Source organism: Enterobacter sp. CM29, from assembly GCF_013179605.1.
GTDB classification, from domain to species: Bacteria; Pseudomonadota; Gammaproteobacteria; order Enterobacterales; family Enterobacteriaceae; genus Enterobacter; species Enterobacter intestinihominis.
This window is the reverse complement of the sequence record NZ_JABMCU010000007.1, coordinates 1-51,360: the sequence shown is the minus strand read 5'-3', so window position 1 is coordinate 51,360 and position 51,360 is coordinate 1. Positions and strand designations below refer to the sequence as shown.

51 protein-coding genes and 1 pseudogene are annotated in these 51,360 nt (G+C 53.6%); 36 read left to right on the top strand and 16 right to left on the bottom strand.

Translation table 11 applies throughout. From position 1 onward, the window contains the following. On the top strand, positions 1-1,117 hold a 1,117-nt coding region (locus HP459_RS02145; RefSeq protein WP_171935888.1), incomplete at its 5' end, for a DUF3656 domain-containing protein. Here the strand turns inward: HP459_RS02145 and HP459_RS02140 are convergent. Beyond that, positions 1,114-1,347 (bottom strand): DUF2554 family protein, encoded by a 234-nt coding sequence (locus HP459_RS02140; protein ID WP_022648092.1) that lies wholly within the window; start codon positions 1,345-1,347, stop codon positions 1,114-1,116. The genes HP459_RS02145 and HP459_RS02140 overlap by 4 nt on opposite strands. A 242-nt stretch (positions 1,348-1,589) precedes the next feature. Here HP459_RS02140 and HP459_RS02135 point away from each other — a divergent pair, with 242 nt between their 5' ends. Beyond that, complete coding sequence (locus tag HP459_RS02135; protein ID WP_015570547.1) at positions 1,590-1,952, top strand: hypothetical protein; 363 nt, start codon at positions 1,590-1,592, stop codon at positions 1,950-1,952. 151 nt (positions 1,953-2,103) lie between these two features. Here the strand turns inward: HP459_RS02135 and ftrA are convergent, their stop codons facing one another. Further along, positions 2,104-3,096, bottom strand: coding sequence for a transcriptional regulator FtrA (gene ftrA, locus HP459_RS02130; RefSeq protein WP_126314865.1), 993 nt, complete (start codon positions 3,094-3,096; stop codon positions 2,104-2,106). A gap of 73 nt (positions 3,097-3,169) precedes the next feature. On the opposite strand from ftrA, the gene HP459_RS02125 reads away from it, so the two are divergent. The 8 genes from HP459_RS02125 (at position 3,170) to zinT (ending at position 11,177) form a co-directional block, all read left to right on the top strand. Next, positions 3,170-3,580 (top strand): rhodanese-like domain-containing protein, encoded by a 411-nt coding sequence (locus tag HP459_RS02125; protein WP_023306182.1) that lies wholly within the window; start codon positions 3,170-3,172, stop codon positions 3,578-3,580. 156 nt (positions 3,581-3,736) lie between these two features. Next, positions 3,737-4,840 carry a cobalamin-independent methionine synthase II family protein gene (locus tag HP459_RS02120; RefSeq protein ID WP_171935887.1) on the top strand — a complete coding sequence of 368 codons (1,104 nt, stop codon included), beginning with the start codon at positions 3,737-3,739 and terminating at the stop codon, positions 4,838-4,840. A 199-nt stretch (positions 4,841-5,039) separates the two neighbouring features. Next, positions 5,040-6,311, top strand: coding sequence for an urea ABC transporter substrate-binding protein (gene urtA / locus HP459_RS02115; RefSeq protein WP_023306184.1), 1,272 nt, complete (start codon positions 5,040-5,042; stop codon positions 6,309-6,311). Positions 6,312-6,333: 22 nt separating this feature from the next. Continuing rightward, a complete protein-coding gene (gene urtB, locus HP459_RS02110; RefSeq protein WP_171935886.1) occupies positions 6,334-7,908 on the top strand; it encodes an urea ABC transporter permease subunit UrtB in 1,575 nt (524 codons plus the stop codon). Next, positions 7,908-8,981, top strand: a complete 1,074-nt coding sequence (gene urtC / locus HP459_RS02105) for an urea ABC transporter permease subunit UrtC (RefSeq protein ID WP_171935885.1) — start codon at positions 7,908-7,910, stop codon at positions 8,979-8,981. The genes urtB and urtC overlap by 1 nt, the downstream gene beginning before the upstream one ends. Next, the gene (gene urtD, locus HP459_RS02100; RefSeq protein WP_023300093.1) at positions 8,981-9,778 is read left to right on the top strand and encodes an urea ABC transporter ATP-binding protein UrtD; all 798 of its coding nucleotides are present in this window, start codon (positions 8,981-8,983) and stop codon (positions 9,776-9,778) included. Before urtC ends, urtD begins: the two co-directional genes overlap by 1 nt. Before the next feature lie 9 nt (positions 9,779-9,787). Further along, positions 9,788-10,486: an urea ABC transporter ATP-binding subunit UrtE gene (urtE, locus tag HP459_RS02095; protein ID WP_023300094.1), complete on the top strand. Its 699-nt coding sequence runs from the start codon at positions 9,788-9,790 to the stop codon at positions 10,484-10,486. Positions 10,487-10,538: 52 nt separating this feature from the next. Beyond that, complete coding sequence (zinT, locus tag HP459_RS02090; protein ID WP_171935884.1) at positions 10,539-11,177, top strand: metal-binding protein ZinT; 639 nt, start codon at positions 10,539-10,541, stop codon at positions 11,175-11,177. A gap of 46 nt (positions 11,178-11,223) precedes the next feature. Here zinT and ydeE read toward each other — a convergent pair whose 3' ends face one another. Then, the gene (ydeE, locus tag HP459_RS02085) at positions 11,224-12,441 is read right to left on the bottom strand and encodes an efflux MFS transporter YdeE (protein WP_022648102.1); all 1,218 of its coding nucleotides are present in this window, start codon (positions 12,439-12,441) and stop codon (positions 11,224-11,226) included. Between the two features lie 193 nt (positions 12,442-12,634). Here ydeE and eamA point away from each other — a divergent pair, with 193 nt between their 5' ends. Then, the gene (gene eamA, locus HP459_RS02080) at positions 12,635-13,534 is read left to right on the top strand and encodes an O-acetylserine/cysteine exporter (protein WP_171935883.1); all 900 of its coding nucleotides are present in this window, start codon (positions 12,635-12,637) and stop codon (positions 13,532-13,534) included. Between the two features lie 38 nt (positions 13,535-13,572). Here the strand turns inward: eamA and marB are convergent, their stop codons facing one another. Genes marB through marR form a run of 3 tightly spaced genes read right to left on the bottom strand, consistent with a single transcriptional unit; the run spans position 13,573 to position 14,656 of the window. Then, positions 13,573-13,788: a multiple antibiotic resistance protein MarB gene (gene marB, locus HP459_RS02075; protein WP_023300098.1), complete on the bottom strand. Its 216-nt coding sequence runs from the start codon at positions 13,786-13,788 to the stop codon at positions 13,573-13,575. A 32-nt stretch (positions 13,789-13,820) separates the two neighbouring features. After that, a complete protein-coding gene (gene marA, locus HP459_RS02070; RefSeq protein ID WP_001303241.1) occupies positions 13,821-14,201 on the bottom strand; it encodes an MDR efflux pump AcrAB transcriptional activator MarA in 381 nt (126 codons plus the stop codon). A 20-nt stretch (positions 14,202-14,221) separates the two neighbouring features. Further along, positions 14,222-14,656 carry a multiple antibiotic resistance transcriptional regulator MarR gene (gene marR, locus HP459_RS02065; protein WP_020884159.1) on the bottom strand — a complete coding sequence of 145 codons (435 nt, stop codon included), beginning with the start codon at positions 14,654-14,656 and terminating at the stop codon, positions 14,222-14,224. Positions 14,657-14,912: 256 nt separating this feature from the next. On the opposite strand from marR, the gene HP459_RS02060 reads away from it, so the two are divergent. Beyond that, positions 14,913-15,578, top strand: coding sequence for a MarC family NAAT transporter (locus HP459_RS02060; RefSeq protein WP_022648105.1), 666 nt, complete (start codon positions 14,913-14,915; stop codon positions 15,576-15,578). Between the two features lie 93 nt (positions 15,579-15,671). On the opposite strand, the gene HP459_RS02055 is transcribed toward HP459_RS02060, so the two are convergent. Then, positions 15,672-16,868: a sugar transporter gene (locus HP459_RS02055; RefSeq protein ID WP_023306190.1), complete on the bottom strand. Its 1,197-nt coding sequence runs from the start codon at positions 16,866-16,868 to the stop codon at positions 15,672-15,674. 176 nt (positions 16,869-17,044) lie between these two features. Between HP459_RS02055 and HP459_RS02050 the strand changes: the two genes are divergently transcribed. The 3 genes from HP459_RS02050 to HP459_RS02040 all read left to right on the top strand — a co-directional run bounded on the left by HP459_RS02050 (position 17,045) and on the right by HP459_RS02040 (position 19,213). Further along, on the top strand, positions 17,045-17,833 hold the full coding sequence (locus HP459_RS02050; RefSeq protein WP_171935882.1) for a PhzF family phenazine biosynthesis protein: 789 nt from the start codon (positions 17,045-17,047) through the stop codon (positions 17,831-17,833). 22 nt (positions 17,834-17,855) lie between these two features. Next, positions 17,856-18,668, top strand: a complete 813-nt coding sequence (locus HP459_RS02045; RefSeq protein ID WP_171935881.1) for a PhzF family phenazine biosynthesis protein — start codon at positions 17,856-17,858, stop codon at positions 18,666-18,668. A 62-nt stretch (positions 18,669-18,730) separates the two neighbouring features. Continuing rightward, positions 18,731-19,213 carry a GNAT family N-acetyltransferase gene (locus HP459_RS02040; protein WP_171935880.1) on the top strand — a complete coding sequence of 161 codons (483 nt, stop codon included), beginning with the start codon at positions 18,731-18,733 and terminating at the stop codon, positions 19,211-19,213. Here the strand turns inward: HP459_RS02040 and HP459_RS02035 are convergent. After that, positions 19,167-20,045: a LysR family transcriptional regulator gene (locus HP459_RS02035; protein ID WP_022648110.1), complete on the bottom strand. Its 879-nt coding sequence runs from the start codon at positions 20,043-20,045 to the stop codon at positions 19,167-19,169. The genes HP459_RS02040 and HP459_RS02035 overlap by 47 nt on opposite strands. 99 nt (positions 20,046-20,144) lie before the next feature. Between HP459_RS02035 and sad the strand changes: the two genes are divergently transcribed. From sad to HP459_RS01995, 8 genes are all read left to right on the top strand, one after another. Next, entirely contained in the window at positions 20,145-21,527 is a 1,383-nt protein-coding gene (sad, locus tag HP459_RS02030; RefSeq protein ID WP_063148879.1) for a succinate-semialdehyde dehydrogenase, read from the top strand. A 127-nt stretch (positions 21,528-21,654) separates the two neighbouring features. Further along, entirely contained in the window at positions 21,655-23,244 is a 1,590-nt protein-coding gene (locus HP459_RS02025) for a methyl-accepting chemotaxis protein (protein WP_171935879.1), read from the top strand. A gap of 62 nt (positions 23,245-23,306) precedes the next feature. Next, a complete protein-coding gene (gene glsB, locus HP459_RS02020; RefSeq protein ID WP_003857165.1) occupies positions 23,307-24,233 on the top strand; it encodes a glutaminase B in 927 nt (308 codons plus the stop codon). Beyond that, complete coding sequence (locus HP459_RS02015; RefSeq protein WP_022648114.1) at positions 24,233-24,595, top strand: DUF4186 domain-containing protein; 363 nt, start codon at positions 24,233-24,235, stop codon at positions 24,593-24,595. Before glsB ends, HP459_RS02015 begins: the two co-directional genes overlap by 1 nt. A gap of 58 nt (positions 24,596-24,653) precedes the next feature. Next, positions 24,654-25,619, top strand: coding sequence for a sensor domain-containing diguanylate cyclase (locus HP459_RS02010; RefSeq protein WP_045308109.1), 966 nt, complete (start codon positions 24,654-24,656; stop codon positions 25,617-25,619). A gap of 82 nt (positions 25,620-25,701) precedes the next feature. Further along, positions 25,702-26,229 (top strand): GNAT family N-acetyltransferase, encoded by a 528-nt coding sequence (locus tag HP459_RS02005; protein WP_032624259.1) that lies wholly within the window; start codon positions 25,702-25,704, stop codon positions 26,227-26,229. A gap of 116 nt (positions 26,230-26,345) precedes the next feature. Then, the gene (locus tag HP459_RS02000; protein WP_171935878.1) at positions 26,346-27,797 is read left to right on the top strand and encodes a tagaturonate reductase; all 1,452 of its coding nucleotides are present in this window, start codon (positions 26,346-26,348) and stop codon (positions 27,795-27,797) included. 201 nt (positions 27,798-27,998) lie between these two features. Further along, a complete protein-coding gene (locus HP459_RS01995; RefSeq protein WP_003857155.1) occupies positions 27,999-28,913 on the top strand; it encodes a bestrophin family protein in 915 nt (304 codons plus the stop codon). On the opposite strand, the gene HP459_RS01990 is transcribed toward HP459_RS01995, so the two are convergent. After that, complete coding sequence (locus HP459_RS01990) at positions 28,901-29,449, bottom strand: GNAT family N-acetyltransferase (RefSeq protein WP_155024921.1); 549 nt, start codon at positions 29,447-29,449, stop codon at positions 28,901-28,903. The two genes, HP459_RS01995 and HP459_RS01990, sit on opposite strands and share 13 nt — an antisense overlap. Positions 29,450-30,723: 1,274 nt before the next feature. Between HP459_RS01990 and HP459_RS01985 the strand changes: the two genes are divergently transcribed. The 8 genes and pseudogenes from HP459_RS01985 to HP459_RS01950 all read left to right on the top strand — a co-directional run bounded on the left by HP459_RS01985 (position 30,724) and on the right by HP459_RS01950 (position 39,615). Continuing rightward, on the top strand, positions 30,724-31,290 hold the full coding sequence (locus HP459_RS01985; protein ID WP_252054983.1) for a CPBP family glutamic-type intramembrane protease: 567 nt from the start codon (positions 30,724-30,726) through the stop codon (positions 31,288-31,290). Positions 31,291-31,383: 93 nt separating this feature from the next. Continuing rightward, a pseudogene (locus HP459_RS01980) lies at positions 31,384-32,636 on the top strand (HlyD family secretion protein). Next, positions 32,636-34,843 (top strand): peptidase domain-containing ABC transporter, encoded by a 2,208-nt coding sequence (locus tag HP459_RS01975; protein WP_154051265.1) that lies wholly within the window; start codon positions 32,636-32,638, stop codon positions 34,841-34,843. Before HP459_RS01980 ends, HP459_RS01975 begins: the two are co-directional and overlap by 1 nt. A gap of 11 nt (positions 34,844-34,854) precedes the next feature. Next, positions 34,855-35,082, top strand: a complete 228-nt coding sequence (locus tag HP459_RS01970; protein ID WP_276349590.1) for an N-acetyltransferase — start codon at positions 34,855-34,857, stop codon at positions 35,080-35,082. 134 nt (positions 35,083-35,216) lie between these two features. Then, positions 35,217-36,212, top strand: a complete 996-nt coding sequence (locus tag HP459_RS01965; RefSeq protein ID WP_023300108.1) for an alpha/beta fold hydrolase — start codon at positions 35,217-35,219, stop codon at positions 36,210-36,212. Positions 36,213-36,256: 44 nt separating this feature from the next. After that, a complete protein-coding gene (locus tag HP459_RS01960; RefSeq protein WP_171935877.1) occupies positions 36,257-36,997 on the top strand; it encodes a response regulator in 741 nt (246 codons plus the stop codon). Next, entirely contained in the window at positions 36,994-38,289 is a 1,296-nt protein-coding gene (locus tag HP459_RS01955; protein ID WP_023300110.1) for an ATP-binding protein, read from the top strand. The genes HP459_RS01960 and HP459_RS01955 overlap by 4 nt, the downstream gene beginning before the upstream one ends. 135 nt (positions 38,290-38,424) lie before the next feature. Further along, on the top strand, positions 38,425-39,615 hold the full coding sequence (locus HP459_RS01950) for a cytochrome c biogenesis protein/redoxin (RefSeq protein WP_171935876.1): 1,191 nt from the start codon (positions 38,425-38,427) through the stop codon (positions 39,613-39,615). A 6-nt stretch (positions 39,616-39,621) separates the two neighbouring features. Here HP459_RS01950 and tam read toward each other — a convergent pair whose 3' ends face one another. Both tam and HP459_RS01940 read right to left on the bottom strand, forming a co-directional pair. Beyond that, the gene (gene tam / locus HP459_RS01945; RefSeq protein ID WP_171935875.1) at positions 39,622-40,380 is read right to left on the bottom strand and encodes a trans-aconitate 2-methyltransferase; all 759 of its coding nucleotides are present in this window, start codon (positions 40,378-40,380) and stop codon (positions 39,622-39,624) included. An 84-nt stretch (positions 40,381-40,464) separates the two neighbouring features. Beyond that, the gene (locus HP459_RS01940; RefSeq protein ID WP_058676643.1) at positions 40,465-41,049 is read right to left on the bottom strand and encodes an NUDIX domain-containing protein; all 585 of its coding nucleotides are present in this window, start codon (positions 41,047-41,049) and stop codon (positions 40,465-40,467) included. An 86-nt stretch (positions 41,050-41,135) separates the two neighbouring features. On the opposite strand from HP459_RS01940, the gene HP459_RS01935 reads away from it, so the two are divergent. Together HP459_RS01935 and HP459_RS01930 are read left to right on the top strand one after the other, a co-directional pair. Then, the gene (locus HP459_RS01935) at positions 41,136-41,894 is read left to right on the top strand and encodes a DeoR/GlpR family DNA-binding transcription regulator (protein WP_022648129.1); all 759 of its coding nucleotides are present in this window, start codon (positions 41,136-41,138) and stop codon (positions 41,892-41,894) included. Between the two features lie 104 nt (positions 41,895-41,998). Then, complete coding sequence (locus tag HP459_RS01930) at positions 41,999-43,291, top strand: glycoside hydrolase family 28 protein (RefSeq protein ID WP_171935874.1); 1,293 nt, start codon at positions 41,999-42,001, stop codon at positions 43,289-43,291. Positions 43,292-43,618: 327 nt separating this feature from the next. Here the strand turns inward: HP459_RS01930 and HP459_RS01925 are convergent, their stop codons facing one another. The 3 genes from HP459_RS01925 to HP459_RS01915 all read right to left on the bottom strand — a co-directional run bounded on the left by HP459_RS01925 (position 43,619) and on the right by HP459_RS01915 (position 45,071). After that, complete coding sequence (locus HP459_RS01925; protein WP_253939614.1) at positions 43,619-44,158, bottom strand: NAD(P)H-dependent oxidoreductase; 540 nt, start codon at positions 44,156-44,158, stop codon at positions 43,619-43,621. A 146-nt stretch (positions 44,159-44,304) separates the two neighbouring features. Next, on the bottom strand, positions 44,305-44,676 hold the full coding sequence (locus HP459_RS01920) for a DUF2255 family protein (protein WP_171935872.1): 372 nt from the start codon (positions 44,674-44,676) through the stop codon (positions 44,305-44,307). A gap of 137 nt (positions 44,677-44,813) precedes the next feature. Beyond that, complete coding sequence (locus tag HP459_RS01915; protein ID WP_171935871.1) at positions 44,814-45,071, bottom strand: hypothetical protein; 258 nt, start codon at positions 45,069-45,071, stop codon at positions 44,814-44,816. A gap of 283 nt (positions 45,072-45,354) precedes the next feature. Between HP459_RS01915 and HP459_RS01910 the strand changes: the two genes are divergently transcribed. After that, positions 45,355-46,269, top strand: a complete 915-nt coding sequence (locus HP459_RS01910) for an AraC family transcriptional regulator (protein ID WP_171935870.1) — start codon at positions 45,355-45,357, stop codon at positions 46,267-46,269. Between the two features lie 672 nt (positions 46,270-46,941). After that, positions 46,942-47,991 (top strand): NAD(P)-dependent alcohol dehydrogenase, encoded by a 1,050-nt coding sequence (locus HP459_RS01905; RefSeq protein ID WP_171935869.1) that lies wholly within the window; start codon positions 46,942-46,944, stop codon positions 47,989-47,991. A gap of 181 nt (positions 47,992-48,172) precedes the next feature. Here the strand turns inward: HP459_RS01905 and HP459_RS01900 are convergent, their stop codons facing one another. Further along, positions 48,173-49,072 carry a LysR family transcriptional regulator gene (locus tag HP459_RS01900; RefSeq protein ID WP_171935868.1) on the bottom strand — a complete coding sequence of 300 codons (900 nt, stop codon included), beginning with the start codon at positions 49,070-49,072 and terminating at the stop codon, positions 48,173-48,175. 92 nt (positions 49,073-49,164) lie between these two features. Beyond that, a complete protein-coding gene (locus tag HP459_RS01895; RefSeq protein WP_023300124.1) occupies positions 49,165-50,064 on the bottom strand; it encodes a LysR family transcriptional regulator in 900 nt (299 codons plus the stop codon). A 338-nt stretch (positions 50,065-50,402) separates the two neighbouring features. Here HP459_RS01895 and HP459_RS01890 point away from each other — a divergent pair. Continuing rightward, positions 50,403-51,360: alpha/beta hydrolase (locus HP459_RS01890; protein ID WP_171935867.1), on the top strand; the 958-nt coding region annotated here is incomplete at its 3' end.

Below are 51,360 nucleotides of genomic sequence, written 5' to 3'. Positions count from 1 at the left end.
CTTTATTCCATCGACGGACAAAACGTTCCACCGCGGCAGTACGGATTATTTCGTTAATGCGCGCAAAGGGGATATTGGCGCGTTCGATTCACCGAAGTTTATCGGTCTGCCGGTGGGTGAAGTGCTGAAAGTGGCGAAGGATCATCTTGACGTTCAGGTTACAGAGCCGCTGGCGAACGGCGATGGCCTCAACGTGATGATCAAACGTGAAGTGGTTGGTTTTCGCGCCAATACGGTGGAGAAAACCGGCGAAAATCGTTATCGCGTCTGGCCGAACGAAATGCCTGCCGACCTTTACAAAGCCCGCCCGAATGCGGCGCTGAACCGTAACCTGGATCACAACTGGCAGCAGGCCTTGCTCAAGACCTCCAGCGAGCGTCGCATTGCGGTGGATATCGCGCTGGGTGGCTGGGAAGAGCAGCTGATCCTGACCATGACCTGCGAAGACGGCATCAGCGTGACGCATACGCTCGACGGCCTGTTCGAGGTGGCGAACAATGCGGAGAAAGCGCTTAGCAACCTCAAGGATGGCGTAGCGAAGCTCGGGCAGACCATTTATTATGCGCGCAATATTGAGGTGAATCTGCCGGATGCGCTGTTCGTGCCGAACAGCCTGCTGAACCAGTTCCGCCGTGAAACGGCTGAGATGCTGGATGAAGCACGCCTGGCAAACTATCCGCGCGGCAGTCGTAAGGCCGAAGCGGTGCCTGCGCCGGTCTACCCGGACACGCATCTCTCTTTCCTTGCGAACGTTTACAACCACAAAGCGCGTGCGTTTTACCATCGTCACGGCGTGCAACTGATTGACGCCGCGTATGAAGCGCATGAAGAGAAGGGCGATGTGCCGGTGATGATCACCAAACACTGCCTGCGGTTTGCCTTTAACCTTTGTCCGAAACAGGCGAAAGGGAATATTAAAAGCTGGAAAGCGACGCCGATGCAGCTGGTGAATGGCGATGAAGTACTGACGCTGAAGTTTGACTGCCGTCCGTGTGAAATGCACGTTATCGGCAAGATGAAGAATCACATCTTCAAAATGCCGTCTCCGGGCAGCATTGTGGCCTCCGTCAGCCCTGACGATTTGATGAAGACCCTGCCGAAGCGTAAAGGCAGCTAACCCGCAGAGTGGGTATCCGGTTTGCGCGATTTCTGCCAGGCATGGTGCTCGCGCAACCCCTCCGCAGACTCCTCTGCCGCGCTGCGTAACTCGTCGCTGTCAGCTTCATGACGAAGCTGATGGTCGGCGTTTTTCACGTACAGAAATTCATGTCCTTTGTGCTCCGCCATAATCTGACCCGAGAACAGGGCGCTAATCAGCAGCAGTAGCGAAAAGCCTTTTCTGAACATCTTTTACCCCCGAAAATACGCTACGGTCATCGTAGGGATAATTTCATAGAGTAATTATTCGACTCTTTAAATTTGAGAAAATAGACTGTCAAAAATTGTGGTCGCCATAAAACTCACTTAAGACTATTCTTAAAAGCAATATCGCCGTTGTAAACTCCCATTTCTGGTATGCAAAGAGAAGCTAGATTTATTGGGAAATCATTTACAATAAGATTTTTCTGGCTAAGGATTGGATCGAATAAATGAAAAAAATAATCGTGCTATCACTTCTGGGCGTAGTGGTTGCGGTGGGTGCTGCGGCCAGCATCTATTCAAATGAAGAACCAGAATATATTCAGTCAGCAAAAAGCCGTGTCGGATCGTATTTAACCAGCGATTACGGACGTGTCGAATGTAATAGCACCCAGGTAAGTGAAGATCGCTGGGAGCTGGGCTGTACCAATAAGGCGAGGGGCAAAACCTTCCAGTTCGCTGTTTACCCATCCGAGCAGGCGCCGTATGGGGTCTCTCGTGCGTTTTATCTCGAAGCGATTAATGATGATGCCCGCCAGAGTGCAGAGCAGGGGCTGATGCGTTATCTGCAAATTAATACCAAAGCGGGTTAATCGATTCGTTTATGCTTCGTTGAGGCTCACAGTGGTAGATTGCAGGTGATCCACATCCCGGTATGGAATACCGGAGCGTAGATACCAAAATACAAATCTATCCATGCAAGCATTTACCGCCAGATTATGGCGGTTTTTTTTTGCCCGTTTATCATACCGGTAAAAATTGTTTGCGATATTGCGCGGGTGAAAGCGCAAATTGCTGCCGGAAATGGTGGCGCAGCGTGGCGCTTTGTCCAAATCCGGTTTGTTCCGCAATATTGTCGATGCTGAGCCGACTGTTTTCGAGATAATCTTTTGCCCGCTGCAATCGCGCAGTCAATAACCAGCGCGCGGGTGTTGTTCCGGTCGCGTCCTGGAAACGGCGCAGAAAGGTGCGCTGACTCATACCCACCCGCAGGGCCAGCGATTCGACGGTATGGGAAACGGCCAGATGCTGGTGAAGATAATCAAACAGCTGGCCCAGGCGCTGGCTCTCCCGCAACTGAGCCACCGGTCGGCTAAGCTGCTGGGTTTGCGAGCCGTCCCGATGGGGCGGGATCACCAGCCGACGCGCCACGCGGTTTGCCACTTCCATACCATAATTCCGGCGCACCACGTGCAGGCACAGATCAATCCCCGCGGCGCTTCCGGCGGAAGTGAGAATGTCGCCTTCGTCCTGGTAGAGCACATCTTCGACCACGGTAATGGCGGGATAGCGTGTTTTCAGCGCTTGCGTGTAGCGCCAGTGGGTGGTTGCCTTCCGCCCGTCAAGCAGGCCTGAGGCTGCCAGAACGAAAACGCCAGAACAGATCGAGAGTAGCTGGCAGCCGCGGGCATGCGCCGCGCGGAGCGCCTGGCAGAGCGCTTCCGGTACGGGTTCGTCCAGCCCTCGCCAGCCGGGAACAACAACCAGATCCGCCGTCTCCAGCAGACCCAGATCGCCATCGGCCAGAATACGGATCCCGCCCGTTGCCCGGAGTTCGCCATCATCCACGCTCGCCACGGCAAACTGATACCAGTCATCGCCCATCTCCGGGCGCGGCAAGCCAAAGATTTCTACCGCCACGCCAAACTCAAAGGTACATAAACCGTCATATGCCAGCACGACCGCGCGCGGCGAGGGATGTCTTAAGTTTGTCATCTTTTTGCTGTTTTCTGGCATAGGCGGACGCATTCATGGGCTGAGTTAAGGGATAGAGTAGTGTTAACACAAACACCACAAATGAGGAAGATTCATGAGCTATGTTACTGAATTTCCGGCTGCTGAGCCGCAGGAAGCTGTGGGACATTTTCTGCGTCGTCTGAGTGTCGAGACGGACTGCGCCGATGTCCATCATGCGGTATCCGGCGGTGAGCAGGACTTTGTTCTGCTGCACGTTGTCGGAAAGCCTGAACATTTTGCCCGGCGGCATCTGCCCGGCGCGCTGCATTTACCCTGGAGCCAGATCACCGCAGAGCGGATGAAAGCGTGGCCGGAGGGCACGCTGTTTGTCGTCTATTGTGCAGGCCCGCACTGCAACGGGGCGGACAGGGCGGCGCTGAAGCTGGCGCGTCTGGGTCTGCCGGTTAAGATTATGCTCGGAGGCATGACCGGCTGGGAAGATGAGCGGTTCGCGTTTGCAGGATCTTCATCACCCGCTCTGTGAACATGAATTTATTTCAACACAGATGAAATTTTCTCGTTTGTCGGCGGCGAGCCGGTATGACATCTTTTCAGGACGTTTAGACATCCAGAAGTCTAAAGATTCAAGAGATGAATTATCACTGTGGGCAATTAACGCCGACAGACAGAGGAGATTTCCATGCAGCGACACCATGCCCCGTACCGCGCCGATGTAGTCGGCAGTTTTTTACGCCCGGATGCTATTAAACAGGCCCGTCTGCAATTTGCCAGCGGTGAAATCGATGCCGGGCAGCTTCGCGCGGTTGAGGACGAGGCCATTCGTCATGTTGTCGAGCAGCAGTGCGCCTGCGGTCTGCATGTGGTAACGGACGGTGAATTCCGCCGCGCCTGGTGGCACTTTGACTTCTTTGACGGGCTACAGGGCGTGGAGCGTTATGATTCCCAGCAGGGCATTCAGTTCAACGGGGTGCAGACTAAAGCCCATGGCGTGCGCGTAACGGGCAAACTGGGCTTCGGCGATCATCCTATGCTGGAAGATTTCCGCTACCTCAAAAGCATTAGCGGTAATGCACAGCCGAAGATGACCATTCCGAGCCCGAGCGTGCTGCACTTCCGCGGTGGCCGCAAGGATATTGATGCTACGGTCTACCCGGATCTCAAGGATTACTTTGACGATCTGGTGACCACCTGGCGCGATGCCATTCGGGCCTTTTACGATGCAGGCTGCCGCTATCTGCAGCTGGATGACACCGTCTGGGCCTATCTTTGTTCGGAGGACCAGCGCCGCCAGATCCGCGAGCGCGGTGACGATGCAGACGAACTTGCCCGGACCTATGCCCGGGTGCTGAATAAGGCGCTGGAGGGCAAACCGGACGATCTGACCGTCGGGCTGCACGTCTGCCGCGGCAACTTCCGCTCAACCTGGATTTCCGAGGGCGGCTATGAGCCGGTGGCGGAGGTGCTATTCGGCACGGTGAACGTCGACGCGTTCTTCCTGGAGTACGACAACGACCGTAGCGGGGACTTCGCGCCACTGCGTTTTGTGCGCCCGGGTAAACAGCAGGTGGTTCTGGGGCTGATCACCACCAAACACGGTGAACTGGAGAACCCGCAAGGGGTGAAAGCGCGTCTGGAAGAGGCTGCGCGCTACGTGGCGAAAGAGCAGATTTGCCTCAGCCCGCAGTGCGGATTTGCTTCTACGGAAGAGGGTAACAGCCTGAGCGAAGCCCAGCAGTGGGATAAAGTTCGCCTCGTGACGAAAATCGCCAGCGACGTCTGGTAACGCCGTTTACAGCGCTGCATTATTACAGTGCAGCGCTGTACCATTCTGAGTCGTTTCCCGTCACTCCTCTCTTCGATCCCTTTAAAATCCTGTCTCTGCAACCTGGCACTGTTTTTGCTCTCTTGAAACTGGCGTTACTTTTTTCTGCGTCCGGCGGTAACGGACGTCTTCGCACAGCTTTCTTTTCAGGAGTGAAAATATGCACCGTCGTACCTTTATTAAAGCGTTCACCTTGTCCGCCTCCGTCATCGCCATGGGAATGAGCTTTGGCGTCCAGGCCGCAGAGACCATTAAAGTCGGGATTATGCACTCTCTCTCCGGCACGATGGCCATTTCAGAAACGCCCCTGAAAGATGTCGCCCTGATGACCATCGATGAAATCAACGCTAAAGGCGGCGTGCTCGGGAAAAAGCTGGAGCCGGTGGTGGTTGACCCGGCATCCAACTGGCCGCTGTTTGCCGAAAAGGCCCGCCAGCTTCTGAGCCAGGATAAGGTCGCCGTGGTGTTTGGCTGCTGGACCTCCGTATCGCGTAAATCGGTTCTGCCGGTTTTTGAGGAGCTGAACGGTTTGCTGTTCTATCCGGTGCAGTATGAAGGTGAAGAGATGTCACCTAACGTCTTCTATACCGGCGCGGCGCCTAACCAGCAGGCGATCCCGGCGGTGGAGTACCTGATGAGCGAGGACGGCGGCAGCGCGAAGCGATTCTTCCTGCTGGGTACGGACTACGTTTACCCGCGCACTACTAACAAGATCCTGCGCGCCTTCCTGCACTCGAAAGGCGTTGAAGATAAAGATATTGAAGAGGTCTACACCCCATTTGGACATAGCGATTACCAGACCATCGTCGCCAGTATCAAAAAGTTCTCCACGGGCGGCAAAACGGCAGTGGTCTCCACCATCAACGGTGATTCCAACGTGCCTTTCTATAAAGAACTGGCGAACCAGGGCCTGAAAGCCACGGACGTGCCGGTGGTGGCGTTCTCGGTGGGTGAGGAAGAACTGCGCGGCATTGATACCAAACCGCTGGTGGGTAACCTGGCGGCGTGGAATTACTTTGAATCCGTCGACAACCCGACCAACCAGACCTTTGTCGCGGCTTACAAAGCCTACGCGAAAGCCCATAAGCTGCCGAATGCCGATACCGTGGTCACCAACGATCCGATGGAAGCGACTTACGTTGGCCTGCATATGTGGGCGCAGGCGGTTGAAAAAGCGGGAACAACCGACGTGGACAAAGTGCGCGCGGCAATGGCGGGCCAGTCGTTCAACGCGCCGTCCGGCTTTACGCTGACCATGGACGCCACCAACCACCACCTGCATAAGCCCGTCATGATTGGTGAAATTGAAGGCAACGGCCAGTTCAACGTCGTCTGGCAAACCGAACAGCCGGTACGCGCTCAACCGTGGAGCCCGTTTATCGCCGGGAATGACAAAAAGCCTGACCAGCCGATGAAAACCGCCAGCAACTAAGCCACCACCAGGGAGAGACGTCATGAACGCCATACGCATGATGATTGCGATTGTGTGGCTTACCGGACTGCTGCCAGGGATGGCGCAGGCATCGGATGCCGATGATTTCGTTGCCGCTAGCCGCAGCCAGCAAACCGCCATGCTGACCCGCTGGGCAGCCACGCCGGAACCTGCACGTTTGCCGCTGCTTAAGGCGCTGCAACAGGAGAACCTTTATACCGACAGCCAGAAGAAGGCATTTACCTGCATCGACGGCGAAATGGTTGCCCTGGGCGCGGCAAAAAGCGCTGAAGGCACGACCAAAGCCGTGCGGCTGACCAACCGACTGCGCGTGTTAACCGTCACGGCGCTGGCGACGCATCAGCTTGTCAGTGACAGTGTCACCGAAAGGCGTCATGCCGCGCGGCAACTTCAGCGTGACGCCCGGCCGGATATGCTCGGCTTTCTGCAACAGCGGGCCAGTAGCGAAACGGACGACGTCACCCGACAGTCGCTGATGCTGGCGCTGGCAAACCTCCAGCTGACGAGCCCACAGGCTGAAGTACGGCTCAAGGCTGTTGAGCTGTTGGGACAGTCTGACGATCCGGACGTGCAGGCCACGCTGACGCCGTTCACCCAAACGCAAACCGAGCCGGACGCACGGGTACGTGCCGCCGCCGCTGAGAGCCTGGAGCGTATTCAGCACCGGCTGATGTGGGGCGAACTGCTGGGGCAGGCCTTCATGGGCCTGTCGTTGGGGTCGGTACTTTTGCTGGCCGCGCTCGGGCTGGCTATCACCTATGGTCTGCTGGGGGTGATAAACATGGCTCACGGTGAAATGCTGATGCTCGGGGCGTATGCCACCTGGATGGTGCAGCAGGTAATGGCGCAGTGGATGCCTCAGTGGCTGGCGCTTTATCCGGTGGTGGCGCTGCCGGTGGCGTTTTGCCTGACCGCAGGCATCGGGATGGTGCTGGAGCGCACGGTGATACGCCATCTTTATGGCCGCCCGCTGGAAACCCTGCTCGCCACCTGGGGGATAAGCCTGATGCTTATCCAGCTGGTCCGCATGACCTTTGGCGCTCAGAACCTTGAGGTCGCTAACCCGGCATGGCTGTCCGGCGGGGTGCAGGTTTTCGCCAACCTGACGCTGCCCTGGAACCGTATTGTGGTGCTCGGCTTTGTACTGCTGGTGCTGTTCTTCACCTGGCTCATTCTGAACAAAACGCGTCTGGGTCTCAACGTGCGGGCGGTGACGCAAAACCGCAGCATGGCGGCCTGCTGCGGCGTTCCCACCGGACGGGTAGATATGCTGGCATTTGGCCTCGGGTCCGGCATTGCCGGGTTGGGCGGCGTGGCGTTGTCCCAGCTGGGGAACGTGGGGCCGGAGCTGGGCCAGGGATACATCATCGATTCGTTCCTGGTGGTGGTGCTCGGCGGCGTCGGCCAGCTGGCCGGTAGCGTCGCGGCGGCCTTTGGTCTGGGGATCTTCAATAAAATTCTTGAACCGCAGATGGGCGCCGTGCTGGGCAAGATCCTGATTCTGATGGCGATGATTCTGTTTATCCAGAAACGTCCGCAGGGGTTATTCGCACTTAAAGGGAGGGTGACAGACTGATGAGCCAGCCATTGACCTTAACACTGGCGCGCAGGGCACCGCGCACCGCGCAAATCTTCGGCAGTCTGCTGGTCGCGGCGCTGCTGGTGCTGCCTTTTCTCGCGCTGTTACCCGCAACCCATCCGCTGGCCGTTTCGACGTGGATGTTGACGCTTATCGGCAAGATCCTCTGCTACGCGGTTGTCGCCGTGGCCCTCGATCTGGTCTGGGGCTATGCCGGTATGCTCTCGCTGGGGCACGGCATATTCTTCGCCCTGGGCGGCTATGCGATGGGCATGTACCTGATGCGCCAGGCGGCCGGGGACGGGCTGCCCGCGTTTATGTCGTTTCTCTCGTGGAGCGAACTGCCCTGGTTCTGGTGGGGAACGCAGCATTTTGCCTGGGCGCTGGTGTTAATCGTGACGATCCCCGGCCTGCTGGCGCTGGTCTTCGGCTGGTTTGCTTTCCGCTCGAAGATCAAAGGGGTCTATTTCTCCATCATGACCCAGGCGCTGACCTATGCGGGCATGCTGCTGTTCTTTCGCAACGAAACCGGTTTTGGCGGCAATAACGGCTTTACCGGCTTTACCACGCTGCTCGGGTTTTCCGTTACGGCGACCACCACGCGGATCGCGCTATTTCTCGCAACGGTCATGCTGCTGCTTCTGGCCCTGGGCACAGGCTACGCCCTGGCAAAGAGTAAATTTGGCCGCATTTTAACGGCGGTGCGCGATGCGGAAAACCGTCTGACGTTCTGCGGCTACGATCCGCGCGGCTTCAAGCTGCTGGTCTGGACGCTTTCCGCCGTACTGTGTGGTCTGGCGGGCGCGCTGTACGTTCCGCTGGTGGGTATTATCAACCCGGGTGAAATGTCGCCGACCAACTCGATTGAAGCGGCCATCTGGGTGGCGTTGGGCGGGCGCGGCACCCTGGTAGGCCCGGTGATTGGTGCGGCGCTGGTCAATGGTGCGAAGAGCTTTTTCACCGTGGCGATGCCGGAGTACTGGCAACTGTTTCTTGGGCTGATTTTCATCGCCGTGACGCTCTTTTTACCGCGCGACGTGTTCGGTCTGTTTCGTAAGGGAGATAATTAATGCAGCCCTCTGAAGGACTCTTTACCCGCCAGCTACCGGGCGATCGTTACCGTGAGCAGACCGATCCGGTGTTACAGCTTGAGGCCATTAACGTCAGTTTCGATGGTTTTCAGGCGTTGACCGATCTCTCACTTAATATCGGCATTGGAGAATTGCGCTGCATCATTGGCCCTAACGGCGCCGGTAAAACTACGCTGATGGACGTGATCACCGGCAAAACCCGGCCAAAAAGCGGGAAGGCTATTTACGATCAGTCCATCGATCTGACAGCCCTTGAACCGGCGGCCATTGCCCGTCAGGGCATTGGCCGTAAGTTCCAGAAGCCGACCGTGTTTGAAGCGCTGACCGTAGGGGAAAACCTCGAAATCGCCATGAAAGCCGACAGGTCCGTCTGGGCGAGCCTGCGGGCAACACTCAGCGGCGAGCAGCGCGACCGCATTGACGAGATGTTGGTTTTGCTGCGGCTTGGCAGCGAGCGCGATCGCCGCGCCGGGCTGCTTTCCCACGGGCAGAAGCAGTTTTTGGAGATCGGCATGCTGCTGGTGCAGGATCCGCATCTGTTGCTGCTGGACGAACCCGCCGCCGGTATGACCGACGCAGAGACGGAATACACAGCCGAGCTGTTCCGAACTCTGGCAGGCAAGCATTCGCTGATGGTGGTTGAGCACGATATGGGCTTCGTCGAGACCATCGCCGACCACGTCACGGTGCTGCATCAGGGGCGCGTACTGGCAGAAGGCTCGCTTCGCGAGGTACAGGCCAATGAGCAGGTGATCGACGTCTATCTGGGACGCTAAGGAGAGGTAATGTTACAGGTTAACGAGCTGAATCAGTACTACGGCGGAAGTCATATTCTGCGCGGGGTGAGCTTTGAGGCGGTGGTCGGGGAAGTTACCTGCCTGCTGGGGCGCAACGGGGTAGGGAAAACCACACTGCTGAGGTGCCTGATGGGGCTGATCCCGGTGAAAGCCGGGGAGGTGGTCTGGCAGGGAAAGACCATCACTCACAGTAAACCGCACCAGCGGGTGCAGTCCGGCGTGGCGTATGTTCCGCAGGGGCGGGAGATTTTTCCGCGTCTGACCGTAGAAGAAAACCTGCTGATGGGACTGTCGCGCTTCTCCGCGGGAAACGCAAGGAGCGTGCCGGAGGAGATTTGGCAGCTTTTCCCGGTGCTGAAGGAGATGAAACACCGTCGCGGAGGCGATCTTTCCGGTGGTCAGCAGCAGCAGCTGGCGATTGGTCGCGCGCTGGCGAGCCGTCCACGGTTACTGATCCTGGATGAACCCACGGAAGGTATACAGCCGTCGGTGATTAAAGAGATTGGGCAGGTGATCCGCAGCCTGGCGAACCGGGGGGATATGGCGATCCTGCTGGTGGAGCAGTTTTATGATTTTGCGGCGGAGCTGGCCGACAGCTATCTGGTGATGTCGCGCGGCAGCATCGTCCAGCAGGGGCGCGGTGAGAACATGGAGCAGGAGGGGGTTCGCGGACTGGTTGCGATCTGAAATGTTATACTATAACATCCTCATTCTTATAACACGGAATGAGGGTTTTGCTGTGGCTGCACAACTTGGAAAAATTGCGCTGACTCTGGGAACGCTGCTGGTAAGCGGCTCGCTTTTTGCCCATTCGCACGGTCATCAGATGACGGAGGCGGAACAGAAGGCGGCAAACGGCGTCTTTGAGGATAAAGACGTCAGGGACAGGACGCTGTCTGACTGGGACGGGACCTGGCAGTCCGTTTACCCGTTCCTGCTTGATGGTTCGCTGGATCCGGTTTTCGAAAAGAAAGCGCAGAAGGGGGATAAATCCGCTGCCGAGGTGAAAGCCTACTACCGTAAGGGCTACGCGACGGACGTGGACGCCATCGGCATTGAAAACAACGTGATGGAATTCCACAGAGGCAAAACGGTGAGCAGCTGCCGCTACGACTACAGCGGCTATAAAATTCTGACCTATGCGTCGGGGAAAAAAGGCGTGCGCTACCTGTTTGAATGTAAGGATAAGGCAAGCCAGGCGCCTAAGTTTGTGCAGTTCAGCGATCATACCATCGGGCCGAAAGCCTCTTCACACTTCCATATCTTTATGGGCAACACCTCCCACGAGGCGCTGCTGAACGAGATGGATAACTGGCCGACCTACTACCCGAACGAGATGTACAAAGAGCAGGTGGTGCAGGAGATGTTGCACCACTAGGCAGTTGGATTTGCCGGGTGGGGGCTTAGCCTTACCCGGCGTGGGATTAGGGTTTTCCAGGTCGGGTAAGCGCAGCGCCACCCGACACGCTATCTTCACTTTTCACGCGCATCCCGCGCAAAACCATCAGCCACGCCGCAATGATGGCGGCCATCATAATAATAAATAACGACCAGTGCGGCAGATGGGTCAGGATGAGCCCGGTGATCATCGGGTTCGCCGCCGCGCCCAGCCAGCCCAGCGCCTGGGCGGAGAAGTAGCTCGCCTTCATGCCCGGCGGGGCGATATTGTCGATCAGCATGTATTCACCCGGAGCATAAATAATTTCACCCAGGGTGAAAATCGCCGCCGCAATCCCCCAGTAAAGCAGGTTCTCGCCGGAAAGCATAAACCCGCCCAGCCCGAGGATGAAAAAGAGCGTCGCGGCAGTCATTAGCGGGCGGATGTTGCTGGCGGAGATCTTGCGGCCAAGCGCGTATTGCAGGGTGACCACCACCACCGCGTTGACGGGCAACACAACGGCCACCACCTTTTCTGCGAAATCGCTGTCCGCATACGCGGCGAGCACGTACTGGGAAATGCAGCTGGCGAACGATCCGCCCACGTAGGACGCCAGCAGGCCGGAGAGCGTGTACCAGAACAGCGCCCGGTCCTTCAGCAGCACCGAGGGCTGCCACGGCGCTTTTTCCTCCACGCTGTCAGACGCTACGCTTTTCTGCACAAAGAAATGGATAAACCCGAGCGGCAGTGCGGCGCAGAAGGCCGCCAGCCAGAACGGCAGTTGCAGGCTGTACATCACCAGTAGAGTGCCAACCGGCGGCCCAATCGTCCAGCCGATGTTCAGGAAACTGTAGTTGAGTGAGAAAACGCGCGCCTTTTCGCTGGAGGTCAGCACGTCGGCAAACCACGCTTTCAGCACCGTTGAGAAGACGGAATAGGCGCAGTTAATCAGGGCAAAGAACAACACCACCAGCGTCACGTTATTCACCAGCGGAATGGCCACAAACCCGGCGATAAAGGCCACGATGGCGACCAGCATATAGCGTTTTTTGTCGAACTTGTCCGCCAGGATGCCAAACCCCAGGCTAAACACCACGCCAATGGTCAACGCCACGGTAAGGGCATAGCCAATATTCTCCACGCTCATATCGTACACGCGTGTGAGATATATGGTCATAAAGGGCAGCGTTGCCCCGCGGCCAATTGTTAATAACAATGACGATGCCAGCAGCGCTGCGGTTGAGCGCCTGATTGATGGTTTCATTTTCCTGCCCGACAAATGCTTATGCTTTTTTTGTTGTGTTATTACAGGATTATCATGGGATCGGCAGCTTGTATAGCACCCAATTTATCCGCAAGTGCTTCTCCTCAGTACCAGAATTAATGATCTTCTCGCGGGGGTATTTTTTCTGTTACCTTGAAGTGTTTACAAAAATTTAATAATTCAGAGGCGGAAAATGACGCGGAAAGACGGGCTGTTAGCGTTACTGGTTGTCGTGGTGTGGGGACTCAATTTTGTGGTCATCAAAATGGGGTTGCACAACATGCCTCCACTCATGCTGGCGGGTCTGCGCTTCCTGCTGGTGGCCTTCCCGGCGCTGCTTTTCGTTGCCCGTCCAAAGATTCCCCTGAAGCTTCTGCTGGGCTACGGCCTCACCATCAGCTTTGGTCAGTTTGCGTTTCTTTTTTGCGCCATCAAATTCGGTATGCCTGCGGGTCTGGCTTCGCTGGTGCTTCAGGTGCAGGCTTTCTTTACCATTATTCTCGGCGCGTTTGTCTTTGGCGAACGTTTGCAGGGCAAACAGCTGGCGGGCATTAGCCTTGCGGTCTTTGGCGTGCTGGTGCTGATAGAAGGCAGCCTCAACGGTCAGCATGTCGCGCTGCTGGGCTTTATGCTCACCCTGGCGGCGGGGCTGAGCTGGGCGTGCGGCAACATCTTTAACAAGCTGATAATGCAGCATGAGTCGCGTCCTGGGATCATGTCGCTGGTGGTCTGGAGCGCGTTGATCCCCATTGTGCCGTTTATGGTCGCGTCGTTTATTCTGGATGGACCGCAGGTGATGCTGAATAGCCTGGTGGAGATCGACCTGACGACCATTTTGTCGCTGATGTACCTGGCATTAGTCGCCTCAATCATTGGCTACGGCATCTGGGGATCGCTGCTCGGGCGCTATGAAACCTGGCGCGTGGCGCCGTTATCGCTGCTGGTACCGGTGGTCGGGCTTGCCAGCGCCGCACTGTTGCTGGATGAAACGCTCAGCGCGCTGCAACTGTGTGGCGCAGGGCTGATTATGGCCGGGCTGTATATCAACGTCTTTGGCTTGCGGGTGCGTCGGGCGACGCGGGTGCGGAGTTAAGGCAGAAAAAAGCCCCGCATTAGCGGGGCAAAAACGAATTACAGGTCGTGATTATAATACGGCACGCCTAATTCGTCGGATTTGTCGCTGCCAGCGCCCATGTGATTGAAGTCCCAGGGCGACTGGTTTTGCGTGGACGGCATAATCATGGTGTCACGATTATTTTGCTGCCCCGCACTGGGGGTTTGCTCCGCGAAGCTCTGGCCGGAAACCAGCACCAGCAAGGTGAGGGCGGCGGAGACGATAAATTTCATGATTTCCTCGGTTACGTCTTAACAGGCGATGATTAACTGCAATGTTTTAGCGGATACAGATAACGGGATTCACCCGGCATACTGGTAATACGGTACTTATGAGGCGGCACGTCAAAGTAGTTCTTGAACGTACGCGTCAGGGTTTGTTGCGATTCAAATCCGTAGCGTTCCGCCAGATAGAGGATCGGCTCATTGCTTTCTTTCAGTTTTTGGGCAATCTCCGTCAGCTTACGGCTGCGAATATATTGTCCTAATGAATGGCCGGTCTCTTTTTTAAACATCCGTTGCAGGTGCCATTTTGAGTAACCTGAACGCTCAGACACTTTCTCAAGGGAAAGTGGAGATTCCAGGTTATCTTCGATCCAGTCCAAAATGCTATGAATGGTGATAGCGTCAGTATTGCGTCTGGACATCGTCATACCTCTTTTTCTGTTTACGGCAGGATTTTCTTGAGTAAAAGCTCAAGCGTTGCCACTTCATCTGCCGTTAAGTTTTTTGTCAGTTCCTGGTGCAGTGTTTGTCCTACTAATTGATGACATTGCTCACACATGGCCGCGCCATCGCTGGTCAGTTTCACCAGTACGCCACGTTTGTCATTCGGGTTAGGGCTTCGTTCTATCCATCCTTTGCAGACGAGACGATCCAGCATGCGGGTCAACGCACCCAGATCGACAGAGAGCACCTTTTTCAGCTCAACCGGCGTGATACACACTTCGCAGCGAATGGAACACAGCACTTTGAACTGTGTTGCGGTGATATCCAGCGGTGACAGGTAGTCATTGAGCAGGCGATCTTTTTTCTGGTTAACCATATGAATAAGACGACCCAGTGGGATTATGTCGTTAAAGAGGTCACTGGTGCTTTTCACAATGGTTGCCCTGGCAAGTAGTTTAGTCACGGCAGATATTATTGCTCAGGCAAGTATAAGTCAACTGAATGGATCAGCCGATGCCACGAAATGCTAAAACGCTTCAGGAACTTTTTCTGTACGCTTTTAAATCATAGAGATAATCTGGGGTTATTAGTTACGCGAGACAATTATGGTTACGTTGCGCGGATAGCTCAGGACGAGACTTTCCCCCTATAATTGCGGTAATGAATAAGGATAAGGACTGCGGTGCATTATGTTGGATTTGATTAAAGCAGTGGGGCTTGGGCTGGTGGTGTTGCTTCCGCTGGCGAACCCGTTAACGACCGTGGCGCTCTTTCTGGGGCTGGCGGGTAACATGAACAGCGCGGAGCGCAACCAGCAGTCGAGGATGGCCTCCGTCTACGTCTTCGCGATTATGATGGTGGCTTATTACGCCGGACAACTGGTGATGAATACTTTTGGTATTTCGATTCCCGGTCTGCGTATCGCCGGTGGGCTGATTGTGGCGTTTATTGGTTTCCGGATGCTGTTCCCGGCGCATAAAGCGCATGAATCGCCGGAAGCCAAAAGCAAATCGGAGGAGCTTGAAAGCGAACCGAGCGCCAATATCGCGTTTGTGCCGTTAGCCATGCCGAGCACGGCGGGGCCGGGAACGATTGCGATGATCATCAGTTCCGCCTCAACGGTGCGTGATGGTGTTACTTTTCCGCACTGGGTTATTACCGTTGCGCCGCCGATCATTTTTGCGCTTATCGCCATTATCGTCTGGGGGTCATTGCGCAGCTCCGGGGCGATTATGCGCTGGGTGGGCAAGGGGGGGATTGAAGCTATCTCCCGTCTGATGGGCTTCCTGCTGGTCTGTATGGGCGTGCAGTTTATTATTAACGGCGTGCTGGAGATCATTAAGACGTATCACTGAGGACATCGCCGGGTGGCGCTGCGCTTACCCGGCCTACAAGTCCGTAATAACCTAGGCCGGGTAGGCCGAAGCCGCCACCCGGCACAACTAACGTCAACCGTGGCTGGTCTGTTCTTCCATCGCGACCGGCCATTTACGGAAGATAAGCACCGACCAGATCAGCGCAATCAGCGCGGGAATCGCCCCGAGATAGCCAATGGCCGACATCGATACATACAGGCTGATCTGATTTCCCACCAGCGCACCGGCCCCAATTCCCAGATTAAAAATTCCCGAGAACAGCGACATTGCCACGTCCGTGGCGTCCGGGGCCAGGGCCAGCACTTTGACCTGCATTCCCAGACCAATAATCATGATCGCCACGCCCCAGAACAGACTGAGGATCGCCAGATGACTCTCGCTGCCTGCCGCAGGCATCAGTAACAGCAGGCACGCCAGCAGCAGGCCAATCGCACTGCTTACAAGCGCAGACGCGTGCTTATTGCCCAGCTTCCCGAACAGGATGCTGCCGATAATCCCCGCGCCGCCCAGGATCAGCAGCAGAACGGTGGCGAAGTTAGCGCTAAAGCCCGCCACAACCTGAACAAACGGCTCAATATAGCTGTAGGCCGTGTAATGGGCGGTCACCACAATCACGGTCAGCAGATAGATGCTCATCAGCGCCGGTCGACGCATCAGCAGAGGCAGACTTTTCAGCGAGCCGGAGTGTTCGCTGGGCAGTTTTGGCAGCAGTTTGATCAGACACACCAGGGTGATCAGCGCCCCCATGCCGATGGCAAAGAAGGTGGTGCGCCAGCCGAAGTATTGACCCACAATGCGCCCGATCGGCAGGCCTAACACCATCGCCAGCGCCGTTCCGGTGGCAATCAGGCTCAACGCCTGGGCGCGTTTCCCCGCCGGGGCGAGACGAATGGCGAGCGATGCGGTGATCGACCAGAAAACGGCATGGGCAAACGCGATGCCGACGCGGCTGATCACCAGCACCGTAAAGTTCCATGCCATAAATGACAGCACATGGCTGGCTATGAACACCACAAACAGCCCAATCAGCAGCTTACGACGTTCCATCTGGCTGGTCAGCAGCATAAACGGCAGCGACATCAGCGCTACCACCCATGCATAGATGGTCAGCATAATGCCAACCTGTGCCGTTTCCATATGGAAGCTGGCTGCAATGTCGGACAGCAGCCCAACCGGAACAAATTCCGTGGTGTTGAAAATAAACGCTGCGATGGCGAGCGTGACCACGCGTAGCCACGCGACCCTGCGGGAAACCGTGTGTGTTGTCATAGGGATATCTGGGATTCGTTGCCTGAAAGATGAGGAGACGATCTTAAAGCCTTAAACGGCGAAAACTCAACCGTTATGTGATGTGAATCACAAAATTTACCTTCATGCAGCGGTAGCGAACGCGGTTGTTTTCATTGAAGATAAAGAACAACACAACAAAAACAGGCGGTAACACAATGCAGGAGATTGATTTTTATCTGGTAGATGCGTTCAGCGAGTCCTCCTTTGGCGGCAACCCGGCGGCGGTGTGCCCGCTCGACGCGTGGCTACCGGATGAGACGTTACTGCGGATGGCACAACAGCATAACCAGTCGGAAACCGCGTTTTTTGTGTGCACCAAAGGGGGGATTGAGCTGCGCTGGTTCACCACGCTCACCGAGGTTAATCTGTGTGGTCACGCGACGCTTGCCGCGGCGTATGTTCTGTTTAACGAACTGGATTATCCGGACTCACGCCTTCATTTTGACACCGCTTCTGGTCGCCTGACCGTCAGCCGTGAAGGTGACTGGATGATGCTGGACTTCCCGGCCTGCCCGACGCAGGCACAGACGCCGCCACCGGAGATGCTCACCGCACTCGGTATCAGCCACTACGTCGAGGCGCGAAAAGGCCGCGCCTGGGTGCTGGTACTGGAGAGCCGCGAGCAGGTGGAAGCCATTAATCCGGATTTCTCCGCCATGACGCCGGGGGAGCATAAAGTGGCCGTCACCGCCCGGGACGAAGGGGAATACGACTTTGTCAGTCGTTTCTTCTCGCCGGGCGTGGCCGTGCCGGAAGATCCTGTCACCGGCTCCGCGCACACCATGCTGATCCCTTACTGGAGTGAACAGCTTGGCAAAACACAGATGTTTGCCCGTCAGGTTTCTGCCCGTGGTGGCGACGTACGCTGCGAACTGAAAGGCGACCGCGTGCGGATGGGCGGGCAGGCGGCGCTGTATCTGAAGGGCACAGTATTTCTGCGCTGAATAAATCTAAGAGGAACCAACGATGCAGGAAATTGATTTTTATCTGGTGGATGCCTTCAGCGACAGGGCGTTCGGCGGCAATGCGGCGGCGGTGTGTCCGCTGGAAGCGTGGCTGCCGGATGAGACGCTGCTGAAGATGGCGAAGCAGCATAATCAGTCAGAGACGGCGTTCTTTGTCCGAACGGATAACGGGTTTGAACTGCGCTGGTTTACCACGCAGGATGAAATTAACCTCTGCGGCCACGCAACCCTCGCGGCTTCTCACGTTATTTTCGAATACCTGGATTATCCACATACGGAAATCACCTTCACCACGCGCTTTGTCGGCGAACTGACGGTACAACGCAGCGGCGACTGGCTGACGCTGAATTTCCCGGCGTGGTCAACCGAGGTTGTCGATACTCCACCCGCAGTGCTGTTCAGCGCGCTGGGCATTAACGCGGCAAAAGAGGTGCGTGTGGGGCGCGATTACATGGTGGTGCTCGACAGCCAGCGGCAGGTGGAGGCGCTGACGCCGGATATCACAGCCATGCTCCCGCTGGGGAAAATGGTCTGCGTTACGGCGCCGGGGGATGAGTATGATTTCGTCAGCCGCTTCTTCTGCCCGGGGGAAGGGGTACCGGAGGATCCGGTGACGGGATCAGCGCACAGCATGCTGATCCCGTACTGGAGCGAAAAGCTTGGAAAAACGCAGATGTTGGCCCGCCAGGTCTCCTCCCGTGGCGGGGATCTGCGCTGCAAGCTGAAAGGCGACCGCGTGCTGATTGGCGGGCAGGCCACGCTGTATATGAAGGGGAAAATTTTCCTTCGTCTCCAGGATTACGGTCATCATTAAAAACTATGACGCCGGTATACAGGGCGGGCGGTATGTTGAACGAAAACGACAAGGAGCCTGCCATGTATTCTATTACCGCTGAATCCGCCCATCATCCAGATATTCTCGCCCTGATTACGGCGCTGGACCGTTATCAAAGCGTTCTCTATCCCGCGGAAAGTAATCATCTGCTGGATTTAACCGAACTGCCGGACGACTCGCTGATCCTGATGATTATTCGTGACACTCAGCTTAACGCCGTCGGGTGTGGCGCTGTTGTTTTGAACGGGGACGGGACCGGGGAAATGAAACGGGTCTATATTGATCCAACCCATCGTGGGCAACGGCTGGGTGATAAATTACTGGCGGCGCTGGAAGATGAAGCCCTCAGCCGCTGCTGCCACACCGTCCGGCTTGAGACGGGGATCAAACAACTCGCCGCCATTCGTCTGTATCAACAGTGTGGATACGAACGGCGCCCCGCGTTTGCCCCCTACAACGAGGATCCGCTGAGCCTGTTTATGGAGAAGACACTGGTGGCTGACGTTCGTTTAGCAGCCCTATAAACGCCTCAAGCTGGCGGGTCATCGCCCCGCGTCGCCACACCAGCCAGGTGGTGAGCCAGCGCCAGTTTTCCGCCAGCGGCCACGCCGCCACCTGATGATGCCCCGGCATGCTCTCCAGCATGGAGCGGGGCATCAGCGCAATGCCTGCCCCGGCAATCACGCAGGCGAGCATCCCGTGGTAGGACTCCATCTCGTGGATCCTTCCCGGCGTTACGCGGTCAGCATGAAACCAGCTCTCCAGATGACGCCGGTAGGAACAGTTGGCGCGAAAGGCATAAACCTCGCTACCGCTCACCTGCGTGGCTTTTGACACTTCCGCATGGCCCGCAGGGGTGACCAGCATCATCTCTTCCCGGTAAACCGGCATTCCTTCCAGTTCGGGGTGTGAGAGCGGCCCGTCGACAAAGGCGGCGCTGAGCGTCCCCTCAAGCACACCGTCAATCATCGTACCGGAAGGCCCGGTGGATAACGCAAACTGAATGCGCGGATAGCGCTGATTAAACCGCGCCAGACTTTCCGGAATGCGTACGGCGGCGGTACTTTCCAGCGCGCCGAGCGAGAATAATCCCTGCGGTTCATCCCCGGCGACGACCATTCGCGCTTCGTCGACCAGCGCCAGGATCTGCTTGCTGTAGCGCAAAAAATTGTGCCCGGCGGGGGAAAGCCGCAGGCGCTGATTCTCGCGAATAAACAGCTCCACACCGAGATCCGCTTCAAGCTGTCGGATGCGGGTGGTGAGGTTTGACGGCACCCGGTGTACCTTCTGCGCCGCCTGGGTAATGCTGCCGGTCAGTGCGACGGCGTTAAACATCTCAAGCTGTGTTAAGTCCATACCGTTCTCGATTCGTGAACAAGGTGGTGAGTATTATTCATTTTTAAGAAATAGCAGAGTGGGCCACAATCAATCAACTGTTATTACATGGAGAACTTCATGACGTATTCATCTGCTACCCATGCCCACTCTGTCAACCCGGCTACCGGCGAAACGCTGGCTGCTTACCCGTGGGCAACGTCCGGTGACGTTGAACGTGCCATTGCGCAGGCGGATACCGGTTTTCGTCAGTGGCGACGCGAAAGCGTAGCGCACCGGGCGCAAAAACTTCGCGATCTGGGTGCGGCGCTGCGTAGCCGTGCGGAAGAGATGGCGCAGACTATCTCCCGGGAGATGGGCAAGCCCATTGTGCAGGCGCGTGCGGAGGTGGCTAAGTCCGCCAGCCTTTGCGACTGGTACGCTGAATACGGCCCGGCAATGCTGCGCCCGGAATCTACCCAGGTCGACAATGCGGTGATTGAGTACCGTCCGCTGGGGCCTATTCTGGCGGTGATGCCGTGGAACTTCCCGCTCTGGCAGGTGCTGCGCGGTGCGGTGCCGATCCTGCTGGCAGGGAACAGCTATCTGCTTAAACATGCGCCAAATGTGCTCGGCTCGGCGGAGCTTATCGGGAAGGTGTTCGCGGATGCCGGTTTCCCGGAGGGGATCTTTGGCTGGGTGAACGCGACAAATGACGGCGTCAGCCAGGCGATTAACGATCGGCGTATCGCGGCGGTGACCGTAACCGGCAGCGTTCGGGCTGGTGCGGCAATTGGCGCGCAGGCGGGCGCGGCGCTGAAGAAATGCGTGCTGGAGCTGGGCGGCTCCGATCCGTTTATCGTTCTGAATGATGCCGATCTGGATCTGGCTGTCAACGCGGCCGTGGCCGGACGTTATCAGAATACCGGACAAGTTTGCGCGGCGGCGAAACGCTTTATTGTGGAAGCGGGCGTGGCGGACACCTTTACCCAACGCTTTGTTGACGCGGTCAAGGCGCTGAAAATGGGCGCACCGGATGAGGAAGATAACTATATTGGCCCGATGGCGCGATTTGATCTTCGCGATGAACTGCATCAGCAGGTACAGGCTACGCTGGCGGAAGGGGCGACCCTGCTGCTCGGCGGCGAGAAGCTTGCCGGGACCGGTAACTTTTATGCGCCAACCGTACTCGGCGACGTCACCCCACAGATGACGGCCTTCCGTCAGGAGCTGTTTGGCCCGGTGGCTGCGATTACCGTCGCCAATGATGCGTCGCACGCGTTGCAGCTGGCTAACGACAGCGACTTTGGCTTATCAGCGACGGTCTTTACCGCGAACGATGCGCTGGCTGAAACCTTCTCTCGCGAGCTGGAGTGCGGCGGAGTCTTCATCAATGGCTACAGCGCAAGCGATGCGCGCGTTGCGTTTGGCGGAGTGAAGAAGAGCGGCTTCGGGCGAGAGCTTTCACATTTCGGTCTGCATGAGTTCTGTAACGTTCAGACGGTCTGGAAGGATCGCGTGTAATGTTGATGCCGGGTAGGGCAAGGCCGCTACCCGGCAATTCACGTTTCCTGTCATTATTTTGCAATGGTTCTGTCATTTTCGTTTCGTAGACTCGCTCGCGTCTAACGTATTGTTACAGAAGAAAATTATGAACCTAACGCAAATTTTTCGTCGTCTTGCGCAGCGCTTTTTTCCTCGTCAGTTTGGCCTGCTGACCGGCATCTTTTGTATTATCGGCCTTTTCTCTGCCCTGCAACTTTCATCCTCCTTCCTGCTTACCGCCTCCCTGAATCAAGCCCAGCGTAACGAACAGCGCAATCAGCTGGCCTGGCAGCAACAGAGCAGGCTGGATCAGGCGCGTATTTCGCTGCTTGCGGCGAGCGATCTGCTCAACCGCTCCGGGGTGTACTTTATGCAGGATAAAGAGACCGGTTCGGAAGGGAGCTGGCATAGCCTGATGGACGAGGCGCAAAAATCCCTGGCGGCGTCTCAGCAGGCATGGCAAGCCTGGCTCGCGCTTAATCCTCCGCAGGACGAGGGGCTTGTTAATAGCTATCAGCAGTTCTTCGGTGCCATTAGCGAGCAGGCGGAAGGGCTGGTGAAAACCAACAGCATCGACCTCTTTTTCGCCGTACCCGCCCAGGCGTTTCAGACCGATTTTAATGACAACTTTGCACGTTATCAGCAACGGAGTGAGAAGCAGGCTATACAGGGGCGTCAGTCGCTCATGGAACAACTCTCAGGCCTGCAACGGCTGTTCCTGTTTGCGCCGCTGGTGCTGCTGGCTATTGCCATTGCCGTCTGGTTTGCAATGGCGAAATGGGTGATATCCCCGCTACGCCGTCTGATTGTCCATATTAACCAGCTTGCGGCAGGGGATTTGTCGGGAATACCCCCTGACGTTGTGCGTTTTAACCGTGAAATCAGCCAGCTCAGCGGCAGTATTACCGCCATGCAGCGCGGGCTCCAGCAACTGGTGACTCAGGTCAGCGAGGCCACGACCTCTATGGTCGAAAATATCGGGTCACTTGCGCAGGGGAACCAGAAGCTTTATCAGCAGTCCACGCGACAGGCCAAAGAGCTGGAGGAGGTGACCGCGCATATCGCCGATCTCGAAACCCACGTTGAGGGGAACACGGGTTATGCAAAACTCGCCCGCTCGCGCGCGGATGAAGCCCGACAGGCTGCCGTCGGCGGGGAGCAAATGATGACAGCGGTAAATGGCTCAATGCAGACGATCGTCGACCGATCCTCAGAGATGCGTGGGATCGTCGCCATGATCGACAGCGTGGCGTTTCAGACCAATATTCTGGCCCTCAACGCTGCCATTGAAGCCGCCCATGCGGGAGAACAGGGGCGCGGGTTCGCGGTGGTCGCCCGTGAAGTGGGGCTGCTGGCCAGAAAAAGCAGTCACTCTACGCAAACCATCCAGTCGCTAATTAACCACTCGCTACAGGGCATTGAAGAAGGTTCTCAGGTGGTAAACCGTCTGGAAGAAAATCTCCAGCAGGTCACCGGGCTGGTGGCCAATCTGAGTAGCCTGCTGAATGATATTTCGCTGGCCACTCTAAATCAGGGGGAAAGCATTCATCAGATGACGCGCCAACTTCAGGCGCTGAATCAGGTATCGCGTCAGACAGATGTGCTGGTTAGCGAAGCGTCGAATGCCTCTGAGCGCCTGCATCGGGAGTCAGATCTTTTGTTGCAGGCCGTCTCGCGTTTTCGTCTCCCTGCCTGACGTGACGTATAAGCCTCTGTTATACTCGCAGCCCGTTTTAGCCTGAGGGCAAGGAGCAAAGTGTGGCTGCGGTCATCCATAATGAGATGCTGGACGAGATTCTGGCGCAGGTTCGTCCGTTACTGGGGCAGGGTAAGGTTGCCGATTACATTCCCGCGCTGGCCTCGATCAGCGGTAATAAGCTCGGCATCGCCATTTGTACTGTCGACGGGCAGCGTTTTCAGGCGGGAGATGCACTGGAGCGCTTTTCAATTCAGTCGATCTCAAAAGTGCTTAGCCTCGTTGCCGCCATGCGCCAGTATGACGAGCAGGAGATCTGGCAGCGGGTGGGCAAAGATCCCTCCGGTCAGCCCTTCAACTCCCTTCTCCAGCTTGAAATCGAACAGGGTAAGCCGCGCAACCCGTTTATCAACGCCGGGGCGCTGGTGGTGTGCGATATGCTGCAAAGCCGTCTGAGCGCGCCGCGCCAGCGTATGCTCCAGATTGTGCGGCAGCTTTCCGGCGTGCAGGACATCGCCTACGATCCGGTGGTAGCGCGCTCTGAGTTTGAACACTCTGCACGTAACGCCGCCATCGCCTGGCTGATGAAGTCCTTCGGCAACTTTCATAATGATGTCGCCACGGTTCTGCAAAACTATTTTCATTACTGCGCCCTGAAGATGAACTGCGTTGAACTGGCGCAGACTTTTCTGTTTCTGGCGCATCAGGGCCATGCCCCGCATCTGGGCGAGGACGTTGTCTCCCCGATGCAGGCCCGGCAGATCAACGCCTTAATGGCAACCAGCGGAATGTATCAGAACGCCGGGGAGTTTGCCTGGCGCGTGGGGCTGCCGGCTAAATCCGGCGTTGGCGGTGGCGTCGTGGCCATTGTTCCGCACGAGATGGCGATTGCCGTCTGGAGCCCGGAACTGGACGAGACCGGCAACTCACTGGCGGGCGTCGCGGCGCTGGAACAGCTGACCAAACGCCTTGGACGGTCCGTATACTGATGTCCACGTTAGATCCTCTGTTCACGCGCCTGGCTCGCTCCACGTTTCGTTCACGATTTCATTTAGGGATGAAAGAGCGGCAATACTGCTGGGATAAGGGCGCGGACACTATCGATAAGCATGCCGCTGATTTTGTCGCCGCGCGGCTGGCGCCTGCACACCCGGTGAATGACGGTAAGCAGACGCCGATGCGCGGCCATCCGGTTTTTATCGCCCAGCATGCCACGGCAACCTGCTGTCGGGGCTGTCTGGCTAAGTGGCATGCTATCCCGCAGGGCGTGCCGCTGAGTGCGCAGCAGCAACAGTATATCGTCAACGTGATCCATCATTGGCTGGTCATTGAGGTAAATCGTGCCTCCTGAACTGACAATGTCTCTGTTTAAGCTACGCTTTTACTAATGCTCAGCGTCAGGAGACGTCATGAAAGCACCTCTAATTCCCGTGAATGAAACGGAGCGCATGAATGCGCTGCGCGAGTCCGGTCTGCTTGAGATCGACAATTATCCCGCGTTTGATCGTCTCACGCGGCTGGCAACACGCTTTTTCAGGGTGCCGCTGGCGATGATTACGCTGGTGGATGACCACGCTGCGATCGTGAAATCTGCCGACGGGCGGGCACTCGCCAGCCAGCCTCGCGATCTCTCGTTTTGTGGTCATACGATCCTGGGTGACGCGCCGCTGGTGGTGGCTGACACGCTGCTGGACGAACGCTTTGCGGATAATCCGCAGGTGGCGGGAGATCCGGGCGTGCGCTTTTATGCCGGTTTCCCGCTGCGTTTACGTGACGGGGCGTGCGTAGGATCGTTGTGTCTCATTGATTACGCACCGCGTGAGTTTACCGCGGCGGATTCCGCCGTACTGGCCGATCTCAGCGCGCTGGCAGAAGATGAATTTGCAGCCGTTAGCGCCGCCACGACCGATGAACTCACGGGCCTGTTTAACCGACGCGGGTTTAACCAGTTTGCGCAGTTTGCACTGTCGGTTTCGCAGCGTAGGGCAGAACCGTTAACGCTTGGCTGGCTGGATCTGGACCATTTCAAAACCATTAACGATCGCTTCGGGCATCAGGAGGGCGACAAGGCCCTGAAAGCGATGGCCGCCCTGATGCGCTCCTCATTCCGCGAGGCCGATATGCTGGTACGTTTCGGGGGAGATGAGTTCGCGGTGCTGTTTGCGGATACCGATGAACCTGGCGCCTGGATCGCCATGCAGTATCTTGTCGAACAAACGGAGAAGTATAACGCGCGTCAGCTGCATCCCTGGTCGTTACAGTTCTCCTGGGGGCTGAGCGAGTTCGATCATCACCGCAACGATATGCAGGCGTGGTTAAAACAGGCAGATGCGCAAATGTACGCCATGAAGCGGCAACATCACGGCGAAAAATGACATAACGAAATCCTATGTCATCGCTTATTGCGTAACAAAAATGTTAATAGCAAAGTGGAGAGATTCAACCTAAGGACGCGCAATGAACTCTCCCATGCTGATTAAACCTCTCTCCCGACAGGACATCCTCAGCCACATTGATGCCCTGAGCGATATCCTCGTCAACTGTGTCAACGGCGGCGCCTCCGTCAGCTTTATGCTGCCTTTTTCTCCCGAGAAAGCCCAAACCTTCTGGCTCGGCGTCGCAGACAGCGTCGGGCGCGACGAGCGTACCGTCCTGGGCTGTTTTGACGCGGAGCAGGGGCTGGTTGGCACGGTCCAGCTGATCACCGACCAGCCGGAAAACCAGCCGCACCGCGCAGATGTCGCGAAACTTCTGGTACATGAGAAGGCGCGCCGTAAAGGTGCGGCAATGGCGCTGATGGAAGCCCTGGAGGCGGTTGCGCGTGAAAAAGCGCTTACGGTGCTGGTGCTTGATACCTCGACCGGCAGCGGCGCGGAGACGTTTTATCAGAGAGCGGGCTGGCAAAAGGCGGGGGAGATCCCACGCTACGCCCTGATGCCGAACGGGGACATGACGGCGACCTCGGTGTTCTATAAATTTCTTTGATATTTTTCACCATCGCGTCCTGAGTTGATCCAGACAGGGGTTCTGGTCCTGAAGTTTTGATAAGTTATCACACCAATCTTATCAGGCTGTATGACTAATTATAAAGGACCTCCATTGTGAACACACTCAACCGTCGTGATTTCCCCGGTGCGCGCTACCCTGAACGTATCATCCAGTTTGGCGAAGGTAACTTCCTCCGCGCGTTCGTTGACTGGCAAATCGACCTCTTAAACGAGCATACCGATCTCAATGCAGGTGTGGTGATTGTACGGCCGATCCAGAGTGATTTTCCGCCGTCGCTGAGCACCCAGGATGGTCTGTATACCACGATTATTCGTGGTCTGAATGAGGAGGGGGATGCGGTAAGCGATGCGCGTCTTATTCGTTCCGTGAATCGTGAAATCAGCGTCTACAGCCAGTACGATGAATTCCTGAAACTCGCCCATAATCCGGAGATGCGGTTTGTCTTCTCCAATACCACGGAGGCGGGGATCGGCTATCACGCGGGCGATAAGTTTGACGATGCGCCAGCTGTCAGCTATCCGGCCAAACTGACGCGTCTGCTGTTCGAACGCTTTACCCACTTTAACGGGGCTGCGGATAAAGGCTGGATCATCATTCCTTGTGAGCTTATCGACTATAACGGCGATGCCCTGCGTGAACTGGTGCTGCGCTATGCACAGGAGTGGGCGCTGCCAGCGGCATTCATTGCGTGGCTGAATAACGCTAACACCTTCTGCTCGACGCTGGTTGACCGCATTGTTACCGGCTATCCGCGTGATGAGGTGGCAGAGCTGGAAGCCGGGCTGGGCTATCACGACAGCTTCCTCGACACGGCAGAACATTTCTACCTGTTTGTTATTCAGGGGCCAAAATCACTTTCAGCTGAATTGCGCCTGGATAAATACCCGCTCAACGTCCTGATTGTTGACGATATCAAGCCTTATAAAGAGCGTAAGGTGGCGATCCTCAACGGCGCACACACGGCGCTGGTTCCGGTCGCTTTTCAGGCCGGGCTGGATACGGTAGGGGAAGCCATGAACGACGGGGAGATTTGCGCGTTCGTAGAGAAGGCTATTTATGAAGAGATTATTCCGGTCCTGGATCTGCCGCGCGATGAGCTGCACTCCTTCGCCAGTGCCGTAACGGGGCGTTTCCGTAATCCGTATATTAAGCATCAGCTGCTGTCGATTGCACTGAACGGGATGACCAAATACCGCACCCGCATTCTGCCGCAACTGCTGGCAGGGCAGAAGGCGACCGGTGAACTGCCAGCACGTCTGACCTTTGCCCTGGCGGCGCTAATTGCATTTTACCGTGCCGAGCGCAACGGTGAGCGCTATCCGGTGCAGGACGATGCGCACTGGCTTGAACGTTACCAGCAGCTGTGGACGCAACATCACGACAAACAAGTCACTACCCGTGAACTGGTATCGTCGGTGTTAAGCGTGAGCGAGCACTGGGAACAGGATCTCACTCTGGTGAACGGACTGGTAGACCAGGTTGCCCAGGATCTGGATGCAATTTTACGCAAAGGCATGCGCAAGGCGGTGAAACCGCTCTGCTAATCATAATGCCCGGCGTTTGCCGGGTTTTTTACAGACCATTATTAGTTACAACATACTATACATCCTTTTTTTAAAAAGCACAGGCAGCACCGTGCGGTCAGGGCTTAACAGGTCAGAAAATGCAATGAACTATTAACATGCTTGCAACCGTGATGAGGATCACGTTTAATAGCCGCGCTCTTTACTTTTCTGAAGCTGATTATGATTGTTCGTCCTCAACAGCACTGGCTGCAACTGATTTTTGTCTGGCATGGTTCGGTACTTCCCAAAATTTATACCCGACTGCTGCTTAACTTCCTGCTTTCCATCGCCGTGATTGTCATGCTGCCGTGGTACACCTCGCTGGGTATCCGCTTTACCGTCGCGCCGTTCAGCATTCTGGGCGTGGCTATCGCCATCTTCCTGGGATTTCGCAATAACGCCTGTTATTCGCGCTACGTTGAGGCGCGTCTGCTTTGGGGGCAGTTGATGATAGCGGCGCGCTCGCTGTTTCGCGAGGTAAAAAACACCTTGCCGGATGATAAACATCTTGGAGAGTTTGTCCGCCTGCAAATCGCGTTTGCTAACTGTCTGCGTATGACACTGCGCAGAGAAACCAATGCCGATCAGCTGTCCCGCTATCTGGCTCCAGACGATTTACGCAAAGTGATGGATGCCAACTCGCCGGCGAACCGTATCCTGCTGATCATGGGGGAGTGGCTGGCCGTGCGGCGGCGCAGCGGGCACCTTTCAGACATCCTGTTTCACAGCCTCAACAACCGCCTGAACGATATGTCCATCGTGCTGGCAGGCTGTGAGCGTATCGCCAATACGCCAGTCCCGTTTGCCTATACGCTGATCCTGCACCGAACGGTGTATTTGTTCTGCATCATGCTGCCGTTTGCGCTGGTTGTTGATCTGCATTACATGACGCCCTTTGTCTCTGCGCTGATTTCCTACACTTTTATCTCGCTTGATACGCTGGCGGAAGAGTTGGAAGATCCGTTTGGGACAGAAGATAACGATCTGCCGCTGGACGCAATCTGCAACATGATGGAGCGCGATCTGTTGCAGATGAACGATGAAGAGAACATCCCTGAAAGGCTAATGCCGGATAAGCATTATCAGCTGACCTGACGGGCATTCCACTCGTCGTGGGTGATTTCCCACAGCTCCGAGTCCAGCAGGCCGCTGACATAGGCTTTCTTCTCTGTCCTGATGAGCCGCATGCCGCTGCTGTCTGAAATACGTCGGGAGCGGCTGTTGGCCGCCGCTTTCGGCGCGCGTAACACCGCTTTGTTAAGCGTATTGAACCAGTAATCCGTTGCCGCGATACTCGCCTCACGCATAAATCCCTGTCCCTGAAATTCCGGCGCGAGCCAGAAGCCCCGGTTGTTGTCTTCGACGTCGTACAGGCAAATTAACCCCATCAGTTCATCAGGCGCTTCACGGCTGCGAATCGTCCAGAACCACGCAATCCCTTTGGCCATATCGGGCAGTGCAACGTTGTTGACATAATTTTCTGCACCGTTTTCCGGGTAGGGCCAGGGGACTGAAGCCACCATATAGCGGACAATTTCCCAGCGCGGATAGCGTTGCTGGATCTGGACGGCATCGGCGGCAACAAGGGGTTTAAGTAATAAGCGTTCTGTTGTAAGCGTGGGTATCGTCATCCGGTGATCTCCATATTTGAGCGTTATCATTTGTTTGGGTTCTGATATTTCATCAATATCACATTCCAGTTGGTCGTGCTTTTGTTATTCAGATTTATCCATAAAGGAGTATGTAATGCCAAGAAAAGCCAGGCCCGAAGAAGCCGAAACACTCTGGCACGTCCGTAACGAAGCGATGCGCCATGGCTGTAAAATCTGTTACGACGCAGAAGTGATTGCGCGCTGGACGTCAGAAAAGATGCCTGAACATTACCGTACCTCCAGGTCGATTTCGTGTTATAGGCCTGCCCATGCAGGAGCTGAACTGCTCCCAAATGGAGCTACGGTTTACGAAGTTCAATAGCTTATTTACATTTGCTTACATAAATACACTTTCTTTACATTAAGTAATGTAAGATATTTTTTTAGCACAAAATGCAAAACTAAATTAAATGGAGATGATTTATGTCGAATATAAGAGCATTAAGCCTTAATGAGATAGCATTAGTAAGTGGCGGCAATGGAAGCGGTAATTATGAAGGTGCCGGTAGTCGTAACACCAGCTCTAAATCTGGTAATTAAAAAGGAAACAATGGCTCTATTTACAAGGGCGTTGACTCATGCGGCGCAGGAATCATCGGTGGTCTAATCGCCGGCTCTCCTGGGGGGCCAGTGGGTATGACCGCTGGGGTAATTGGTGGAGCTATAGCTGGCCAGTGCACAAAAGATAGTTTTTCAGATCGTGGTAGTAAAGATAAAAATAATAATTACAACGGCCCCGGACAATGCCGTTGATAAGTAATTTGAGTTGTGTGTGATAATAATTTAAAAGCTCATTATAACTGAATGTTATTCTAGGTGTTTCGATATTTAATGATTATTCGAAGTAGTCATGATGAGCTATTATTTTTGATAAAGTTAATGTAATCACAAGTATCGGGTTAAGCATGAAACAATTTTTAAATTTCCTAATTTACTTATTTTTTTTCATTATCGCATTTACCCTTTTGAAATACGCTGAAGTTCTTGAGTTTGACGAAGTATCACGGCCAGGGATTATATCAAGGTTTCTTATTGCGTTGATTGTATTAATAGCAGTAACTCGATGGGGCGTTAACTTGATGAATAGGTTTAAAAGTAAATAAAGTACACTCCGATAAAAATTGTTGTGTTGCAGAATGGAATCATTACAAATGTTCACTGAAGTTAAAGTGCATGATATCAAAAAATGATTACGATATCATAACCATATTTGTTGATTCTTATATAAAATATGAATTAATAATAGGTTGAACATGATAATCTTTAGGCATGTCTATCCATTCATTTATAGTAAGAAAAACGTAATTGTTCTTTTTATTGCGTCTGTTATCTCAATAATAATTACGTTATCGCCATCCATAACCCTCCGCTATCTTACTCTCGATGTGTCATTTTTCTTATTGTTTATTGCGGAATTTTCAATTGCATTTTTCTTGTATATTTTTTACTTAAGGAAGTTGGATGGTTTTAAATTACGCCCAAGTAGAGATTTAACTTCAATAAAATTTTCTATTGTTGTGTTGTTTGTCATTTTGCTGGTTCAGTATAATGTTTATCTTTACAGGGATAATTTATATCATTATGGACCTTCCCATATTAGTTTTATAGCATTTATAATAGCCACCTTCGTAGTCCCATATTATGAGGAGATTATATACAGGGGCTGTATCTTCGGTGTTTTCCACTCAATTTTTAATAAAAAGTATATTATCCCATGTATATTGACTTCATTGTCTTTTTGTCTGATGCATGGACAGTATTATAACATATTAGATCAATCCATTCTTTTTTTTGGTGTCAATATTGCTATTAATAGTTAGAATAAGAAGCAGAGGGCTTTTTTATCCTATTATAATTCATTCGTGCATGAATGCTTTTGTTTTGTCGTTAAATTTTTGAAGGGTATTTGGGATATGAATATCTTCAGGGAAGAGGCTTTAAATCATCAAACAGATTCTGATTATGGTGAGATTGTCTTACCTGCGTCATTCGGTTTATCAGTAAGCGCACTCACAACGTTATTCATATTTCTGTGCCTGATACTCTTTATTCTTTATGGTAGCTATACACGTAAGGCTCACCTTTCCGGAATCGTTATGCCCTCATCCGGGCTGGTAAAAATCACTCCTCAATATGCTGGCTACGTAACCAAATTGACCGCCTCAGAAGGTCAACACATTATTGCCGGTGAGACTCTTTATCATATCAGCGGTGAACATTTCAACGAACAGGGGCAGGTACACTCGCTGCTATAAGACTTTCCCTACAAACTCAGTTTACAATGCTGACTTCTCAACAGACCCTGGAATTGCGTGACAACAGTCAGCAGCAGCATGCCATACAACAGCGAATAGTTTTCCTGAAACCTCAGGTTAAAAGTGCAGAAAAGCGTCTGTCACTTGCCGTGCATCAGGCTGCGCTGGCCGTGTCTGTTATGGAGCGCTATAAGAAACTTGCTGATACGCATTACGTATCAGATATCGAATACCAGCAGAAGCAGATTGACGTTTCAACGTCACAGCAAAACGTTGAGGATCAGCGTCAGGGGCTTCTGCAACTGCACACCGCGATGGAGGCTGCTAAAGACGACCTTGACCATCTCATCGTTCAGGGTGAAAGCCGGAAGGCTGAAATGGACAGGCAGTTGCAGGTTATCAGGCAACAGCAGGACGAACTGGCAGGTAAGGAAAATTTCACGCTGACTTCACCGGTATCCGGAACCGTTGCTGCCGTGCTGGTCAGACAGGGACAGTCTGTCAGGGCATCTGAACCTGTCATGACCCTCATTCCCGACAATGCCCGTTTGCAGATAGAACTCTATGCTACCAGTCAGAATGCTGGCTTTATTCAGGCGGGGCAGCGTGTTGCCCTGCGGTTCTCTGCCTTCCCCTATCAGAAGTTTGGTGTGCAGTACGGGACTATCCGTGAAATAAGCCATACAACGCTGACATCTTCTGATTTACTCTCCGTATCTCCTGTGACCTGGAAGGAGAATGAAGGTCATTACCGCGTCATCGTTGAACCTGAAAATACTTTTATTCTGGCTTATGGGAAACAGGAAGCCCTGCGCCCCGGCATGGTTCTTGAGGGGGATGTCAGCCTGGATACCCGCAATTTGTGGGAGTGGCTGACTGAGCCGCTCTGGAGCCTGAAAGGAAAGCTGTGATGGATACACTCAAATGGACCGGGAGAAAACAGCTTCCTCTCACCCGACAGACAGAGTCAGCGGAATGTGGTCTGGCATGCCTGGTCATGATGGCCTGCTGGCATGGTCTGCAAACAGACTTACCCACACTGCGCGAACGTTTCAGTATCAGCTCACAAGGGATGACCCTGCAGAGACTGACTGAATGTGCGGCCGGTATCGGATTATCCAGCCGGGCAGTTCGGCTGGAGCTTGAGGACCTAAGATCCCTTTCTCTCCCGTGTATTCTCCACTGGAACATGAATCATTTTGTTGTGCTACATAAAGTTCGCGGAAGCAGGCTGGTTATTCATGATCCGGAAAAGGGAAAAGTAACGCTCTCCCTACAGGATGCTGGAAAACATTTCACCGGCGTCGCGCTGGAGCTGATGCCAGCCAGTGATTTTACCGCTCGGGATGAAAGGAAAAAAATCCATCTGCGCCAACTGACAGGTAAAACACCGGGTCTGTTGTCGGCAATGTCGCGAATTATCGTTTTTGCCGTGGCACTCGAAATCCTGACACTGGGAAGCCCGCTTCTCAACCAGCTGGTGATTGATGAAGTCCTGGTGGCTGCCGACCAGAGTTTGTTGACCGTCATTATTATTGCGCTTCTGCTGATGTCACTGACCCAGATGCTGCTGTCACTGGCCCGCCAGTGGGCGAGTATTACACTGTCCGTCAATTTTAACATGCAGTGGACAGCACGGGTTTTCCATCATCTGGTCCATCTTCCTCTGGCCTGGTTTGATGCACGCAGTAAGGGGAGTATTAATGCTCGTTTTGAGGCGGTAGATACCATCCAGCAGGCGCTGACTACGCAAGTGCTGGAAGGTATTCTGGATGTGTTTCTCGTGGTGACTGCGCTTTGCATGATGCTGCTGTACAGTCCTGAAATGACATTGATCGCCGTACTTGCAGCCATTTTCTATGGTGTGTTGAGGGCACTGTGGTATCCGTCCCTTCGACAGTCGGCAGAAGATGCCTGGGATGCAGGTGCCAAGGAGTCCGGGCATTTTCTTGAAACACTCAACGGGATCCTCAGCCTGAGAATTAACGGTGTGACGGCACATCGTGAGGCCGCCTGGCTGAATCTCAACGTTGCCCGCAGAAATACGCAGTTGCGTCAGAGCCGTCTGCTGATGTGCTATGACATTGCTCACACTCTTACCGGCAGCGTGGTATCAGCAATCATTTTGTGGAAAGGCGCCGGGGAGGTATTGAATGGTACCTTCACCGTCGGCATGCTGGTTGCTTATTTATCCTATCAGACGCGTTTTTCTTCCAGTATCAGTAGCCTGACTGATAAGTTTTTTTCCTGGCGTATGCTCGATGTTTACAACGAACGACTGGCTGATATTGTACTGACCCCGACAGAAGGCCTTCAGCAACAGCCTTTTCGTGAGCATAACAACGCTTCGCACATTCCTTCTGTATCCCGCAGGGAGATGGATGAATATGCTCATGCTCCTCTAGTACTTGAGCACATCATCTTCAGCCACAAGGGAGGGGAAAATCCGATAATCGGCGGGGTGTCGCTGACACTCAATCCCGGAGAAGTCGTTGCCATTACAGGTAAATCCGGATGCGGGAAAACGACACTGGTGAAGCTTATCCTTGGGATCCACATCCCTGATGAGGGCAGGATCAGGGCATTTGGCATATTGCATACGCATCCGGATTATTTTCAGGTTCGTCAGCGTATCGGTACCGTACTGCAGGATGACCATCTTTTCAAAGGTTCTGTAGCAGATAACATTATTTTTTTCAGTGATGACCGAAATTATGAACGAATGATCCAGTGCGCAAGACTGGCACTTATCGACAGCGATGTTATGGCAATGCCGATGGGGTATCAGACGCTGATTGGTGAAACCGGCGGAGGGCTTTCCGGAGGACAAAAACAACGCATTCTGCTGGCAAGGGCGTTGTACAAGAAACCGGGATTCCTGTTACTGGATGAAGCGACCAGCCACCTTGATGTTGAGAGTGAAATCCGGATAAGCCAGACCTTACGTCAACTGGGGCTTCCTGTTCTGCTGATAGCCCATCGCCCGGAAACCATAGCCTCTGCAGACCGGGTTTTGTATCTGGCAGACGGCTACTTAACGGAGCTGAATCTCCAGCATACAGTCAATAATGGCGAGTCTGTTTGTGAATATACTAATGACGTGATGGCAAAAAATTAACCTTAACGTACATAATTTTCGATATCCAAACTTACCCCTATCTGGAAGATCTATTTGTTGACGCTGCCGAACGTGGCGCAGGGGCGGGTAAAGCGCTTATCGACGCCCTGATCGATGAGGGTAAGCGGGAAGGGTGGTCAAAACTCTACTGGGTAACCCGCATGCACAATCCGGCGCGTAAGCTGTATGATCACTTTGGTGAAGCCGACGATTACGTCCGTTACCGAATCACCCTTTAACCGGATTTGTATCACACTGTATCTGCCTCTGTGATACATACACAGGTATGCAATAAAACCGCCTCCGCACACATCCCCTATACAAACCCATGGTGTTATATCTCCGTCAACTGAACTTACCCGGAGATAACATCATGTTTAACAAACTCGCATATTCAGCAGTCGCATTGACCGTTTCGCTTGGCACCTTAATGTCCTGTCAGGCAGAAGCGATGGGTAAGGATTACTCGTCGGCTTTTAACCAGGTAAAACAAATTAACGCCGGCGATCTGAACGTCGGTTATGTCGATATCGGGCCGAAAGACGGGCAACCAGTGATCCTGCTGCATGGCTGGCCGTACGACATTCACAGCTACGCTGAAGTGGCCCCCGCGCTGGCCGCGAAAGGGTATCGTGTCATTGTGCCGTCCCTGCGCGGGTACGGCACCACGCGCTTTATTTCTGATAAAACGCCGCGAAACGGCCAGCCTTCGGCAATGGCGAAAGACATCGTCAACCTGATGGACGCCCTGGATATCAAACAGGCGGTGTTTGCCGGTTATGACTGGGGTGCACGTACGGCGGATATCGTTGCGGCGCTCTGGCCGGAACGGGTGAAATCGCTGGTCTCGGTAAGTGGCTACCTGATCAGCAGCCAGGCGATTGGCAAACAGCCTTTACCGCCGAAGGCAGAAGTTCAGTGGTGGTATCAGTTCTATTTCGCCACGCCGCGCGGGGCGGAAGGCTATGCTAAAAATACGCACGATTTTGCCCGGCTGATCTGGTCCCAGGCTTCGCCGGACTGGAAATTCAGCGATGCCACCTTCAATGCCAGCGCCAAATCCCTCGATAACCCGGACCACGTTGCCGTCACGCTCAGTAATTACCGCTGGCGTCTGGGTTTGGAAAAAGGGGAGCCTAAATATGACGCCTATGAACAAAAACTGGCGACGCTGCCGAACATTACGGTGCCGACCATCACCATCGAAGGCGGTAATAACGGGGCGCCACACCCTGCACCTGCGGCCTATGCCGGGAAATTTACCGGAAAATATGAGCACCGTACTTTCGGCGCAACGGTGGGCCACAACCCGCCGCAAGAAGATCCGCAGGACTTTGTTAAAGCAGTTGTCGACGCGGATAAGCTCTGATATGTGCTATTTTCAATCCGTTACCTCTTAATCAGGAGCCTGCGGTGGAGCATATTGATCACATCCTTGTCGTCGATGACGACAGGGATATTCGTGAACTGATTGTCGATTACCTCGTGAAATCCGGCTATCACGTCTCTGGTGCGGCGAACGGAAAAGAGATGCGCATGGTGCTCGACAAACAGCATATCGACCTGGTGGTGCTGGACGTGATGATGCCCGGTGATGATGGCCTGACGGTGTGTCGACAGCTGCGCAGCAGCAGGCATAAGGATCTGCCGATCCTGATGCTCACCGCGCGCAACGAGGACATGGACCGGATCCTGGGGCTGGAGATGGGCGCCGACGATTATGTGGTAAAACCGTTTGTGGCCCGCGAACTGCTGGCGCGTATCAAAACTATCCTGCGCCGTTTTCGTACTATGCCGCCTAATCTTCAGGTGACCGAGGCAGGGCGCCTGGTGGTGTTCGGTGAATGGCAGCTGGATACCGTGGCGCGTCATCTGATTGATAACGAGGGGATGGTTGTGGCGCTCAGCGGGGCGGAATATCGCCTTCTGCGTGTATTTCTCGATCATCCTCAACGGGTGCTGACCCGCGATCAACTGCTGAACCTGACGCAGGGACGTGATGCCGAGCTGTTTGAGCGTTCGATTGATCTCCTGGTGAGCCGCGTGCGACAGCGCCTGAATGAAGATGCCCGCTCGCCAGCCTACATTAAAACCGTTCGCAGCGAAGGCTACGTTTTTACTATGCCGGTGACCATCGTCGAGGCCAATGAATGACGCTGTGGCCCCGCACCTTACTGGCCCGGCTGCTGATCATTGTGCTGCTTGGACTCTTGCTGGCTAACGCGCTCAGCCTGACGCTGGTCATGGTTGAGCGAATGCACAGCGCGCGCACGGTTATGCTGGGCAATCTTGAGAATGACGTGGCGACCAGCGTGGCCATTCTCGACCGGCTTCCGGCCAAAGAGCGGCCAGAGTGGCTGGAACGGCTCGGTCGCGGTAATTATCGTTATATCCTTGGTCCCGGCCAGGCAGGCGCTGCGCCAACGGACAAGCGCTCGCGGGATGCGATTCGCACCCTGAAAGAGACGCTTTCAGTTCAATATCCGCTCCAGTTTACGGCAGTGCCGGGGCCTGTTTCCCACATTCAGGCCCATCTGACGCTCCGCGACGGCGCACCGCTCACTATCGATCTGATCCCGCGCATGCCGCCAGTCGCCAGCTGGTTACCCGTGGTGCTGGTTCTTCAGTTGTTACTTGTCGCGCTCTGCTCCTGGATTGCCGTGCGCCAGGTTGTCCGGCCTTTCCTGCAATTCACGCTCGCGGTTGATTCCCTCGATCCTGCGGCCCATTCTCCTATGACTGAAAAAGGTCCGGTTGAGGTGCGACAGGCGGCGCAGGCTTTTAATGAGATGCAGTCGCGGATACAAACTTATCTGCGTGAACGCGCGCAGATTCTGGCGTCCATTTCTCACGATCTTCAGACGCCCATCACGCGTATGAAGCTGCGGGTCGAAATGGCGGATCAGCCCGAACTCCACGATAAGTTGTTGAGCGACCTGGATAATATGTCGCGCCTGGTACGAGAAGGTATTGCCTATGCCCGGTCATCAGAATCACTGAAAGAGACCACGCTTAAGCTGGAGCTGAACGCGTGGGTTAACAGCATCGCCAGTGATTATCAGGACATTGGTAAAAACGTGCAGTTTCATGCACGCAGTACACGTCTGCCGATCGTCACCCGCCCCCAGGCATTGCGCCGGGTAATGACCAATCTGCTGGATAATGCGCTCAAGTTTGGCCATAGCGCGGTAATAGAGATTGATGAAGATGAAAGGCAGGTAGCGATCCGCATTATGGATAACGGCCCCGGCATCCCGGAGGCAGAACTGGGGGCGGTGTTACAGCCGTTCTACCGGGTTGAAACGTCGCGCAACCGCGAAACGGGCGGCACCGGGTTAGGCCTCGCCATTGCCGCGCAGCTCACCGCCCAGCTTGACGGGAAATTGCATCTTGCAAACCGGGCAGAGGGCGGGCTGGCCGTAAGCGTGACTCTTCCGCGCGTTTAATTGTACGCCTGTGTATCTGCGCGCCGTGCGGATACGAAGGCAGACAAAATTCAGTTTTTTGCACACGGCCTGAACACATTCGCAGGGTGAAATGACCTCACTGCACCTTCGCAGCAACTGTATCGTGAGGTCGTTATGTTTCTGATAATCGCTTTTTTAGGCGGCATGATTAGCCTGCTCAGCCCGTGCACGCTTCCCGTTATTCCTCTGCTGTTCGCCGGCTTTCAGGGGCAGCGCAAACACATTCTGGCGCTTCTGGCGGGATTGATAGTGATGTTCACGTTTGTGGCGATGGTAGTAACGGTTGCCAGTGACTGGATCGCTGACGCCACCGTTATCGGTCGCTGGATTGCGCTGCTGGTACTGAGCATTGCCGCCCTGGCCCTGATCTTCCCGCAGTTCGCTCAGCGCATTGCCAGCCCGGCGGTCAGCGCGGGGAACGTTCTTAACACCCACAGCGTTCAGCGACACGGCATGTTTTCGGCTTTTCTGGCAGGGCTGGCCGTTGGACTTCTGTGGTCCCCCTGTGCAGGACCGATTCTCGGGGCGATCTTCGGCATTAACATTACTGGCCACTCGGCCATCGCAACCGGAGCGCTGTTAGCCGCTTACGGCAGTGGGTGCGCGTTGATGCTGGGGCTGCTTGTCGCGGGGGGCCGTAAGCTGATAACCCCTCTGAGAGCCAAATCCGCATTGATGGAGCGTCTGCGTCAGGGCGCAGGGGTGATGATGTTAGCCGCCGTGGCTTTCAACGCCTCAGGAATGACGTCGGTCCTGAAAGGCGCCAGCGGTATTACCGACCAGCTGGAAAACGCTCTGTTGAGCCTTGCGCAACCATCCTCCACGCAGGTGAAACTGCAACCAGTCGCTGACGCAACGCCGAGCAGCCAGCTACCATCATTAAGCGGCGGTACGGGCTGGGTAAACGGTGACCCTGTCACGTCTAAGGCCTTGCGGGGGAAAGTTGTGCTTATCGATTTCTGGACCTGGGACTGTATCAACTGCCAGCATACCCTTCCGCATGTTCGAGACTGGGCGAAGAAATATGAGTCACAAGGTCTGGTGGTGATTGGCGTCCACACCCCTGAATACCCCTGGGAAAAGCCGTTATCATCGGTGAAAAACGCGGTCAACGAATGGCAGTTGCCGTACCGCGTAGTGACGGATAATAACTACAAAATCTGGAGCGCGTTCGGTAATCAGTACTGGCCAGCACATTACTATTTCGATGCGAAAGGGCAACTGCGTTACACCTCGTTTGGCGAAGGCAACTACGACAAGCAGGAGGCTGTAATTCAGCATTTGCTCAAGGAAGCGCGTTCCTGATTCGGCTTACGGAACCCGCTGAGCAACCATAAACAGGCGCGGAAAAGCCAGCAGTATCTGCCCGTTCTCCTGGAGCGGATACTGCTCTTCCAGCAGCTCGAGGTAGCGTTTCAGAAAGTTTTGCTGCTCGCTCTCGTTGAGATCCTGTAGCCACGGCCGTAACCCCGTCGCGCTGACCCAGGCAATAATCGCCTGATGAGAGCTCATCTGATGAAAGTAGGTGGTGCGCCAGATATCCACGTCGCATCCCGCGTCCGTCAGAATATCATAGTAGGCATGAATACCCGGCAGCTGCTCGCGGCCACGATCGGGGTAGCCCTGTTCCCAGGCAACTTCACGCATCAGGGCGTGCGTCGGCTCAAGCCAGTTGTCAGGCATTTGTATCGCCAGCACGCCGTTTAACTGGAGCAGTGAAACCAGATGCGGCAGAAGGTGGTAATGGTCCGGGATCCATTGCAGGGAAGCATTGGCGTAGATCAGGCTGAGAGGCTGGTCAGGTTTGTAGTGACGGATATCCGATTCAACAAAGTGGCAGTCTGGCAGGGCCTGTCGGGCTTCCTCCAGCATCGCCGGGGAGTTATCCACACCGGCTATCTGCGCTGAAGGCCAGCGTTGTTTCAGCAGCGCGGTGCTGTTGCCTGGCCCGCAGCCCAAATCCACGGCAGAGATTATATCAGCAAGCGGCACCCGGGCCAGTAACTCAGCGGCGGGACGTGTGCGTTCTGCGCTGTATTGTAGATATAGAGAAGGATCCCAGTCGGCCATTTTCGCATCTCCATGTTGAGGTGTTCAGCAAGAATAGCACAGGCAAATACCTGCGCAGGGGCAGGTATCCGGATAAACGTGAGATTATAAAATGCCTTTCAGGGCCACGTGATAAAGCAGCATGATGGTTTTACCGTCGACGATCTGGCCATTCTCGATGCCACGAAGCGCGTCGTCCAGCGTCATTTCCAGCACGTCGATATCTTCCCCCTCTGCTTTAACGCCACCGCCCGCGCTGGTCCGATCCTGCGGGTGATATTCCGCCAGATAGAAGTAGAGTTTTTCGGTAACGGAGCCCGGGCTCATATAGGCCTCAAAAATTTTCTCTATGCGCGTCACCTTATACCCGGTTTCCTCTTCCGCTTCGGCCTTAATCCGGCTTTCCGGGTCAAGGTTATCGAGCAACCCGGCAGCCGCCTCAATGAGATCCTCTTCGTGACCATTGATAAACACAGGGAAACGAAACTGACGTGTAAGAATGACTGTTTTGCTGTCGCGATTATAGAGCAGGATCGTCGCGCCATTCCCGCGGTCATACACTTCACGCTCTTGCCGCTGCCAGTCACCATCGCTGCGCTGGAGGTCAAAAGTGTATTTTTTCAGGTTATACCAGTTGTCGGACAACGTTTCGCTGTTGATGATGCGTATATCTGCACGTTTTGATTGCACGTTTGGCTCTCCTCTCGTAGAGTATGCATCATAAACAGCATTTTCGTGTAATTACAATAATTATCGTGCAACATCAGGAATAATTCATGCTCACAAGTCAGCGTAAACAGTTGATTCTGGAAAAGCTGGAGGCGGAAGGCCAGGTCCAGTCAACTGCGCTCAGCCTCTTTTTCTCGGTGTCTGAGGACACTATCCGCCGGGATCTACGTGAACTGGCGGCAGAAGGGCGTTTGCAGCGTGTCCACGGCGGCGCGCTTCCGGCATCTTCAGCGATTGCGCCTTTTGCCGAGCGTCAGTCCGTTAAAATGGATGCAAAAAAACGCGTGGCACGTCGGGGCGCGCAGCTCATTTCACCGGGGCAGGTGGTGATCATTGATGGCGGGACGACCACCTCAGAACTTATTACCTTCTTGCCGCCAGATTTGCGGGTAACCGTGGTGACGCACAGCCCGGGTATTGCATTGGGGCTGGTCAACCATCCGTGCATAGAGGTGATCCTGATTGGCGGTCGTTTGTATAAACACTCCATCGTCACGGTCGGCGCGGCCGCTATTGAAGGCATCAACAATATTCATGCGGATCTGTTTTTCATGGGTGTCACCGGCGTGCATCCTGAGGCCGGGCTGACCACCGGAGATTATGAAGAAGCATGCATCAAACGTGCATTTTCCGGCAGAGCGGCGGAAACGGTGGTATTGGCCTCACCGGAAAAGATCAACACGGCCTCAGCGTTTGTGATTGGCGATTTGTCGCTGGTGAATACGCTCGTTGTTGAAAACACAACGGATGAACGCTGGGTCAACGCTATGAAAGAAAAGGGCGTTGCGGTGATCGCCAGCCAGTAAATATCCGCTTTTTTGCCAGCCTGACTGCGTGGCTGTCAAACAGACAAAGGTTATCCATCACGCGGATTCCTAGACTAAGGCTTTCATCTGTTTAAGGAAAAGCCATGAAAGCGATCTCCATTCTGGCGTATGGCGCGGACCCAACCGCGCAACGCCTGGCAACATCCGCCATTCAGCAGGCCATAAATAGTGCTCAACAGAACGATGTCATCGTTATTCCGCAAGGCCGTTTTCTGACCGGAGCGTTGTTTCTGAAAAGCGGTGTTTCACTTCGCCTGGACGCTGGTGCACAGCTCGTTGGAAGCCAGGATCTGGCTGATTATCCCCTGATAAATACCCGGGTGGCCGGCATTGATATGCGCTGGCCGGCAGGCATTATTAATATCATCGATTGTGAAAACGTCAGCATTACCGGTACAGGCACGATAGACGGGCAGGGTGCAATTTGGTGGCAACGCTACTGGGGCGATGACGAGCGCAGCGGCATGGTCGGCGATTACAGCGCAAGAGGATTGCGCTGGGTTGTTGATTATGACTGTCAGCGCCCGCGCAATATCCTGGTCTTTGAAAGCCAGAGTATTCTGCTGCGTGATTTTACCAGTCGGGAGTCCGGATTCTGGAACATGCACCTCTGTTATTCGCGCCATATCGCGGTTGAGGGCGTGCAAATCAGCAATTCTGCGGGGCCGAGCACCGACGGGATTGACGTCGACTCCTGCGAACAGGTGCGGATTGAACGCTGCATTGTGTCCTGCAATGACGACAATATCTGCATCAAATCAGGACGAGGACGCGAAGCGGCGCAAAAAGCTCGTGCCGCGCGGGATATAGTGATTCGAGGATGTACGCTGAATAAGGGATCCGGGATCACACTGGGGAGTGAAACTTCAGGTGGCATTGAACGCGTCCTGATAGAAGATAACGCGTTTAACGGAACGGGCGTCGGGTTTCGCATTAAATCTGCTCGCAACCGGGGCGGATTTATCCGTGATATCACCGTACAAAATCTACGGCTTACGGACGTGCGTTTTCCGGTGCTGATCCAACTGAACTGGTTTCCGCAGTATAGCTATGGCGACCAGAGCAATTTATCTGATAAACCAGAACACTGGCGCAAGCTGGCTGAAGGTGTTGAGGGCGAAGCCGGTCTTACTGCGGTCAGCGGACTGACGATTAAAAATATGACGGCGCGTCGATCAGACAGCAAATGCTTTTCGCGGGCATTTTTCATCGAGGGATATCCGGAGCGTCCTGTGGTCGGGTTAACGCTGGAGGGGATTTTGATTGACGCGTCAGAGTTCGGGAAAATTTCTGGTGTGGATGAGCTGCGCTTTAAGGATGTACAGGTGACTGCCGTGGAGATCACGCAAGACCGTAACGACAGTTATGAACGTTGATGGCACAGAACAGAGGGACATGATGCGCGGAATGAGCAGAACAAGGATGGGTCTGAACTGGCTGGATTTACTCGTATTCAATCTAAGTACGCATAATGTATATTATGTTAAATTCAGTTCGTCGGTCATTTAGTTCATAACCGGCCACAGGATACGATTAATCATACATTTACCTATCCCTCTATCTTCTTCTTGAAGAGACGTTATGTTTAGGAGCTATTTTCTTCAAATATACGAAATGTGCCAGATGTATGTACTTGATCAGTAGATACCACATGGCAGGAAAACGCTTCCGATTAAGAAGCGTTTAATCATAGTGTATGAGATTTATTTAGTCAGGCGCTCAATGAGCTGGCGCTGGTATTCAGGCAAATGGCTGGCACTTACGCCCTGGAAAACCAGAGGTGGTAGCCATGTTATGCCTGCATGTAATGCACTGGCTTTCATTGGTGTGAATACATCGGCAAGCTCGATACCTGTTCTGCCATTTTTTCCGTATGTTGATTCGTCACCGGCAGCAGTAGTAACGATAAGCATTTCTTTACCCTTCCATAAATCAGGACCAACGCTACCCCAGGTATCATTCATATACGCTTTCATCATGGGTGTGATGTTGAACCAGTGAGTTGGAAAGATAAATACTATCCGGTCATTCTGGCGCGTGATACGCCTCTCCTCATCACCGTTTATCTTGCGTGTATCGAAACCATAGAGCGTTTCAAGTTTACGAACAGTCACTCCCTGTACGCTCTCAGCCGCCTGCTGAAGCCCCTTTATCATCACAGACCGTTCCGGATACGGATGAGACACGATTACAAGCGTCCTTATGGCGCTCTTCTCTTTACTGATGGCACCTTTTAGTGGCATCAGTATGGCCAGCAGGAAAATTGCCAGCATTTTAACCGGGGTACTTATAATGAGTGGTTTCATGCTTGTCTCCAGTTTAGCTGAAATCAAAGTTTTCCGGACACGTTCTCGCCTTAAAGAAAACGCGGAATTACTGAAATAAAAAATCAGGAAGGTAATATTTCAACCGTGGCCGCTCTTGCACGTGTACCTGTCATTGCGGAAACATAGCTGCTGCCGGAGTATTTTTTCTGATAAGCCTGATCGATTTTTCTTTCAAGCTCAGGGTCTGATGGTTTTGCGAACAGCACGTCGAATTTCTGTCCGATAGCCAGAATCCTACCTGCTTGTTGAGACAATGCCGCCTGATACCATTTTGAACTGGTACCACTAAATGCACGGACGAAAAGGCGGTTATCCACCGTCACCTCCCAAATCCATGTTGGCGTCCCGGTCGTTATCATGTCGGGGTGATACGGAGCAATTTTCAGGTCGTCCGCCGCATCAATTTGTGTTAAAAGTTCGGGATTCCAGGACATAATGTTTCCTCTTTTTCCATGCGGATATTTCGGCTTTTGCGGAGTAAAGCAGAAAACGTAAGACATATTTCCTCTGCTTCACAAGTTGCAATCTGTGTTATCTGCAACTGACTGTCGGCGTAGCATTTGACTGCCGATCAGTGCATTTCGATGACGGAATTACCGGCGATCATTTGTATAAGGTATTGTCGGTCCATAACAAAATTGAGCTGGCATGCCTTACCAGCCGTTGCCAGTCTGCTCCAGAGAACCAGTACAGCCTGTATTTTTGTCTGTACGAGCGCATAACCAATACCATCGAGACTGGCCGCGCTGGTCTGAAGTTCTTTTATCATCTTCACACACTCACTGGTCAGGTCTTCATAGCTGAGTGAAAACGTTCGTTTACTATCCATTCTGCACACTCTTAGAGATCATACGTATTTCAAATCTCATCCTCTGAACACCTTATGCTAGGGGAGCAGTATCTGACAGGGGAAAGACACTGTTCTGTAAACACAGGGCGATGTGGTGAGTTATGTAAAAAATATTCTGGGGCTATTTCCTGAAATGCGTTATTAAAATACTCTGCATTATTTGCCCGATCCTCTTAACCTGATACCAAAGCGTATAATTCTGTATACGTAACTGGTAAGTTGACGACGTCCCAAAAACATGACCAATGTGAGACAATACAGAATGATTTCAGACAAGTCAGTTGAGAAACTAATCGGCTTGCTTTCCAGGGATATTACCCGGCGCATACCCGGTACCGGCGATTTACCTACAGCTGTCGACGGGCTGGAACTCTTCCGGCGTAACGAACCTGCACCTCCTGTGAGCTGCCTGGTACCGCCGAGTATCGTACTGGTGGCAGAAGGGGCAAAGATCATGTGGGTTGGCGGTGAACCCTATGAATATAATGCTGAAAAATTCCTTATAACCCCACTCGATTTACCGGCCAGTTCGGAAGTGTTACAGGCAACAGCTTCACGGCCCTGTGTTGGAGTATCCTATAAACTTGACCAGCGTGTTTTGATGGAATTAATTGCACAGGGATGCCTGCCGCCTGTCAAAAAACGTGACGCGGGTACAGGTGTAGGTATAGGTACCATGACTGATGTTCTGCTGGAGCCTTTCTGCCGCCTGCTTTCCTTGCTTGACGAGCCTGAAGCCATACCTGTTCTGGGACCGCTGATTCAAAGGGAGATACATTACCGGCTTTTGATGAGCGATCAGTCCGATCATCTCAGACAGATTGCAGCAGTAGACGGCCATGGCTACCGTATCGGGAAAGCTATCGACTGGTTAAAAACCAATATAGCATCATCTTTGCGTGTCGAGGAGCTGGCAGCTCGCGTGCAAATGAGTACGCCCTCTTTCCACCAACACTTCAGGCAGCTCGCGGGAATGAGTCCGCTCCGGTATCAGAAATGGCTGCGCCTCAATGAAGCCAGGCGACTGATGCTGACCGATCATTACGATGTCACCACAGCAGCCTATGCTGTCGGTTACGAAAGCCTGTCCCATTTCAGCCGGGAATATACGAGAATGTTCGGGGAATCACCTAAAAGAGATATAACTGTTCTGAGAAAAGCTGCCGGGAAAATATGATATTTAACGAGCTGTTTTTTTTCGTGCACTACCCCGCCCCGGGAAAGCATTATATGTATCATTAGCTTATTAATGAGCTTGCGAAGGCAAATTCCAGTAGTGTTTCGGAACTGAACATTCATTGACATTTCACCCCTGTAAATTGATGTGGATGTTCAACCCTCAGAGGATCAGGCAAATAATTTGTTGTAATTGTGTATTTTTATGTCATCCCTGACAGGTAAATTATTCTCTGTTCACCCTTAAAGGCTTAATTTTATAATGGTGCCAGGGTGTTAATATGAGGCATCAAGGAAAGCTCAACTATCCAGGTTGGCCACAACCAAAGTACATTCAGTTTTCATTCTGAAGCGGAAGCCTGATCCGATTAGAAATATTAACGGGAGTGTAGAAATGGATGAAGATAAAAATCTGACCCGTCGCGATTAGCATCGCGGCTGAAACTCAATTGAATATCTGAGGCTGTGCGTAATTTATTAATTTCAGTTATAAGTGTTATCAGTTTTATGATGTTGCAATCTGATAGCAGCACCATACACTAGTAAATAATCAATATCACATGACGGGTGGGAAAATAAATATCATTAGTTCGTGCTTTATTTGTACACCATAAATTGTTTATCGCTTTCCGTTTTATTTGACGTATCAATTAATTATCAGATTTGAGGTTTTATGAAAACAGTCGGATATGCTGCATTCTCTTCCAGTGCGACATTAGCGCCTTATCAATTTACCCGACGTGAGCTGAAGGAAAATGATATCGCCATCGAAATCCTTTATTGTGGTGTGTGTCATTCTGACCTGCATACGGTGAACGGCGACTGGGGCCCGCAGTCGTATCCGCTGGTACCCGGACATGAAATTGTTGGCGTGGTGAAAGCGACGGGTAGCGGTGTCACGAAATATCAGATTGGCGATAATGTCGCGGTCGGTTGTATGGTCGACAGCTGCATGCAGTGCGACCAGTGTACCCACGGTGAGGAGCAGTTCTGCCGCCAGGGCATGACACCCACTTACGGGGTTCCTGATCGAGTAACCGGCGAAATCACGCAAGGCGGCTATTCAAAGCATATTGTTGTCCGTGAAGAATTTGTGCTCAAAATTCCGGACGGCATGGATCTGTCCCGCACTGCGCCTATCCTTTGCGCTGGTATCACTACTTACTCCCCTTTAAAAACATGGAATGTGAAGTCAGGAAGCCGTGTCGGGGTGATTGGTCTCGGGGGGCTCGGTCATATGGCTGTAAAAATCGCTGTCGCCATGGGGGCTGACGTTACGGTCATCAGCCGGAGCCGTAATAAAGAAAAAGAGGCGATTACTCTGGGTGCGAAAGGCATTCTTGCCTCCACCGATCAGGCTGAACTTGAAAAAGCAGCCAGTTCTTTTGATGTGATTATCGATACTGCTCCTGTCAAACATGACGTGAATACCTTCACTCCTCTGCTGGATGTCGACGGTACGTTAATCATTGTCGGACAGGTTGGTCCGCTGGAAGAACCCGTAACGGTCCCGCTGATTATGGGACGACGTCGCATTGCAGGATCGTTAATTGGTGGCATTGCCGAAACGCAGGAGCTTCTTAATTTCTGCGCGGCACATGATGTCTATCCGGATTGTGAAATGATCAACATAGAGCACATCAATGATGCTTTCTCCCGTCTTGAAAAAGGAGACATGGCTCATCGCTTTGTCATTGATATGGCTACGTTAAGTGCAGAATAATTCTTCAGCGTGTCTGTAGCGTCGGAAAAGACTTGATCGGAACTGCCGCACACCTGCACATCCGGCTATCAGGCGTATTTCGGGCATGCGCTCCGGGGACGAAGGATCTTTGTAACGGCCAGGTGGATAAGCCTGGCCTTTTACTGCTTCCCGGGTCAGGCGGTTCTGAGCAGAAATGGCATTATACTGGCGGCTCATATCGCAGCGTTTCAACAATCATGGAGAGCGCAGGCAGCATCTGACGTTCTCCCGGATAGTAAATATAAAAACCCGGTCGTTCTGCCCACCATCCAGGCAGGATCGGCACAAGTTTTCCTGAATCCAGCCATGGCTGGCTGAGTATCTCCGGTAAAAAGGCAATGCCGTAACCCGCCAGCGCTGCATCCATCGCAGCATAATATGAATTAAAGATCAGATGGCCCGCAGGCCGTAAAATCTGCCCCGTTTCATTTTCCTTCACTATCCATGGCGTTGTGCTTCCCCCTGGCGTAAAGCGGGTATTAATACAGGAATACTGGCCTAAATCACCGGGTATAAGCGGTAGCCCTTTATCCTGAACATAACCGGGAGAGGCAACTGCTGAATAACGTAAGTCCGGGCTGATGCGCACAGAGGCCATATTTTTGCCAAGCGAATCACCGTCCCTGATACCGGCATCAAATCTCTCCGTAATTATATCGGTCAGTGCTGCATCCAGAGAGAGCTCAAGCCTGACGTCCGGATAATGGCGTAGCGTTTCGCTGAGGCGTGGCCATACAAAAGTCTTATAGGCAAAATCAGAGACCGTCATTCTTACCGTACCCGCAATAGTACTGCTCAAATCCCTGACGGAGGTCAGCTCACGGGCAATCGTATCCAGCCTGGGGGAAACGCGTTCCAGCAATCTTTTACCCGCCTCGGTCGGGGAAACGCTGCGTGTGGTACGAATCAAAAGACGCAGCCCGATCCGCTCTTCCAGATTGCGGATGGCATGGCTTAATGCTGATTGCGAAACGCCGAGCTCTGCGGCCGCTCTGGTAAAGCTTCTGTGCCGGGCAATGGTAATAAATGCAGTTAGATCCCGGAATATTTCGCCTGACATGCTTCGTCACCTGTTCTCTGGAAAAAATCTGTTTAACAACATGTACTGATTATTCGCTGCTCTGGTTTAAGTGACTGGCAGCGATATCCGGTTCAGTCATTCACATGAAAGCGTAGTGCCTCCACCATCAGACTCATGGCTCTGGAATGCTGTCGCCGGTTTGGATAATAAAGGTGTAGCCCTGGCCAGAGAGGGCACCAGTCATGGAGTACAGAAATCAGCTCTCCGCTATCAATCAAGGGCTGTACCATATCCAGTGGAAGGTAAGCCAGACCGAAGCCTCGCCTCACTGCTTCCAGTATGTCGTAAACGTTATTACATATTACCGACCCGTTGATTTTGACGCTGAACTCGCGGTTATCCTCAACAAATTCCCAGTCATACAACCCACCGTAGGTGGACATGCGTAAACGAACCCCGCTGTGCTGGCTCAGTTCGTCCGGATGTTGCGGGATCGGGTAGCGCGTAAAATACTCTGCTGAAGCGACAACCGCATTTTTCACGTCTGCACTGATGCGAACGGAAATCATGTCCTGGGCCAGGTCGGCCCCAAACCGGACGCCAGCATCATACCCCCGGGCAGCAATATCTACGCTTTCATACTCGCTGATAAGCTCAACGGTAATGTCCGGATACTGTCTCAGAAAAGGGGTTAATCGGGGCCACAGAACCGAGCGTATGACGTAGTCAATGGCGGTAATGCGCAGCGTTCCGGTAGGTTTATCGCGTAAGTCATTGAGGGATTCCAGTTCATACGTGATCTGCTCAAACTCCGGTATCAGGCGCTCGACAAGATGCTGGCCCGCCATTGTCATCGCAACGCTTCGTGTGCTGCGTTGGACAAGACGCACTCCCAGCCGTTCCTCAAGTCCGCGTATGCTCGCGCTGAGTGCGGGTTGCGTGATGCCCAGCTGAGCCGCTGCACGGGTAAAACTTCCCGTCTGGGCAACTGCAATGAGTGCGATTAATTCACTAAACCCTTCTCGTGCCATCTTTCTCCCTCACCGGCTATGTTGCCTTCCGGACAACTCGGTGTCTACAGATACTATGGATAAGATAACACGGGCATTAATGAATTTCATTTATGAATGTAAGAAATACGGCCGGGTGGTTAACCGAGTCCGCCTCATGTACATTAATAAGCACTGGCTGCTCTTCAATAACAATTGAATTTGCCTGTCCCGGTATTATATCAGAATTGATAGTTTCCGGCTGGCTATGGGTGCCTGAAACAATAAAGCTGACAGTATGCGGATATATTTCTCACAGTTCAACCTGTGCTTTTGGCTTATTCGATGACTCCTGTCAATCTCATCAATGAGGTAAAACCATGTCCTTAATTAAGGTTTCTCTTTTGTGTGCTTCAATGCTGGCGGCAGGCTCTGTTATGGCTGCCCAAAAAATTCCTTCTACTGTTGCGGAGGGCATCAATGTTTCAGGCTCGCAAAAAGTAACGTTTAAAAATGGAGACATCACCATGGCGGGAAATTTATATCTTCCGCCTGATTATGACAGTGCCAGGAAATATCCGGCTATTGTAGTCTCGCATCCCTGGGGCGGCGTAAAAGAACAAACGTCCGGGCTTTACGCACAGCAGCTGGCAAAGCGTGGATTTATTACTCTGGCTTATGATGCGTCGCACTATGGTGAAAGCGGTGGGTTGCCGCGTGACCTGGAAAATCCGTCAGATCGGGTACAGGATATCCGCAGCGCTATAGGCTATCTTGCCAGCCTGCCACAGGTTGATGCCAGCCGCATTGGTACTCTCGGCGTTTGTGCTGGCGGAGGCTATACGCTGCACGAAGCGCAAAACGATTTACGCGTCAAGGCTGTTGCCGGTGTCGTCACCTACGACATTGGCGATGCAACCCGCAACGATATTGAAGGCCTGCCGGTTACGGCAAGCGCTCGAATGAAGTTAATGCAAAGTGTGGATGAACAACTGAATAAAGAGGCAAGCGGGGCTCCAGTACTGGTTCAGCAGTTGCTGCCTTCACGGGATACGGTAAATACCAGTACGCCTAATTTTGTTCAGGAGGCGACTGATTATTACCTGACTCCGAGAGGAGCGCATCCCAATGCCCGTAACCGTTATGTCGTCACCAGTCCAGGACTCCATATGGCCTACTATCCACTGGAGCATATGGATTCGATTTCCCCTCGTCCCGTGCTGCTAATTGCCGGTGAAAAAGCTGAAACACGAAAATTCAGCCAGCAGGCTTATGACAATGCGAAAGAACCGAAGGAGCTGGTTATTATTCCTGGTGCATCACATTTTGATTTATATG

What these genes read in the sequence shown, in the direction of transcription:
- HP459_RS02140 (WP_022648092.1), bottom strand. Translation starts at nt 1,347, where the DNA reads ATGTTCAGAAAAGGCTTTTCGCTACTGCTGCTGATTAGCGCCCTGTTC.
- HP459_RS02135 (WP_015570547.1), top strand. Translation starts at nt 1,590, where the DNA reads ATGAAAAAAATAATCGTGCTATCACTTCTGGGCGTAGTGGTTGCGGTG.
- ftrA (WP_126314865.1), bottom strand. Translation starts at nt 3,096, where the DNA reads ATGCCAGAAAACAGCAAAAAGATGACAAACTTAAGACATCCCTCGCCG.
- HP459_RS02125 (WP_023306182.1), top strand. Translation starts at nt 3,170, where the DNA reads ATGAGCTATGTTACTGAATTTCCGGCTGCTGAGCCGCAGGAAGCTGTG.
- HP459_RS02120 (WP_171935887.1), top strand. Translation starts at nt 3,737, where the DNA reads ATGCAGCGACACCATGCCCCGTACCGCGCCGATGTAGTCGGCAGTTTT.
- urtA (WP_023306184.1), top strand. Translation starts at nt 5,040, where the DNA reads ATGCACCGTCGTACCTTTATTAAAGCGTTCACCTTGTCCGCCTCCGTC.
- urtB (WP_171935886.1), top strand. Translation starts at nt 6,334, where the DNA reads ATGAACGCCATACGCATGATGATTGCGATTGTGTGGCTTACCGGACTG.
- urtC (WP_171935885.1), top strand. Translation starts at nt 7,908, where the DNA reads ATGAGCCAGCCATTGACCTTAACACTGGCGCGCAGGGCACCGCGCACC.
- urtD (WP_023300093.1), top strand. Translation starts at nt 8,981, where the DNA reads ATGCAGCCCTCTGAAGGACTCTTTACCCGCCAGCTACCGGGCGATCGT.
- urtE (WP_023300094.1), top strand. Translation starts at nt 9,788, where the DNA reads ATGTTACAGGTTAACGAGCTGAATCAGTACTACGGCGGAAGTCATATT.
- ydeE (WP_022648102.1), bottom strand. Translation starts at nt 12,441, where the DNA reads ATGAAACCATCAATCAGGCGCTCAACCGCAGCGCTGCTGGCATCGTCA.
- eamA (WP_171935883.1), top strand. Translation starts at nt 12,635, where the DNA reads ATGACGCGGAAAGACGGGCTGTTAGCGTTACTGGTTGTCGTGGTGTGG.
- marB (WP_023300098.1), bottom strand. Translation starts at nt 13,788, where the DNA reads ATGAAATTTATCGTCTCCGCCGCCCTCACCTTGCTGGTGCTGGTTTCC.
- marA (WP_001303241.1), bottom strand. Translation starts at nt 14,201, where the DNA reads ATGTCCAGACGCAATACTGACGCTATCACCATTCATAGCATTTTGGAC.
- HP459_RS02060 (WP_022648105.1), top strand. Translation starts at nt 14,913, where the DNA reads ATGTTGGATTTGATTAAAGCAGTGGGGCTTGGGCTGGTGGTGTTGCTT.
- HP459_RS02055 (WP_023306190.1), bottom strand. Translation starts at nt 16,868, where the DNA reads ATGACAACACACACGGTTTCCCGCAGGGTCGCGTGGCTACGCGTGGTC.
- HP459_RS02050 (WP_171935882.1), top strand. Translation starts at nt 17,045, where the DNA reads ATGCAGGAGATTGATTTTTATCTGGTAGATGCGTTCAGCGAGTCCTCC.
- HP459_RS02045 (WP_171935881.1), top strand. Translation starts at nt 17,856, where the DNA reads ATGCAGGAAATTGATTTTTATCTGGTGGATGCCTTCAGCGACAGGGCG.
- HP459_RS02040 (WP_171935880.1), top strand. Translation starts at nt 18,731, where the DNA reads ATGTATTCTATTACCGCTGAATCCGCCCATCATCCAGATATTCTCGCC.
- HP459_RS02035 (WP_022648110.1), bottom strand. Translation starts at nt 20,045, where the DNA reads ATGGACTTAACACAGCTTGAGATGTTTAACGCCGTCGCACTGACCGGC.
- sad (WP_063148879.1), top strand. Translation starts at nt 20,145, where the DNA reads ATGACGTATTCATCTGCTACCCATGCCCACTCTGTCAACCCGGCTACC.
- HP459_RS02025 (WP_171935879.1), top strand. Translation starts at nt 21,655, where the DNA reads ATGAACCTAACGCAAATTTTTCGTCGTCTTGCGCAGCGCTTTTTTCCT.
- HP459_RS02015 (WP_022648114.1), top strand. Translation starts at nt 24,233, where the DNA reads ATGTCCACGTTAGATCCTCTGTTCACGCGCCTGGCTCGCTCCACGTTT.
- HP459_RS02010 (WP_045308109.1), top strand. Translation starts at nt 24,654, where the DNA reads ATGAAAGCACCTCTAATTCCCGTGAATGAAACGGAGCGCATGAATGCG.
- HP459_RS02005 (WP_032624259.1), top strand. Translation starts at nt 25,702, where the DNA reads ATGAACTCTCCCATGCTGATTAAACCTCTCTCCCGACAGGACATCCTC.
- HP459_RS01995 (WP_003857155.1), top strand. Translation starts at nt 27,999, where the DNA reads ATGATTGTTCGTCCTCAACAGCACTGGCTGCAACTGATTTTTGTCTGG.
- HP459_RS01990 (WP_155024921.1), bottom strand. Translation starts at nt 29,449, where the DNA reads ATGACGATACCCACGCTTACAACAGAACGCTTATTACTTAAACCCCTT.
- HP459_RS01985 (WP_252054983.1), top strand. Translation starts at nt 30,724, where the DNA reads ATGATAATCTTTAGGCATGTCTATCCATTCATTTATAGTAAGAAAAAC.
- HP459_RS01975 (WP_154051265.1), top strand. Translation starts at nt 32,636, where the DNA reads ATGGATACACTCAAATGGACCGGGAGAAAACAGCTTCCTCTCACCCGA.
- HP459_RS01965 (WP_023300108.1), top strand. Translation starts at nt 35,217, where the DNA reads ATGTTTAACAAACTCGCATATTCAGCAGTCGCATTGACCGTTTCGCTT.
- HP459_RS01955 (WP_023300110.1), top strand. Translation starts at nt 36,994, where the DNA reads ATGACGCTGTGGCCCCGCACCTTACTGGCCCGGCTGCTGATCATTGTG.
- HP459_RS01950 (WP_171935876.1), top strand. Translation starts at nt 38,425, where the DNA reads ATGTTTCTGATAATCGCTTTTTTAGGCGGCATGATTAGCCTGCTCAGC.
- tam (WP_171935875.1), bottom strand. Translation starts at nt 40,380, where the DNA reads ATGGCCGACTGGGATCCTTCTCTATATCTACAATACAGCGCAGAACGC.
- HP459_RS01935 (WP_022648129.1), top strand. Translation starts at nt 41,136, where the DNA reads ATGCTCACAAGTCAGCGTAAACAGTTGATTCTGGAAAAGCTGGAGGCG.
- HP459_RS01930 (WP_171935874.1), top strand. Translation starts at nt 41,999, where the DNA reads ATGAAAGCGATCTCCATTCTGGCGTATGGCGCGGACCCAACCGCGCAA.
- HP459_RS01925 (WP_253939614.1), bottom strand. Translation starts at nt 44,158, where the DNA reads ATGCCACTAAAAGGTGCCATCAGTAAAGAGAAGAGCGCCATAAGGACG.
- HP459_RS01920 (WP_171935872.1), bottom strand. Translation starts at nt 44,676, where the DNA reads ATGTCCTGGAATCCCGAACTTTTAACACAAATTGATGCGGCGGACGAC.
- HP459_RS01915 (WP_171935871.1), bottom strand. Translation starts at nt 45,071, where the DNA reads ATGGATAGTAAACGAACGTTTTCACTCAGCTATGAAGACCTGACCAGT.
- HP459_RS01910 (WP_171935870.1), top strand. Translation starts at nt 45,355, where the DNA reads ATGATTTCAGACAAGTCAGTTGAGAAACTAATCGGCTTGCTTTCCAGG.
- HP459_RS01905 (WP_171935869.1), top strand. Translation starts at nt 46,942, where the DNA reads ATGAAAACAGTCGGATATGCTGCATTCTCTTCCAGTGCGACATTAGCG.
- HP459_RS01900 (WP_171935868.1), bottom strand. Translation starts at nt 49,072, where the DNA reads ATGTCAGGCGAAATATTCCGGGATCTAACTGCATTTATTACCATTGCC.
- HP459_RS01895 (WP_023300124.1), bottom strand. Translation starts at nt 50,064, where the DNA reads ATGGCACGAGAAGGGTTTAGTGAATTAATCGCACTCATTGCAGTTGCC.